The 57671-nt window shown below is 45.8% G+C and carries 56 protein-coding genes; 9 read left to right on the top strand and 47 right to left on the bottom strand.

Annotated features, from left to right (window positions below; translation table 11 throughout):
• The first annotated feature begins 92 nt into the window (after nucleotides 1-92).
• The 3 genes from RB160_RS18995 to ispG all read left to right on the top strand — a co-directional run bounded on the left by RB160_RS18995 (nucleotide 93) and on the right by ispG (nucleotide 2525).
• Nucleotides 93-863 carry a DUF1189 domain-containing protein gene (locus RB160_RS18995; RefSeq protein ID WP_316572009.1) on the top strand — a complete coding sequence of 257 codons (771 nt, stop codon included), beginning with the start codon at nucleotides 93-95 and terminating at the stop codon, nucleotides 861-863.
• Nucleotides 864-981: 118 nt separating this feature from the next.
• The gene (locus RB160_RS18990; RefSeq protein ID WP_316572008.1) at nucleotides 982-1302 is read left to right on the top strand and encodes a hypothetical protein; all 321 of its coding nucleotides are present in this window, start codon (nucleotides 982-984) and stop codon (nucleotides 1300-1302) included.
• A 116-nt stretch (nucleotides 1303-1418) separates the two neighbouring features.
• Nucleotides 1419-2525 (top strand): flavodoxin-dependent (E)-4-hydroxy-3-methylbut-2-enyl-diphosphate synthase, encoded by a 1107-nt coding sequence (gene ispG / locus RB160_RS18985; protein ID WP_396954746.1) that lies wholly within the window; start codon nucleotides 1419-1421, stop codon nucleotides 2523-2525.
• 53 nt (nucleotides 2526-2578) lie between these two features.
• On the opposite strand, the gene RB160_RS18980 is transcribed toward ispG, so the two are convergent.
• Nucleotides 2579-3049, bottom strand: a complete 471-nt coding sequence (locus tag RB160_RS18980; protein WP_396954745.1) for a DUF4190 domain-containing protein — start codon at nucleotides 3047-3049, stop codon at nucleotides 2579-2581.
• Between the two features lie 164 nt (nucleotides 3050-3213).
• On the opposite strand from RB160_RS18980, the gene RB160_RS18975 reads away from it, so the two are divergent.
• Entirely contained in the window at nucleotides 3214-3771 is a 558-nt protein-coding gene (locus tag RB160_RS18975; RefSeq protein ID WP_316572007.1) for a 5' nucleotidase, NT5C type, read from the top strand.
• A 31-nt stretch (nucleotides 3772-3802) separates the two neighbouring features.
• Here the strand turns inward: RB160_RS18975 and zur are convergent, their stop codons facing one another.
• From zur to RB160_RS18960, 3 genes are read right to left on the bottom strand one after another with little or no spacing between them, the layout of a single operon-like run.
• Nucleotides 3803-4213, bottom strand: coding sequence for a zinc uptake transcriptional repressor Zur (gene zur, locus RB160_RS18970; RefSeq protein ID WP_316572006.1), 411 nt, complete (start codon nucleotides 4211-4213; stop codon nucleotides 3803-3805).
• 5 nt (nucleotides 4214-4218) lie between these two features.
• Entirely contained in the window at nucleotides 4219-5070 is an 852-nt protein-coding gene (locus RB160_RS18965) for a metal ABC transporter permease (RefSeq protein WP_316572005.1), read from the bottom strand.
• Nucleotides 5067-5840: a metal ABC transporter ATP-binding protein gene (locus tag RB160_RS18960; RefSeq protein WP_316572004.1), complete on the bottom strand. Its 774-nt coding sequence runs from the start codon at nucleotides 5838-5840 to the stop codon at nucleotides 5067-5069. Before RB160_RS18960 ends, RB160_RS18965 begins: the two co-directional genes overlap by 4 nt.
• Nucleotides 5841-5987: 147 nt before the next feature.
• Between RB160_RS18960 and RB160_RS18955 the strand changes: the two genes are divergently transcribed.
• Nucleotides 5988-6242 carry a DUF2624 domain-containing protein gene (locus RB160_RS18955; protein ID WP_316572003.1) on the top strand — a complete coding sequence of 85 codons (255 nt, stop codon included), beginning with the start codon at nucleotides 5988-5990 and terminating at the stop codon, nucleotides 6240-6242.
• Nucleotides 6243-6352: 110 nt separating this feature from the next.
• Here the strand turns inward: RB160_RS18955 and RB160_RS18950 are convergent, their stop codons facing one another.
• Nucleotides 6353-7246 (bottom strand): deoxyribonuclease IV, encoded by an 894-nt coding sequence (locus RB160_RS18950; RefSeq protein WP_316572002.1) that lies wholly within the window; start codon nucleotides 7244-7246, stop codon nucleotides 6353-6355.
• Nucleotides 7247-7282: 36 nt separating this feature from the next.
• A complete protein-coding gene (locus RB160_RS18945; protein ID WP_316572001.1) occupies nucleotides 7283-8596 on the bottom strand; it encodes a DEAD/DEAH box helicase in 1314 nt (437 codons plus the stop codon).
• Between the two features lie 211 nt (nucleotides 8597-8807).
• Here RB160_RS18945 and vrrA point away from each other — a divergent pair, with 211 nt between their 5' ends.
• Nucleotides 8808-9428: a VrrA/YqfQ family protein gene (gene vrrA / locus RB160_RS18940; protein ID WP_316572000.1), complete on the top strand. Its 621-nt coding sequence runs from the start codon at nucleotides 8808-8810 to the stop codon at nucleotides 9426-9428.
• A gap of 211 nt (nucleotides 9429-9639) precedes the next feature.
• A complete protein-coding gene (locus RB160_RS18935) occupies nucleotides 9640-10596 on the top strand; it encodes a 4-hydroxy-3-methylbut-2-enyl diphosphate reductase (RefSeq protein ID WP_316571999.1) in 957 nt (318 codons plus the stop codon).
• Nucleotides 10597-10634: 38 nt separating this feature from the next.
• Here the strand turns inward: RB160_RS18935 and RB160_RS18930 are convergent, their stop codons facing one another.
• From RB160_RS18930 to rpsU, 24 genes are all read right to left on the bottom strand, one after another.
• Nucleotides 10635-11750: a Nif3-like dinuclear metal center hexameric protein gene (locus RB160_RS18930; RefSeq protein ID WP_316571998.1), complete on the bottom strand. Its 1116-nt coding sequence runs from the start codon at nucleotides 11748-11750 to the stop codon at nucleotides 10635-10637.
• Nucleotides 11728-12456, bottom strand: coding sequence for a tRNA (adenine(22)-N(1))-methyltransferase (locus RB160_RS18925; RefSeq protein WP_316571997.1), 729 nt, complete (start codon nucleotides 12454-12456; stop codon nucleotides 11728-11730). Before RB160_RS18925 ends, RB160_RS18930 begins: the two co-directional genes overlap by 23 nt.
• A 125-nt stretch (nucleotides 12457-12581) precedes the next feature.
• On the bottom strand, nucleotides 12582-12947 hold the full coding sequence (cccA, locus tag RB160_RS18920) for a cytochrome c550 (RefSeq protein ID WP_316571996.1): 366 nt from the start codon (nucleotides 12945-12947) through the stop codon (nucleotides 12582-12584).
• 235 nt (nucleotides 12948-13182) lie between these two features.
• Nucleotides 13183-14325: an acyl-CoA dehydrogenase gene (locus tag RB160_RS18915; protein WP_316571995.1), complete on the bottom strand. Its 1143-nt coding sequence runs from the start codon at nucleotides 14323-14325 to the stop codon at nucleotides 13183-13185.
• Between the two features lie 339 nt (nucleotides 14326-14664).
• The gene (gene rpoD, locus RB160_RS18910; protein WP_316571994.1) at nucleotides 14665-15786 is read right to left on the bottom strand and encodes an RNA polymerase sigma factor RpoD; all 1122 of its coding nucleotides are present in this window, start codon (nucleotides 15784-15786) and stop codon (nucleotides 14665-14667) included.
• A 39-nt stretch (nucleotides 15787-15825) separates the two neighbouring features.
• Nucleotides 15826-17631 (bottom strand): DNA primase, encoded by a 1806-nt coding sequence (gene dnaG / locus RB160_RS18905; protein ID WP_316571993.1) that lies wholly within the window; start codon nucleotides 17629-17631, stop codon nucleotides 15826-15828.
• Nucleotides 17632-17645: 14 nt separating this feature from the next.
• On the bottom strand, nucleotides 17646-18137 hold the full coding sequence (locus RB160_RS18900) for a YaiI/YqxD family protein (protein ID WP_316571992.1): 492 nt from the start codon (nucleotides 18135-18137) through the stop codon (nucleotides 17646-17648).
• Nucleotides 18138-18617: 480 nt separating this feature from the next.
• The gene (locus tag RB160_RS18895) at nucleotides 18618-19421 is read right to left on the bottom strand and encodes a pyruvate, water dikinase regulatory protein (RefSeq protein WP_316571991.1); all 804 of its coding nucleotides are present in this window, start codon (nucleotides 19419-19421) and stop codon (nucleotides 18618-18620) included.
• Nucleotides 19422-19454: 33 nt separating this feature from the next.
• Nucleotides 19455-20087 (bottom strand): transcriptional regulator CcpN, encoded by a 633-nt coding sequence (gene ccpN, locus RB160_RS18890; protein WP_316571990.1) that lies wholly within the window; start codon nucleotides 20085-20087, stop codon nucleotides 19455-19457.
• Nucleotides 20088-20116: 29 nt separating this feature from the next.
• Nucleotides 20117-21499, bottom strand: coding sequence for a glycine--tRNA ligase (locus RB160_RS18885; RefSeq protein ID WP_316571989.1), 1383 nt, complete (start codon nucleotides 21497-21499; stop codon nucleotides 20117-20119).
• Nucleotides 21500-21802: 303 nt separating this feature from the next.
• Entirely contained in the window at nucleotides 21803-22555 is a 753-nt protein-coding gene (gene recO / locus RB160_RS18880) for a DNA repair protein RecO (protein WP_316571988.1), read from the bottom strand.
• Between the two features lie 30 nt (nucleotides 22556-22585).
• Nucleotides 22586-22729: a YqzL family protein gene (locus tag RB160_RS18875; RefSeq protein WP_316571987.1), complete on the bottom strand. Its 144-nt coding sequence runs from the start codon at nucleotides 22727-22729 to the stop codon at nucleotides 22586-22588.
• Between the two features lie 137 nt (nucleotides 22730-22866).
• Entirely contained in the window at nucleotides 22867-23790 is a 924-nt protein-coding gene (gene era, locus RB160_RS18870) for a GTPase Era (RefSeq protein WP_316571986.1), read from the bottom strand.
• Nucleotides 23791-24117: 327 nt separating this feature from the next.
• Nucleotides 24118-24516, bottom strand: a complete 399-nt coding sequence (locus tag RB160_RS18865; protein WP_316571985.1) for a diacylglycerol kinase family protein — start codon at nucleotides 24514-24516, stop codon at nucleotides 24118-24120.
• Entirely contained in the window at nucleotides 24494-24964 is a 471-nt protein-coding gene (ybeY, locus tag RB160_RS18860; RefSeq protein WP_316571984.1) for an rRNA maturation RNase YbeY, read from the bottom strand. The genes RB160_RS18865 and ybeY overlap by 23 nt, the downstream gene beginning before the upstream one ends.
• Nucleotides 24961-27144, bottom strand: a complete 2184-nt coding sequence (locus RB160_RS18855; RefSeq protein ID WP_316571983.1) for an HD family phosphohydrolase — start codon at nucleotides 27142-27144, stop codon at nucleotides 24961-24963. The genes ybeY and RB160_RS18855 overlap by 4 nt, the downstream gene beginning before the upstream one ends.
• 572 nt (nucleotides 27145-27716) lie before the next feature.
• Complete coding sequence (locus RB160_RS18850; protein ID WP_316571982.1) at nucleotides 27717-28676, bottom strand: PhoH family protein; 960 nt, start codon at nucleotides 28674-28676, stop codon at nucleotides 27717-27719.
• Nucleotides 28677-29867, bottom strand: coding sequence for a sporulation protein YqfD (gene yqfD, locus RB160_RS18845; RefSeq protein ID WP_316571981.1), 1191 nt, complete (start codon nucleotides 29865-29867; stop codon nucleotides 28677-28679). It abuts the gene before it with no gap.
• Nucleotides 29864-30166, bottom strand: a complete 303-nt coding sequence (gene yqfC, locus RB160_RS18840; protein WP_316571980.1) for a sporulation protein YqfC — start codon at nucleotides 30164-30166, stop codon at nucleotides 29864-29866. Before yqfC ends, yqfD begins: the two co-directional genes overlap by 4 nt.
• A gap of 96 nt (nucleotides 30167-30262) precedes the next feature.
• Nucleotides 30263-30718 carry a hypothetical protein gene (locus RB160_RS18835; RefSeq protein ID WP_316571979.1) on the bottom strand — a complete coding sequence of 152 codons (456 nt, stop codon included), beginning with the start codon at nucleotides 30716-30718 and terminating at the stop codon, nucleotides 30263-30265.
• Nucleotides 30719-30756: 38 nt separating this feature from the next.
• Nucleotides 30757-31743, bottom strand: a complete 987-nt coding sequence (floA, locus tag RB160_RS18830) for a flotillin-like protein FloA (RefSeq protein WP_316571978.1) — start codon at nucleotides 31741-31743, stop codon at nucleotides 30757-30759.
• Nucleotides 31744-31821: 78 nt separating this feature from the next.
• Nucleotides 31822-32457: an NfeD family protein gene (locus RB160_RS18825; protein ID WP_316571977.1), complete on the bottom strand. Its 636-nt coding sequence runs from the start codon at nucleotides 32455-32457 to the stop codon at nucleotides 31822-31824.
• 142 nt (nucleotides 32458-32599) lie between these two features.
• Entirely contained in the window at nucleotides 32600-33043 is a 444-nt protein-coding gene (locus tag RB160_RS18820; RefSeq protein ID WP_316571976.1) for a GatB/YqeY domain-containing protein, read from the bottom strand.
• A gap of 14 nt (nucleotides 33044-33057) precedes the next feature.
• Complete coding sequence (rpsU, locus tag RB160_RS18815) at nucleotides 33058-33231, bottom strand: 30S ribosomal protein S21 (protein ID WP_026692851.1); 174 nt, start codon at nucleotides 33229-33231, stop codon at nucleotides 33058-33060.
• Between the two features lie 236 nt (nucleotides 33232-33467).
• On the opposite strand from rpsU, the gene RB160_RS18810 reads away from it, so the two are divergent.
• A complete protein-coding gene (locus RB160_RS18810) occupies nucleotides 33468-34388 on the top strand; it encodes a Na/Pi symporter (RefSeq protein WP_316571975.1) in 921 nt (306 codons plus the stop codon).
• 68 nt (nucleotides 34389-34456) lie between these two features.
• On the opposite strand, the gene mtaB is transcribed toward RB160_RS18810, so the two are convergent.
• The 17 genes from mtaB to spoIIP all read right to left on the bottom strand — a co-directional run bounded on the left by mtaB (nucleotide 34457) and on the right by spoIIP (nucleotide 56758).
• Entirely contained in the window at nucleotides 34457-35812 is a 1356-nt protein-coding gene (gene mtaB / locus RB160_RS18805; protein ID WP_316571974.1) for a tRNA (N(6)-L-threonylcarbamoyladenosine(37)-C(2))-methylthiotransferase MtaB, read from the bottom strand.
• Nucleotides 35813-35818: 6 nt separating this feature from the next.
• Complete coding sequence (locus RB160_RS18800; protein ID WP_316571973.1) at nucleotides 35819-36565, bottom strand: 16S rRNA (uracil(1498)-N(3))-methyltransferase; 747 nt, start codon at nucleotides 36563-36565, stop codon at nucleotides 35819-35821.
• Nucleotides 36566-37032: 467 nt separating this feature from the next.
• Complete coding sequence (prmA, locus tag RB160_RS18795; RefSeq protein WP_316571972.1) at nucleotides 37033-37974, bottom strand: 50S ribosomal protein L11 methyltransferase; 942 nt, start codon at nucleotides 37972-37974, stop codon at nucleotides 37033-37035.
• A 16-nt stretch (nucleotides 37975-37990) separates the two neighbouring features.
• Nucleotides 37991-39127, bottom strand: a complete 1137-nt coding sequence (gene dnaJ / locus RB160_RS18790) for a molecular chaperone DnaJ (RefSeq protein WP_316571971.1) — start codon at nucleotides 39125-39127, stop codon at nucleotides 37991-37993.
• 336 nt (nucleotides 39128-39463) lie between these two features.
• A complete protein-coding gene (dnaK, locus tag RB160_RS18785) occupies nucleotides 39464-41302 on the bottom strand; it encodes a molecular chaperone DnaK (protein ID WP_316571970.1) in 1839 nt (612 codons plus the stop codon).
• 40 nt (nucleotides 41303-41342) lie between these two features.
• Entirely contained in the window at nucleotides 41343-41915 is a 573-nt protein-coding gene (grpE, locus tag RB160_RS18780) for a nucleotide exchange factor GrpE (protein WP_316571969.1), read from the bottom strand.
• A gap of 152 nt (nucleotides 41916-42067) precedes the next feature.
• On the bottom strand, nucleotides 42068-43099 hold the full coding sequence (hrcA, locus tag RB160_RS18775) for a heat-inducible transcriptional repressor HrcA (RefSeq protein WP_316571968.1): 1032 nt from the start codon (nucleotides 43097-43099) through the stop codon (nucleotides 42068-42070).
• Nucleotides 43100-43207: 108 nt separating this feature from the next.
• Complete coding sequence (gene hemW, locus RB160_RS18770; protein WP_316571967.1) at nucleotides 43208-44353, bottom strand: radical SAM family heme chaperone HemW; 1146 nt, start codon at nucleotides 44351-44353, stop codon at nucleotides 43208-43210.
• A 114-nt stretch (nucleotides 44354-44467) separates the two neighbouring features.
• Complete coding sequence (locus tag RB160_RS18765) at nucleotides 44468-45727, bottom strand: MFS transporter (RefSeq protein ID WP_316571966.1); 1260 nt, start codon at nucleotides 45725-45727, stop codon at nucleotides 44468-44470.
• Nucleotides 45728-46007: 280 nt separating this feature from the next.
• The gene (locus RB160_RS18760; RefSeq protein ID WP_316571965.1) at nucleotides 46008-46712 is read right to left on the bottom strand and encodes a response regulator transcription factor; all 705 of its coding nucleotides are present in this window, start codon (nucleotides 46710-46712) and stop codon (nucleotides 46008-46010) included.
• Nucleotides 46713-49343: an ATP-binding protein gene (locus RB160_RS18755; RefSeq protein WP_316571964.1), complete on the bottom strand. Its 2631-nt coding sequence runs from the start codon at nucleotides 49341-49343 to the stop codon at nucleotides 46713-46715.
• 96 nt (nucleotides 49344-49439) lie between these two features.
• On the bottom strand, nucleotides 49440-49742 hold the full coding sequence (locus tag RB160_RS18750) for an amino acid kinase family protein (protein WP_316571963.1): 303 nt from the start codon (nucleotides 49740-49742) through the stop codon (nucleotides 49440-49442).
• Between the two features lie 6 nt (nucleotides 49743-49748).
• Nucleotides 49749-51023 carry a YlbE family protein gene (locus RB160_RS18745; RefSeq protein ID WP_316571962.1) on the bottom strand — a complete coding sequence of 425 codons (1275 nt, stop codon included), beginning with the start codon at nucleotides 51021-51023 and terminating at the stop codon, nucleotides 49749-49751.
• A gap of 110 nt (nucleotides 51024-51133) precedes the next feature.
• Entirely contained in the window at nucleotides 51134-52894 is a 1761-nt protein-coding gene (fdrA, locus tag RB160_RS18740) for an acyl-CoA synthetase FdrA (RefSeq protein WP_316571961.1), read from the bottom strand.
• Between the two features lie 286 nt (nucleotides 52895-53180).
• Complete coding sequence (gene lepA / locus RB160_RS18735) at nucleotides 53181-55010, bottom strand: translation elongation factor 4 (RefSeq protein WP_316571960.1); 1830 nt, start codon at nucleotides 55008-55010, stop codon at nucleotides 53181-53183.
• Nucleotides 55011-55232: 222 nt separating this feature from the next.
• On the bottom strand, nucleotides 55233-55562 hold the full coding sequence (locus tag RB160_RS18730; protein WP_316571959.1) for a DUF3679 domain-containing protein: 330 nt from the start codon (nucleotides 55560-55562) through the stop codon (nucleotides 55233-55235).
• Between the two features lie 14 nt (nucleotides 55563-55576).
• Nucleotides 55577-56758, bottom strand: a complete 1182-nt coding sequence (gene spoIIP, locus RB160_RS18725) for a stage II sporulation protein P (protein WP_316571958.1) — start codon at nucleotides 56756-56758, stop codon at nucleotides 55577-55579.
• Between the two features lie 161 nt (nucleotides 56759-56919).
• Between spoIIP and RB160_RS18720 the strand changes: the two genes are divergently transcribed.
• Nucleotides 56920-57671: hypothetical protein (locus RB160_RS18720; protein WP_316571957.1), on the top strand; the 752-nt coding region annotated here is incomplete at its 3' end.

The raw sequence follows: 57671 nt of genomic DNA, 5'->3' as shown, positions 1-57671 counted from the left end.
TGCTACACACTGTATACATGCTTTTTGTGCTTGTGATTACAACTATATAGAGATAAAATGAAAGGGCTGAAACTTGTTAGGGGTGTGTTTTCATGAATGTTTTTAAACAAATGTACAAAAGTATGTATTCCCCAAGGGACATTGCCATTTACCGGTTTCAGGGGATTGGCAAAACGATTCTCTATGTGTTTCTTTTGACATTGCTGTCGGTATTGCCTACCTTTTACCATTTTAGCATCGCAATCACGAATGGGATACAGGCTGCCGAGGAAATCATTAGGGAAGAAATGCCTGATTTTACAATAAAAAATGGGATCTTGGAAACGGAAAACAATCTGCCTGTCACGATAGAACATAATGGATTTTCAATAACAGTGGATCCGACCGGTTCGGTCAGCGGCAAGGACTTGGCGGATACAGGGAATGCTTTTGGACTATTGAAGGATGAGTTTGCCCTTTCGGCTGGCGGTAACGTCCAGACTTATCCCTATTCCATGATTGATGCTACGGAAGTGGGCAAACAGGATTTCGTCGACTTTTTTGCTTCATTGGATGGGGCTGCCTACATTATCCTGCCAATCGCGTTTATTTTCATCTATCTCTTATCGTCAGCAATGAAATTCATTGAAATCAGCGTCCTGGCGATGATGGGACTGATCCTGAAAAATATTGGCGGAAGACGCCTGAATTACGGCCACTTATGGAGGATGGCAGCTTATAGCGTGACGATTTCAACAGTTTTCTTTACGATCATGGAAGCCATTAAAACACCTGTCCCAAATGGCTTCCTAATTAACTGGCTCGTATCCGCAATTGTCCTTTACCTTGCAATTAATGAAACACCTGCTCCGAAAAAAGCATAATCAAGGTTTTTCTCAAAAATAGCAGCTTCCTCTGGGGCTGCTATTTTTACTTTCCCCTGTACTATTTTTCTAAAAGCGGCATATAAATATGAAAAAAATCGCGCTGGAGGCCTGTCCTATGAAACAATTGATTGCCGCGCTTTTCTTTGCTGCCTTATTTGTCAGCATGTATGTTGATTTGACTGCCGGCACACTAGCCGTATCAAATGCCGCTCCTCCCCAAAAAAACCTCGGGCCATCCACCCCTGAAATAGCAAACTTTACCGCGATTGTCCAGCCCGGCCAGACTTTACTTTCGATTGTAGAAGATAGGCAGGGAAAAAGTCCGAATGTATCGATCGACAAATTGATTGCCGACTTTAAGATACTTAATCCGGGAGTTTCGTCAGAACTTCTTCAGATCGGGAAGGAGTACCGATTCCCGGATTATGAACGGTAGGAAACTCGCTGAAAAAGCTCCCTGTCTTGTAAGATTGGCCGGCTACTGATAAAATAATGAAGTATTGCTTATATAAAAGTATTACTTCAAACGGTACTTAAAGGAGCGAACTGCACGTGAATGAAATTATACATCGAACCAAAACCCGTCCGATAAAGGTTGGAAACTTGACAATCGGCGGGAACAACGAGCTTATTATACAGAGCATGACCACGACCAAAACCCACGATGTCGAGGCTACAGTCGCTGAAATTAAAAGGCTTGAAGACGCGGGATGCCAGATTGTACGTGTGGCATGCCCGGATGAGCGGGCCGCGAACGCGATTGCCGAAATCAAAAAACGGATCAATATCCCCCTTGTTGTCGACATCCACTTCGACTACAAGCTTGCATTAAAAGCGATTGAAGGCGGAGCCGATAAAATAAGGATCAATCCGGGAAATATCGGAAGGCGCGAAAAAGTGGAAGCGGTCGTAAAAGCGGCGAAAGAACGCGGCATTCCAATTAGGATTGGCGTTAATGCCGGTTCCCTGGAAAAAAGGATTCTTGAGAAATATGGCTATCCAACTGCGGATGGAATGGTTGAAAGTGCGCTTCACCATATCAAAATCCTTGAAGACCTCGATTTCCATGACATCATCGTTTCGATGAAAGCATCGGACGTAAACCTTGCTATTGAAGCGTATGAGAAGGCTGCCAGGGCATTTGATTACCCGCTCCATCTGGGGATTACCGAATCAGGAACTCTTTTCTCGGGTACAGTCAAAAGTGCTGCTGGCCTTGGTGCGTTATTAAATATGGGGATAGGCAACACTCTGAGGATTTCCCTAAGCGCTGATCCGGTACAGGAAGTGAAAGTCGCCCGGGAACTTCTGAAGGTATTCGGCCTTTCTTCAAATGCCGCAACCCTTATTTCCTGCCCGACATGCGGCAGGATTGAAATCGACTTAATCAGCATTGCCAACGAGGTTGAAGAATATATCTCGAAAATCAAAGCACCTATTAAAATCGCTGTGCTCGGCTGTGCAGTTAACGGACCAGGAGAAGCGCGCGAGGCGGATATTGGCATTGCGGGAGCCCGCGGTGAGGGACTGCTTTTCCGACATGGCGAAATTATCCGGAAAGTACCTGAAGAAATAATGGTAGAGGAACTTAAAAAGGAAATTGACGTCCTCGCGGAGGAATACTTCAAAAAGAAGGCTCTTGAGGAACAAGGTGTATAATAGTCAAGAGGCCCGGCAATTGCCTGGCCTCTTTTCCATTGCCCCTGTTACAGCTAGAAAAAGGGGGTAATAAAGATCCCGATGATAAGAGAAATCGCACCGATGCCAATTGCCCATCCGCCTGATTTAGTCGCACCCCTGCGCATAGCCAAGAATCCAACTATGATTCCAGCTGCACCGAGAATAACCGGCATGAGGAACAAGGACAAAATCGATAGTGCAAGTGCGGCAAATCCAAGCATTCCTCCTGCGGTTTCTTGGTCCATTCCACCCTCGCTAGCCCGCTCTTCTCTCCGATTTTGCCGGATTGGGACGGGAGCCGCTATCTCTGCCGCAGTTTCTTCCCTATTGCCGGTGTTGCTTGCTGTTTGAGTAGCAGCGGTAGAATTCATACCGGGTGTACCGGTGGGTGCCGGAAGTAGCACGACTGATTCTGTGGAGGTTTCTTCGTTATAGTTGGAACGTTGCCCTTCCTGGCTGTAATTTTGCTGCATCGTGTTGTTATCCCTTGATTGATCGGCCACCTAAAATCCCTCGCTTTCAAAAGGTAGGAGCCTTCTTAGTGTTTACTTGCCCGCTTTTTTTACTATGTCAATCTTTGCATGGACTACAAAGCATAGGATTTTTGGTAAAATAAGATGATAACTGCCGGCTGGCGGACTGATAGTGACAAAAGGAGTTTTCATACATGAAAAGAATTGGAATTGATATCGATGGGACAGTAACATCGCCTTCAAGCATTTTGCCTTATATAAACAGAGAGTTTAAGCTTAATGTTACTCTCGATGATGTGAAGGAATACGATCTTTTGCATCTTGTGGACATTCCAAAGGAACAGTTTGCCGAATGGTTTAAAGGGGCGGAGCCCGAAATTTACAAAAGATCCCCGCTTGCTGAAGGTGCCAAGGAAGTCCTCAAAGAGTGGGCAAACAGCTTCGAGCTTTATTTTATTAGTGCCAGGGCATCCCATTTGCTTGATTTGACAAGGCAATGGTTCACGGAAAACGAACTGTCTTTTCACCATATTGAATTGATTGGAACACACAACAAAATCGCGACAGCCAAAAAATACAATGTCGATTTATTTTTAGAGGACAAGCATGATAATGCGGTTTCCATCCATGAGGAATGCGGGATTCCTGTTTTATTATTCGATACACCGTATAACCGCGACCCCATTCCAGAAGGCGTCATACGAATTGCGAGCTGGCATGAAGCAAATGATTGGATAAAAAAATGGAAATAAAAAACAGCCTCTTCATGGGCTGTTTTTTGTTTTATAGGCATTCAGGGCATCTTCCATATATTTCAAACTTATGTCCTGAGACATCATAGCCATTCAGGTCTTCACCAAGCCCCTCCATCGGGCATGTCCCAAGTTCCTTGGTCTTCCCGCAATCCAGGCAGATAAAGTGGTGGTGGTGCGAAGTCCTTGAGCAAGTGAACCGAAAATGCTTTTCTCCCGAAAGGTCCGTTGTTTCAAGTATTCCTAACTCGGCAAATAAGGATAAATTTCTATATATCGTATCGAAACTGAGGCCGGGGTACTCCCCCTTAAGCCTCTCAAGGACATCCTTCGCTGTTAAATATTTATCGCTATCTGAAAACAACTGGAGCATTTCTTCCCTTTTACCAGTATGCTTATATCCTTTTTCTTTTAAAAAATCAAGCGCTTCGTTAACATCCATTCCAATCACCCCTGTGCGAATCTTCTCTTTAAGCCCGCTTTTTTAAAAATAATCACGCCAGCCAAAATCGCAATCGCCAGAAGGACAATCGTTCCGCCTGGTGCCAAATCGAGATAATAAGCGGCAAAAAGGCCGCCAAAAACCGAAACTTCCCCAAACGCCACTGATAAAAAGATTGCCTGCTTAAAGCCCTTTGCGATTCTCATGCTAGCCGCGACCGGAAGAGTCATAAGCGACGAAACGAGGAGAATGCCGACAATCCTCATGGACGCTGCGATAACAAGTGCGACCATTACAATAAAAACAAAATGGATTGCCTTTGAAGGAATGCCTGATGCCTTTGCATGTTCTTCGTCAAATGATAACAAAAACAATTCCTTGTAGAGCAAGGCAACAACCGTAACAACAAACACGCTGATAGCTGCAATAGTCACGACATCCACCCGGCTGACAGCCGTAACGCTCCCGAATAAATAGCCAAAAAGATCGGAATTGAATCCATCAGCGAGCGAAATGAAAATAATACCTATCCCAATCCCTCCGGAGAGGATGATAGGAATGGCCAGCTCCTGATAATGCTTATACACGCCGCGCAGTTTTTCAATGAACAGGGACCCAGCCACCGAAAATGCCATACCCATATACAAAGGATTGATAGCTCCTGAAAGGCCTAGCTTTTTCTCAATAAAGAGGCTTGCGGCGATGCCGGATAAAGTAACGTGGCTTAATGCATCCGCGATGAGTGACAGGCGCCTGACCACAATGAATACTCCCAAAAGCGGCGCGATTATCCCAATGAGGGCCCCGGAAAGAAACGCATTCTGCAAAAATTCATAACGTAGGATTCCGCTTATCATCTTCCCGCCTCCTCATGATGATGGTGGTCAAGAAGATGGATACCGTGTCCGTAAATCTCGGATAGCCCTTTTTCTGCAAGCTCACTAAATTCGCCCGCTTCACCGTGGAAATGGAGGTATTTATTCAGACAGGCAACGTGTGAAACCGTTTCGGAGATAGTCCCAATATCATGTGTCACGAGCAAAAGGGTGATTCCCTGCTCTTTATTCAATGTTTCAAGCATGTCATAAAACACATCGACGCGCTTCGCATCGACGCCTACTGTTGGCTCATCCAGAATCAGCAGTTCCGGGTCGCTAACGAGGGCTCTTGCGATAAACACCCTTTGCTGCTGGCCGCCAGAAAGCTCCCCGATATTTTTCCGGGAAAACTCAGCCATTCCGACGGATTCCAGGGCTTTTTGAACCTTTTCCCTGTCACTGCCGCGCATAAAACGGAACAGGCCGATTTTCTTTGTCAGACCGCTCGAGACAACTTCCTCAACGGTAGCGGGAAAGCCTGAATTAAATGAGTTTGCCTTTTGGGAAACATACCCTATTTTATCCCATGCGGAAAAAGAGCCAATCGGTTTCCCGAAGAGCCGAATTTCCCCTTCCTGGGGATCGAGGAGACCGAGGATCAATTTCAGAAGGGTTGACTTTCCGGATCCATTTGGTCCAACTATTCCGAGAAAAGCACCTTTTGGTACGGTTAGATTGATATCTTCAAGGACTTTTTCCTTTTCGTAACGATAAGAAAGCGCCCTTGTTTCTATAACTGGAACTGCCATATAATCACCTTAATTTTAAGAATCATTCCGATTTACGTATTGTAGTATAACCCAGTAAGGGCTTATTGTAAAGCCGCCCATCCCCAAAGGTATTTTTTTGCACTGTTTTTCCAAGATGAACATACATTAGGAAGGGGAGTGATAAGAATGAAAATTTTCGAAAATATTATCAACCATAAAATCAACACAATAACAACGGACGAACTGCTCAATTACGCAGCCCAGTTCGAGATAGCCATCAGCAAAGGCCAGGCAAACAAGATTGCCACATACTTAAGAGGAAGCCACGTTAATATTTTTGATAACGCCCAAAGAACTTCAATTATAAAAGAAATCGCCAAAATTTCCGGCCCTGATACAGCCCGGGAAGTAAATAAACTTTTTCTAAAATTTACGAGTTAAAAATCCAAACAAAAGAAGCCTTCTGCCCTGCGCCCTGGAGCGTAGACAGGAGGCTTCTAAAACTTGTTGGCGCATATTTATAATCCGTTCCTTTTTACCAAAGCTGATGGCTATACATGTGCCGGAAGGCCTTTCAGGCTTGGGTCGAAAACCTTGTTCCGAAGCATTTCGATTTCATGCTTATACGGAGGCTTTTGGTTTTTCTTGTCCTCCCCGACATATGGGGTTTCAAGAATTTTTGGAACGTGGATCAATTGGGGATGATGGACAATCTTGGATAGCGCATCAAAGCCGATATGGCCGTATCCGATATTTTCATGGCGGTCCTTCCTCATTCCAACAGCATTCTTGCTATCGTTGATATGAAGGACTTTCAGCCTGTTAATCCCGATGATTTTGTCAAATTCATTAAGGACGCCGTCAAAGTCGTTTACGATGTCATAGCCCGCATCGTGTGTATGGCAAGTATCAAAACAAACGGACAACTGGTCATTATAGATAACCCCGTCCATAATCATCGCCAGCTCCTCGAACGTTTTTCCGCATTCCGACCCTTTTCCGGCCATTGTTTCAAGAGCTACCTGAACTTTTTCCTTGCCGGTCAGCACCTCGTTCAACCCTTCAACAATCTTCCGGATGCCTTCTTCCGTACCTGCGCCGACATGGGCGCCCGGGTGAAGGACGATTTGCGTAGCACCAATCGCTTCGGTCCGTTCGATTTCGGAACGCAAAAAGTTTACACCCAATTCATATGTTGCCGGATTGACCGTATTCCCGATATTGATGATGTAAGGAGCATGGACGATAATCTCATCGATTCCGTTCTCCTCCATATGCCTTCTTCCTGCCTCAATATTTAGCTCCTCAATCTTTTTCCGTCTTGTATTTTGCGGAGCCCCGGTATAAATCATAAATGTATTTGAACCGTAGGATACAGCTTCCTTGCTGGCCGCAAGCAGCATATCCTTCCCACTCATCGATACATGAGAGCCAATTTTCAACATATTCGCTTCTCCTTCCGCCAGGTCCTTTTCCCCTGCCTATTTCTTTTTGTTCAGCCGGCTTTGCCTTTTCTTTATTTTGGCTATTTCGGCATTCATCTTTTTCTTATAGCCGGGTTTCACCTTGCCCGGCGCCTTGACCATCGATTTGGCAACCCTATCGGCTTCATCCGCCGTTTTCTTTCTACTTTTCCGTTTGTTCCGTTCGGCAATTTCAACGAGGCCATCCTTCCCGAAGTCAACATGCCTGAAGCTGATACCCATCTTTTCCAGCCTATTAAGGGCGTCTTCATCCGATGTATCATATACGGTTAAAGCGATGCCGGAATAACCGGCCCTTGCCGTCCTGCCAACCCTGTGGATATAAAAATCCAGATCAGTCGGCAACTCATAATTGATTACATGGCTGACACCTTCAATGTCAATTCCGCGAGCAGCTAAGTCGGTCGCCACAATGTATTGATATTCCAAATCCTGGATTTGCTTCATCATCTTTTTTCGTTCGCGCGGATTGAGGTCGCCATGGACCCTGCCAACTTTCAACCCCTGGCCGATCAGGTAGTCCGCTACTTCGTCAGCCATTTTCTTTGTATTTGTAAATACGATTGCCAGGTACGGATTGAAGGCACGGAGAACCTTCAATACGATTTCTTTTTTGTTTTTATGCCTTGAAGGCAATAGCCAATGCTCCAGGTTTTCCGCGGCTTTCTTTCTTGGCTCGATATGGATATATTTTGGGTTTTCCATATATTTTTTTAAAAAAGGCTTTAGCTTTTCAGGAATCGTCGCCGAGAAGACAAGCATTTGAAGCTTCTCAGGCATTCTTGAAGCGATCTTGTCGACATCTTCCAGAAAGCCCATGTCCAGCATCAAATCGGCCTCGTCGATCACAAGCGTTCCTGCGGTGTGAACGAATAAAGCCTGTTCCTGAATAAGGTCATTGATGCGGGAAGGAGTCCCGACAACGATGTGCGGTTGGACTTTCAGCTTCTCGATCGTCTTTTGCTTGTCCGTTCCGCCGATGTAATTGCGGATCCTGATTTCTTCGGGACCGTCGTAATGTTCGGCTGCTTTTAAAAACTGGTGATAAATCTGGCTCGCCAATTCCCTTGTCGGAGCGGTGATGACCGCCTGTACCTCCTGGCGTCCCGGGTCAAGTTTATCAAGAATCGGCAGCAAGTATGAATGAGTTTTTCCTGTCCCTGTCCTTGACTGCCCAATCGCGCTTTCTCCCTTCAGGGCGGCAGGAATCATTTGTTCCTGGATTTCAGTCGGTTTTGTGAAGCCTAGCGACCCCACGGCTTCTATAAGAAATGGTTTAAGCTTGAATCGTTCAAATTGGTTTCCACTCATTTTATTGCTCCTTATGCTCAATTGATGGAACATTCTTATCCATCCTGTAATTATAGTAGAGTTTCCGCTAAATCTCCACCAGAAACGATGTTAGTTTCATCTTTTACAATTTCCATGCTTTTCATTAAGGTTTCCTTCTAATTAGGTTCCTTAACATTATTGAAAAAACTGCATAGTTTAAAAAGAGGATATTTTTTGAAAGGAGACTGTCATGATGCCACCTATTCCGTATATGCGGAGGCAAGGGGGATTCGGACGGATGCCAATGGGAGGGCCGCCGTTCGGAAGGCAGCCGGGATTTCCAGGCCCGCAACGGCCACCCATTATGGGTCCGATGAACCAAATGCAAAGACAGCCGTCGAGAGGGGGAGGACTCCTTGCAAGGCTGTTTGGCAGGTCTGGCTCTGGCCCAACCCGGGCGGCAGCCGGGCGTGGAGGGGCTGCCGCAGGCGAAGCAGGGGCCAGTTCTGTGCTGAAGACGCTTGGAAATCCGGATGCAATTAATACTTTTCTTGCGAATACCCAAAATGTACTTAACACCGCCCAACAATTTGGCCCATTAATTGAACAGTACGGACCGCTCTTCAAAAATCTGCCTGCCATGTGGAAATTGTACCGCGGCCTTAAAGATGCAGATGGTGACAAAGCAACCCCTTCAGACAAAGCTTCCGTAAAAGAAACACAGGGAACCAGCCAGGCAAAGGCAGCAGCTTCAAACAAGCCCCAGGAAAGCCGCAAAAAATATAATCCCGTTCATTCCACAGGAAAACCGGCCGGGGAAACCAAGTCAGAACCTCCAAGGGGAAAATCTAGGCCAAAACTCTTTTTTTAATAACTTTGACACCGACGATGATACTTGGAAGTTTTCTTTACGGAGAGAAATAATTTTCATGGTTTAACACAGTTTCTAAATTAATCCTAGCGGGCGCCAATATGGTGCCCGCTTCCATTTGCCCTGTGATTTTTTACACTTTGAAGTATTTCTCCAACTCCTATATACTATATACATAGTATTGAGTCAGACCTTGACAGGAGGCACTGTTATGAAAGTCATTAAAATTTCCCCGCGGGGCTATTGCTATGGCGTTGTAGATGCCATGGTCATTGCCAGAAATGCGGCATTAGATAAATCACTTCCCCGACCTATCTATATCTTGGGAATGATTGTCCATAATAAACATGTTACGGATGCGTTTGCCGAGGAAGGCATTATTACCCTGGATGGCAACAACAGAAGGGAAATACTCGAAAAGGTCGATAAGGGAACGGTCATTTTCACCGCTCACGGAATTTCTCCGGAAGTTCGTAATCTGGCTAAGGAAAAGGGGCTTGTCTCCCTTGACGCCACCTGCCCTGACGTCACCAAGACGCATGAACTAATCCGCGAAAAAGAAGCGGAAGGTTATAAAGTTATTTATATCGGTAAAAAGGGCCATCCCGAGCCAGAAGGCGCTGTTGGCGTTGCGGCGCCAGGTACCGTCTTTCTTGTCGAAACTTCCGCTGATGTAGATGCCCTTGAAATTAAGCACGATAAAATCATCGTTACAAACCAGACGACGATGAGCCAATGGGATGTGGCCGATATCATGGATAGGGTAAAAGAAAAATACCCTCATGCCGAAGTCCACAGGGAGATTTGCATGGCCACCCAGGTACGCCAGGAAGCTGTTGCCGAGCAGGCGGGCGAAGCGGATGTCCTGATTGTCGTAGGAGATCCAAAAAGCAATAACTCCAACAGGCTCGCCCAGGTTTCAGAAGAAATCGCGGGAACGAAGGCCTATCGGATCGCCGATATCACAGAGCTTGACCTTGAATGGCTGAAGGATGCTTCCACCGTGGCGGTTACAGCAGGAGCTTCGACTCCAACGCCGATTACGAAGGAGGTCATTTCCTTCCTTGAACAGTATGATCCGGAAGACCCTGCAACGTGGGACAGAACAAAAAATGTCCCGCTTTCCAAAATCCTTCCAAAAGTAAAAAATCCTGAACTAAAACTTTAATTTAAAAAACCGGCTGAGCCAGCCGGTTTTTTTCTTTCTTAAATAACATTGAATGGATCAGTATCAATCTCCGACGGAAGGACTTCCGCGTCATAGCCCGCCTCCGCGCAAAGGCCTGCAAGGACGGAAGCAAGACCCTTTTTCATTATTTTTTCAACATTGTGCCCCGGGTCGACGATATTCAGCCCCAGCATCAGAGCATCTTGGGCGACATGGTAGTATATATCCCCAGTAACATACACATCCGCACCTTTAAATTTCGCCTGGGAAAAATACTTATTCCCATCACCGCCAAGAACGGCCACTTTTTTCACCTTGGCATTAAGATTCCCAACAACCCGAACCGCTTCCACCCCAAGATCCGCTTTCACTTTTTCAGCAAACTCACGAAGTGTTATTTCTTTAATTGTCCCAATTCTGCCTAGGCCTAGAGTGGTCCCTTTATTTTCTACCGGGTAAACGTCATAGGCAGGCTCCTCATAAGGATGAGCCTTAGTCATGGCACTCACAACCTTTTTCGCCAGCCTTACGGGCACAATGGTTTCTATCCGAACTTCTTCAACCTCTTCAATCCTTCCCTCACTTCCGATGAACGGATTGGTGCCCTCCCCCGGAAGAAACCTTCCCGTCCCTCCTGTTGAAAAAGAGCAATGGCTATAGTTGCCGATTGCGCCGGCACCGGCATTCCCCATCGCTTCCATTACCTGGCCAGCATGCTCGTGCGGTACAAAAACGACAATCTTTTTCAACTGTTCTTCATATGTAGGGACTAGCACTTCGGGATTTTCCAAGCCTAGGGCTGCAGAGAGCATGTCATTGACGCCGCCGTTGGCTACGTCTAGATTCGTATGGGCTGCATAGACGGAAATGTCATGCTTGATTAATTTTTCAAAAATCCGCCCTTGGGGCGTATCGGTTGCAAGTTTCGCCAATGGCCTGTAAATTGGCGGATGGTGGGCGATTATTAGCTGTACGCCTTTTTCAATCGCTTCGTCAACGACTTCCTCAACCAAATCCAGGGCAATCAAAACCTTGTCAACCGGCCTGTTCAGCTGTCCAATCTGCAGGCCGATCCGATCCCCCTCCATGGCGTATTCCTTTGGTGAAAAAGATTCCATCAGCCGAATCAATTCATGCCCGTTTATTTTTTTCATTTGCAAGTACCTCCTCCACCATCCTGATCTTGCGAAACAATTCTTCTTTCTTCGTATCTACTTCCGCCGACGGCTGAGCCTTATCCAGCTGGGACAGCACCCTCTGCCAGTTCTCTTTTTCAAGACTCCATTTTTTAATAAAGACACTTTCTTTACGTTTTAGCAAAAACGGGCCAAATAAAAGCCCTCGTTCCATATCAGCCTTATATGGAGCTTCGGGATCCCCTTTATCCGCCGCCAGCACCTCATAAATTTTGCCGTCCTCCTCAAGAATGGCCTCATCAATAAGCTCCCAACCGTTCCTGTAGAGCCACGCACGGACAGAATTGGCCCCGACATTAGGTTGAAGAATCAACCTTTTTACACCTGGAAGCTTTTCTTTTCCAGCCTCCAGAATATCGGAAATCAGTGCTCCTCCCATTCCCGCTATCGCAATGCAATCGACTTCCCCAGGTTTAAGAACATCGAGACCGCTTCCCAATCTGACCTCTATCCTATCCTGAAGGCCTGTTGCATCCACCTGCCTTTTCGCGGACTCGTAAGGCCCCTTAACCACTTCCCCCGCTATAGCCGAGGTAATATGCCCCTGTTTCGCCAGGTGGCAAGGCAAATAGGCGTGGTCAGAGCCAATATCGGCAACACTCGCGCCTTTCGGGATAAAAGAAGCAACTGTCCCAAGGCGTTTTGATAATTGTTCAACATTCAAATTAAGCACCACTTTTCCATTTGACGTCTTCTACAAGTATAAAAAAAGTCCTTTACAGATGCAAAGGACATGGTAAATGTTAAAGCTGCCCATCGAAAGGACCGGGCAGCTTTCATATTTGGATATTATTTCTTTTCGGCAAGCCATTTGGCCATGGCGTCAGCATCGGCTCCCTTTACAAGACCGCCAGGCATACTAGTACCTTTTCCGTTTAGCAAGATATCCTTAATTTCTGCCTCATCAAGCCTTGAACCGACATCGTCCAATTTAGGGCCCATACCTCCCTCGAGATTGCCCCCGTGGCAGTTGATGCAGCTCGCGGATTTGTAAAGTTCCTCAGGCGTTGCGGCTACCTCAGACTTTTCGCCGCCCTTCTTATCGCCATCAGCAACTTCCTTCATGTCGCCAAGCCCCTTGAAGGAAAGCAAGAACATTAACCCGATTCCCATTACCATGATTAGAATAAATGGAATTACTGGATTGCGATTCATGAAATACCCCTCCCTTATGTACGAACAAATGCGTGTAATATTCAAACAACTACTATTTTAGCCCATTATTGTCAGAAGGAAAAGCATTTAAGTTACTTTTGTCACATTTTATTCTGGTGAATACTGAATCTTGCCTTTTCCCCATCTTGTAAAGAATGTAATCCTTTTTTTGAAAAAAGGAGGCTGGCTGTAAATATCCCAGCCAGCCTCTTTTTAAGATGCCATACTACCTGAATTAGCTGCAGCCGATCTCCCTTGCTATCACAATTCGCTGAATTTCCGATGTTCCTTCACCAATTTCCAGCAGCTTCGCATCCCTCATATACCGCTCAACATGATAGTCCTTCATATAGCCGTACCCACCATGGATTTGGACAGCCTGGTCGGTGACCTCCATGCAAATTTCCGATGCATACAGCTTGCACATCGCCGCTTCCTTCGTAAATGGCTTACCTTTGTCTTTAAGCCAGGCAGCCTTATACACCATTGTCCTAGCCAATTCGATTTTCATCGCCATATCGGCCAGTTTGAACTGGATGGCCTGGAAGGAAGAAAGCGACTTGCCGAACTGCTTTCTTTCTTTCGCGTACTGGCGTGCCTTGTCATAGGCTGCCTGAGCGATTCCGACAGCCATCGCCCCAATTCCAATCCTGCCTCCGTCAAGGGTGATTAAGAACTGCTTGAACCCTTCTCCCCTTTTCCCAAGAAGATTTTCGGCCGGAACCCTTACATCTTCAAGGACAAGTTCCGTTGTATTGGATGAATGCAAGCCCATTTTTTCATAGTTGTCGATAACCTTGAAGCCTTTTGCATCCGTAGGAACAATAATGGCGCTAATTTCCTTGCCTCCTTCTGATTGGCCAGTTACCGCGGTCAAAGCCAGATGCTTTGCATAGCTTGCATTTGTAATAAAGCACTTACTCCCGTTGATGACCCATTCACCATTCTCTTCTATTGCAGCTGTCCTTGTTCCGCCCGCGTCGGAACCAGCGTTTGGCTCTGTTAGGCCAAAAGCTCCGAAGGATTCGCCCGTACAGATAGGGGCGAGGTATTTCCGTTTTTGCTCCTCGGTCCCGAACATATTGATTGGCGCGCCGCCAAGGGAAATATGGGCTGAATATGTGATCCCGGTAGATCCGCATGCCCTGCTAAGCTCTTCGGTTACAATCGCGAAGCTTATTGTATCCGCTCCGCCACCGCCATACTCTTCAGGGAAAGGAAGCCCCATAATGCCCATTTCTCCAAGCTTTTTAAAAATTTCATGAGGGAACTGTTTTGTACGGTCCCTCTCCAAGGCACCTGGCGCTACTACCTCATCGGCAAACTCCCTAATTGTCTTTTTTATCATTTCCTGCTCTGATGTTAAATTGAAATCCATGAGTACCCCCCCAAGTGCTATGTATGCGCTTTCTTATCCATTATATGGCGGGATATTTATTTTCTCAACATTTATAACTTTTTGAAAAGAGTATATAATTAAAAAAAGCCTCACTTAGGCAATTTGCATTCTGATTCCAGTTTAAGTAAAATGAAGCAATAAGAAAAGCAGAAGCGCCCGTTTAAGGCGGTGGGCGCTCCTCGGAAAAGAAGAACACTTTTCCTTCGTGCGATGCGGTGCTATGCTGCCGTAGTGTTCCTCGTGGAGTTAGACAAGGCAAAAAAAAAGAGCCTGCCTTTCGGAAAAGGCAAGCTGCATATCCTTGGGGAGAAGCCCCTTTTATTCAAGAAAATCTTTCAAGCGTTTGCTTCGGCTTGGATGCCTCAATTTTCTGAGGGCTTTTGCTTCGATTTGCCTGATACGCTCCCTTGTCACGCCAAAGACCTTCCCGACTTCTTCAAGCGTCCTAGTCCGGCCATCATCAAGCCCGAACCTGAGGCGCAGTACATTTTCCTCGCGGTCGGTCAGCGTATCGAGGACATCCTCGAGCTGCTCCTTCAATAATTCGAAGGCAGCGTGTTCGGAAGGCGAAGTCGCATCCTGGTCCTCGATGAAATCGCCAAGATGGGAGTCATCTTCCTCACCAATTGGCGTTTCTAATGATACAGGCTCCTGCGCAATCTTAAGAATTTCCCTTACTTTGTCCGGAGTAAGGTCCATGTCTTCGGCAATTTCTTCCGGAGTTGGTTCGCGTCCAAGATCCTGAAGCAGCTGACGCTGTACCCTGATGAGCTTGTTGATTGTCTCAACCATATGGACAGGAATCCGGATGGTCCTGGCTTGGTCCGCGATTGCGCGGGTAATCGCCTGGCGGATCCACCATGTTGCATATGTGCTGAATTTAAAGCCTTTGCGGTAGTCGAATTTTTCAACCGCCTTGATCAATCCCATATTCCCTTCCTGAATCAGGTCAAGGAAAAGCATGCCGCGGCCAACATACCGCTTGGCGATGCTGACAACCAGTCGGAGGTTCGCTTCCGCAAGACGGCGTTTCGCTTCTTCGTCCCCGGCCTCGATCCGGTTGGCAAGTTCGATTTCCTCCTCTGCGGAAAGCAAGTCGACTCGTCCGATTTCCTTCAAATACATTCGGACAGGATCATTAATTTTTACACCGGGAGGGACACTTAGGTCATTAAGGTCGAATTCCTCGTCATCGTCTTTTGATATTTGCTTTGGATCCGCCTCTTCATTATCTCCGACCAGGTCGATTCCCTGGTCGCCAAGATATTCGTAAAACTCATCCATCTGGTCGGAATCCAGGTCATAATTCGCCATTCTTTCAGCTATATCGTCATAGGCAAGGTGGCCAACTTTTTTACCCAGTGCTGTTAATTGGTCTTTCACTTGTTCAACGGTCAACTCATTCTCGACCTCGTTTGACCGTGCTGATTTTTCAGCCATAGGTCCCCCTCCTTTAAAATTCAGGCATATTGCAATGCATTACAATGATTTTTGTAATTCAATTATTTCTTTGCCAAGCTCCATCGCTTTACGGTAATCCTTTTGGGCATCCGCTTCTTTTTGGAGATTGCGTTTTTCTTTTATTTTTAACAACTTTTGATATTTCAACACCTGATGGATATAATCATTAAGTTCCTGTTCGCCCAATTCTTCATTGAGCGTCATCATTTCAATATCGGCAACCATCCTCCTAAGCTTTTCATCCTTAATATAATTCAGGAACTCTCCCAAATCGAATTGTTCCTTTTCCTCATAATAACCGAAAAGATACGTGATGATTGCCTGATGCTCATCATGGTTGAACGTTTTTCCTTTAAGCATTTCCTGTATTTTATAGGCGTTTTCCCTGTCCCTTAGCATATGGGCAATCATCCTGCGCTCTGCATTGTAATGTGCAGGCTTAAGCGCCGACGTTACCGCTGGAATCAGCGGAAGTTCCCTTTTCCCGGGCTTCCCTTCCTGCCTGATGCCTTTTGTTTGGGCGTTTTCCGCCATTTGCTGCTTCAACGCTTCCAATGACAACGAGAATTCAGCCGCGAGCTGCCTTAAATAATGGTCTTTCTCAACCGCTTTTTGGAGGCCGCTTATTTCGCTTACTATCTTTTCGATATAGGCAAGCCTATCTCCTTCATTTTGAAGATTTTTTCCCCTGCGATAGTAATGAAATTTAAATGACATCAAGGTAAGGCTTGATCCTATAATTTCGTTCTTAAATTTTTCGCCGCCGTGTTTCCTTATATAGTCATCGGGATCAAGGCTATCTGGCATCAATGCCACACGGATTTCGATTCCTGCTTCCTTAAGCATGCCTGCCGCCCGGAAAGCTGCTTCAATCCCGGCATTGTCCGAGTCATAGCAGATTGTCACAAATTGGGCATTTCTCCGTATGAGGGAGATATGTTCCTGAGTCAGCGAGGTCCCCATTGTCGCAAGCCCATTTTCTACCCCGGCCCTGTAGGCTGCTATTGTATCGGCAAATCCCTCGAAAAGGACGGCATGGTGCTGCCGACGGATAACCGGTTTTGCCAAATGGAAATTATAAAGGACTTTGCTTTTGTTGAAAATTGGCGTTTCGGGGCTGTTCAGATATTTAACGTCCTCGCCACCCAGGGTTCTGCCCGAAAAAGCAATCGGCTTTCCATTTTGGTCGAACAAAGGGAACATAATTCTGTTCCTGAAACGGTCAAAGTACGTGCCATCCTTCTCCCTTTTAATGATGAGGCCCGCTTTTTCCATTTCTTCGGCCTTAAAACCCCTTTTTTGAAGGAATCCTGTGACGAAATCCCAGGAATCCAGAGCATAGCCAATTTGGAAGGTATCAATTGCCTCCCTTGTAAATCCCCTTGACAGCAGGTATTCAAGGGCTTCCTGCCCCTCCTTTGTATTTACCAACAAATGGTGATAAAATTTTGTAAGTAATTCATGGGCTTCGAAAAAAGGCTGAAAACCCGCCTGCCTGGCACTTTCCGCTTCTGTGGACGCATGGGTGATCCCAAGATCTATCCCCGCCCGATCGGCCAGTTTGGCGGCGGCTTCAACAAATGGCATTCCTTCGAGGTCCATTAAAAAAGAAAAAACATTTCCGCCCGCCCCGCACCCAAAGCAATAATAAATCTGCTTATCGGGAGAAACGGAAAAGGAAGGTGAATTTTCTCCGTGAAACGGGCAAAGGCCAAAATAATTACGGCCTTGTTTCTTCAGCTGCACATATTCACCGACAAAATCCACTATATCAACAGATTGCCTAATCTGATTGACTTTTTCTTCGGGGATGCGCTCAGCCATGAAAACAACTCCAGTTAACGTTCTTGGCCGCCGGGAAATCCGGGGCCTGCACTAACCGACAATAGTTCTGCCAGTTCCTCCACAAACCGGTTCCGTTCCACATCGGTAAATGGAGGGGGACCCTTTCCATAAACGCCTCTGGCGCGGGCCTTTGTTTTGATATACCGGATGTCAAGGGCCGTTTGGATATCTTTTTCCTCAAATAAAATTCCCTTTGGCGATAGGACATAAACCCCTTTCAACAGGAGAGTGGAAGCAAGGCCGATATCCTGAGTGACGACAATGTCTCCTCTGGACGCATGATTCATAATGTAAAGGTCGGCCGCTTCCCGATCCGAATCGACATATTTCCACTCCCACTCCAAATAAAGAGGATTGGACGTGGCGTGGGCATAGGAAGCTACAAAAATGGCCTCAACAGAAAAATCGGACGCCAATTGTGCGATCTCCTCTTTCACAGGGCACGAATCCGCATCCACATACACTGTTCGGTGTTTTTTATCCATAGTACTAATTCTACATCCCCCCGCATATTCCTTCTTTTCCGGCAAAGATTATCGGAGATTGTGTCGAATTTTTTCCTATCCGTTCCCTTGACTTCTGACAATAAATAGTTTATTCCTAGCCGAGCAAGTCTAAACCTGCAATGGCGGTTTTTTTATCACAATTTTTTATTATAGGTCATTTTATAATATTTTGCTATCCATTTGTCTAGTTTTTTTAAGAAATTAAAACATGTAAATAAAAGGAAAACACATGCCCTATTCGGCCATGTGTTTATCCATCTTTCTTAAGGGACAATAAGCCCCTTTAGGGCAACTATCCCTAAGGGGTTTGATTGGTGAGCTACTGTGGAATCTTGCCGCTAGCCTTTTAACGGCTTTTATGAACCAATTGGATTCGTACACCCGCTGAATCTCCGCTTTAGGGGAGGTTCAGCGGCAGCAGAACGCGGCTAACCATCAGCGGAAACCGCTTCTGATGGTTTATCCCCTGTGGACTTTACTTAAAATGAGGTTCGCCGTTTCTTCAACTGCCTTGTTCGTTACGTCGATTACAGGACAGCCAATCTTAGCAATCACCTTGTCAAAGAATTCAAGCTCTTCCTTGATCCTGGTGATATTTGCATAGCTTGCGCTGTCATTCAATCCAAGCGTTTTTAGTCGTTCCCTGCGAATCGAATTCAATTTTTCAGGGCTAATTTTGAGCCCAATGCATTTCTCGGCTGGAACACGGTACAGTTCCTCTGGAGGGTCGACCTCGGGGACAATCGGAATATTGGCGACCTTCAGGCGTTTATGGGCCAAATATTGTGAGAGTGGGGTTTTTGAAGTACGTGAAACCCCTATCAGAATGATATCCGCCTTCATCAGTCCCCTTGGATCTCTTCCATCGTCGTACTTTACAGCAAACTCAATTGCTTCGACCTTTTTAAAATAATCCTCATCCAGCTTCCTGACAAGCCCTGGCTCGAAAAGCGGCGTCTTGCCAGAAAGCTGCTGAATTTGGTCCATTAGCGGCCCAATCAGGTCGACGGCGTATATTCCCGCTTCATTCGCTTTTTCATTCATATACGCACGCATCTGAGGCTTTACAAGTGTAAATGCGATCATCCCTTTATCAAACGCCGCCAGTGAAATAACCTCATCGATATTGTCGGTATCTTCAACATAAGGGAATCTCTTAAGTTTAATATCGTTTCCGTTGAATTGGGTGATTGCCGCTTTTGTTACGAGTTCGGCAGTTTCCCCAACCGAATCGGACACTACATAGATTATTGGCTGGTCCATGGTCGTCTATATTCCCCTCTTCCTAAACTAAGCTCATTCCGCGCTCCCGAGGGATACGAAAGCCTTCGTTATGCTTGTTTTTGTAATACGTCCAATCACTTCAAAGCCTGCTTCCGTTTCCTTGATCACAGGAATCGCGTCAATTTGCCTGTCAATCAACTTTTTCGCGACATCTGTGAGCAGGTCTTCCTTCCTGCACACAGTAATATTAGGCATCCTCGTCATGATAATATTGACTGGAAGGGCGGTTAACTCCTGTTTGCCAAGGCTCGCCCTAAGCAGGTCCTTCCGCGAAAGGACCCCGGCAAGAATTGATTTTTCATCAACCACAAAAAGGGTCCCTATATCCTCCAGAAACATCGTAACAATCGCATCGTATACGGAAACATTTTCATTTACAACAACCGGCCTTGATTGGTAATCGCTAACCATGATTTTTTGAAGCTTTTCGGATAAAAGCTGATCGCCGGATTTCCCTGTATAAAAGTAACCCACCCTTGGCCTGGCATCAAGGAATCCTGCCATTGTCAAAATTGCCAGGTCCGGCCTTAGCGTTGCGCGTGTCAAATTCAGCTTTTCTGCGATATTCTCACCTGTTATCGGCCCGTTTTCCTTGACGATTTGCAAAATTTGATCCTGCCGCTTATTCAGTTCCAAGTCCCTCACCGCCTATTCACTGTGCTACTAAATCCATTCTAAAATTGTGTTTTCTCCCTCAGGAATGCCGTAAGTTCTTCAATCGGAATGCGTGTTTGTTCCATTGTATCCCGGTCCCTGACTGTTACCTTCTTGTCCTCGGCCGTTTCGAAATCAACCGTAATACAGAATGGGGTACCGATTTCATCATGGCGGCGGTACCGCTTTCCAATCGAGCCGGCCTCATCAAAATCAACTGCGAACTCTTTCGCGAGGCTTGCGAAAATTTCCCTTGCGGAGTCGGACAGCTTTTTCGATAACGGCAAAACAGCGGCCTTAAATGGCGCAAGTGCGGGATGGAGATGCATGACGGTCCGTGAAGTGCCGTCTTCAAGCTGTTCTTCTTCATAAGCATCGATCAAATAGGCAAGGGTGACCCGGTCGGCCCCAAGAGAAGGTTCAATGCAATAAGGAACATACTTTTCATTTGTTTCAGGGTCAAGATAATGGAAGTCTTCGCCCGAATACTGCATATGCTGCTTCAAATCATAATCGGTGCGGGAGGCGACGCCCCAAAGTTCGCCCCATCCGAAAGGAAATTTGTATTCAAAGTCGGTAGTCGCGTTGCTGTAGTGTGACAATTCATCATCGGAATGGTCACGGAGCCTCAGGTTCTCCTTTTTCATCCCTAGTGAAAGCAGCCACTTCTCCGCGAACTCTTTCCAGTAAGCGAACCATTCAAGCTCGGTACCCGGCTTGCAGAAAAATTCAAGCTCCATCTGCTCAAATTCCCTCGTGCGGAAAGTAAAGTTCCCCGGGGTAATCTCATTACGGAAGCTTTTGCCAATTTGGGCAATACCAAATGGGAGCTTCTTCCTCATCGTCCTCTGGACATTTTTGAAATTGACGAAAATTCCCTGGGCTGTTTCCGGGCGAAGGAAAATTTCGTTCGCGCTTGACTCGGTAACCCCTTGGAACGTCTTGAACATAAGGTTGAATTGCCTTATGCCGGTGAATTCCTTGCTGCCGCAATCAGGGCATGCAATATCGTGATCCTTAATCAGTTCTTCCATTTTTTCAAATGGAAGGCCATCGACAACAAGTTCAATACCTTTTTCATCCAACGCATTTTCGATAATTTTATCTGCGCGGTGCCTTGATTTACACTTTTTGCAGTCAATCATTGGGTCATTGAAATTACCTATGTGACCGGACGCTTCCCAAGTCCTCGGGTTCATTAAAATAGCTGCGTCAAGCCCGACATTATAAGGGGATTCCTGGACGAACTTCTTCCACCATGCCTTTTTGATATTGTTTTTCAGTTCGACCCCGAGCGGGCCGTAATCCCATGTATTTGCAAGCCCCCCATATATTTCGGAACCCGGAAACACAAAGCCCCGGTGTTTTGCATGGGAGACAATCTGGTCCATTGAAACGCTCATTTTACATTTCTCCTTTGTGATAGTTTGTGTATTCTGGCTCGAAACAAAAAAACCCCCGCCTCTATGCCAGAAAGCATAGGGACGAGAGTTTACCCGCGGTTCCACCCTATTTGCTGCACGAATGCAGCCTCTTTAAAAAAATGTTGCTCCGGAACTCCCTTCCCAGGTTTCCCGTCCTCCGGCTTCCACCATCCCGGATTCGCTTTTACAGGAGCAGCCAGGTACTCTTTTCCATCTTTGCAACTATGAAATTTAAATACTTTATTAAGATAGTAGCGAAAAAGGGAATGGATGTCAACTCCATTAAACCATGCCCCTCAGGCTGTCCATTGAATCAAGGAACCTTTTTGATTTAAGGCTTAGGCCCGAGTATTCTTCATAATACGCCGAAATGATCCGCTTTAGCTCATCCTTCGTTTCCTTCTTGACCGATATATTGCCAAGGCGAGAGAGGTCAAAGTAATAAAACAGCCTGAGAAGCCTTGCTCCCGCCTGGGAAAGCTTGAAATGGTACGGGTCATTTTCTATGCAGCGGTGGCAAATGAACCCACCTTCCCTAATGGAAAAAGAAAAATGCCCGTCTGTGCTGCCACAAACGGCGCATTGATCAAGAATGGGGTAAAGGCCCATCACATTCAGCATTTTCATCTCATAAATGAACATGAGAATTTCGGGATCGTACCCCTCATTTAAATAATTTAAGGTCTGGTAAAGCAGTTCGAATAAAAACGGGTTGGGCTTTCTGTCCTCCGCAGCCTTATCGGTCAGTTCTGCAATATAGCTTGCATAGGCCGTAAGGAATATATCTTCGCGAATCGACTTCATAGAAGAAATAATCTCCCCCTGCTGGAGGCTTCCCATCCCGCTGCTTTTATGGACCAAAAAATATCCATGTGTCAGGAGCTGGGTCGCCGCAGAGAGCCTGCTGTTCGGCTTTTTCGCCCCCCTGGCCATCGCTCCAATTTTCCCCCATTCACGGGTAAATAAAGTGACAACCTTGTTCGTTTCACCGTAATCGGTTGTCCGTATGATGATGCCTTCACATTTTTGAAGCATCCCATTCACCATCCAGGTATGTTGACAAACTTATGAAACAGGATAATCTGCTTGCGCTAGCTCTTCGTCGAAATTGCCGGGTATTTCTGCTCTTTCCTTCTCCATTTCCTTAAAGAGAAGATATGTGTCAATATTACCTGTTTGACTGAACACCTTCCAGGTAAAATCCAACATTGAAAACCCCATCCTTTCCTTAATAGACTAGCTTGTAATCATAATCCCTGGTTACATTTATCTTAGCCTGCCATTCGAAAATAATAATGCGAAAATATTGTTAATCGTGTCCATGTATAGATTTGAACTACCCTAATTTAATACTCATCTTCACGGAACCCAAATTCACGCAGCCTAGACATTTTGTTCCGCCAATCCTTCTGCACTTTTACCCAAAGTTCCAAATACACTTTTGTTCCAAGAAGCTGCTCAATGTCCATTCTTGCCCGCTTCCCGATTTCCTTTAGCATCCCGCCCTGTTTCCCTATAATGATTCCTTTTTGCGAGTCGCGCTCGACGATGATAGCGGCCATGACGTGGACCATATCCTTATTTTCATCGCGTTCCATCTTTTCGATAATGACCGCCAATGAATGGGGAACTTCTTCTCTCGTCAGATGAAGCGCCTTCTCCCTAATTAATTCGGAAACAATAAACCGTTCTGGATGATCGGTTACCTGGTCGGCCGGGTAAAATTGCGGCCCTTCCGGCAAGTACTCCTTTATTTGTCCAAGAAGGCGGTCAACATTGTTCCCTTCCAGTGCAGAAATCGGTACAATCGCTTCAAACGCATGCCGATTCTTGTAATCATCAATAATTTCAAGCAATTTGTCAGGATGGACTTTATCGATTTTATTAATGATCAGGAATACCGGCGTTTTGACAGATTGCAGTTTTTCAATGATGAATTCCTCGCCTTTACCAAAACCTTCTTCGGCACTTACCATGAACAGGACAAGGTCGACCCCTTTTAAGGTATTTTGGGCCACCTTCATCATGAAGTCGCCAAGTCTATGTTTGGGCTTGTGGATGCCCGGCGTGTCAATGAATATAAGCTGTGCATCTTCGAGGGTCAGCACCCCCTGCACCTTATTCCGGGTTGTTTGCGGCTTATCGCTCATAATGGCGATTTTTTGCCCGATCACCCTGTTTAAAAAAGTGGATTTGCCTACATTTGGGCGCCCAATAATTGAGATAAATCCCGACTTGTGGCCTTTTTCCACACTTGCTCCATTTGCCATGCTTGCAATCCTCCGGTAGTTAGCTATGAAGGAAAAAACCTTCTGCTGTAGTTTCTTTTATTGCCTCTTTGCAAATTGTTAAACCTTTTTTCTCCCTTGGAATAATAGTTCGCAAGGGATGAAATTAATTATTTTCTTCTTCCATCTTACCTTAAATTGAGGAGTGTTTCATCCCTCCAAAGACATTTCCCAAAAATAATTTTGAATTTTCTTGAAATTATTTTATTTTCCTATTGCTTGTTTCGCCATTGTAGCAATATACACTCCAGAATTCAAATCGGCCAGGATTTTTTTCAAAAATAAAAAGGCAGGAACTGTGCCTGCCTTTTACCTTCCGACCATTGCCACTACTTTGGGCAAAAAAATGATGACCCCAATCAAAATGGACAAGCAGGCATAAACAAGCACAGCCCCCGCTGCGATATCCTTTGCCTGTTTCGCTACCGGGTGGAATTCTTTCGTTACGAGGTCGACCACCCTTTCCACCGCCGTATTCATCAGTTCAAGCGCTAGCATTCCCCCAATCGCCAAAAGGATAAAGAGCCATTCCAATTTGGATATGGAGAAAAAAATGGAAAGGCAGACGGCTGCAATACCTGTGGCTATATGGATTTGCATGTTCCTTTCTTTTTGGGCCGCGGTCAATATTCCCGTTATGGCGTAACCGAACGATTTCAATAGGCGTCTTATGAATGTCCCGTCCTTACCTGGTGAGCCCGTATCCATCGAGAATGTCCTTCTGAAGCGAAAACATCTCCTTTTCATCCGCTTCTGTTTCATGGTCATATCCTAGGAGATGAAGGAATCCGTGAACGGCAAGGAACCCAAGTTCACGCATAAACGAATGCCCGTACTCCTCCGCTTGTTCAATTGTTTTCGGAACGGAAATGATAATGTCTCCTAATATCCTTGGCAAATCGCCACCGGAAACTTCAATCTCTCCTTCGCCCGGCTCTTCCATTGGGAACGACAGTACATCGGTGGGGGCATCCTTCTGCCTGTACTCATGGTTGATTTCCTGAATCCGTTCATTTCCTACAAACGTAACCGAGACTTCACTGCCCTCTTCGATATTCATTTGAAGTCCGGCGTAATTAAGCAGGCTTTCAAGCCGGGAGATATCTTCCTCCGCCACCACTCCAGTTTCATCCAAAAAATCAATGATCATTTTCATGCATCCATCACCTTTTGTTTTGTCATATCTGTAGGGTATTCTATCCTTGAATGGAAAATCCCCTTCAGCGTTTCACAAAGTGTATGTTCCACCACTTTTATTTCCCTTAGCGTTAAATCACACTCATTGAGTTGGCCATCCTGGAGCTTGTCCGAAATAATTGAATGGACAAGGGCTTCGATTTGCTCCGGAGTCGGTTGCGCCATTGAGCGCACCGCCGCTTCTACACTGTCGGCAATCCCGATAATGGCCGCCTCTTTCGACTGGGCTTTCGGTCCGGGATAACGAAAATCGGCTTCGTTAACATTTCCCGCCTGTTTTGCTTTATGGTAAAAGAATTTTATTAACGACGTTCCATGGTGCTGTTCGGCAATGTCGACGATTTCTTTAGGCATATGATGCTTTTTCAGCATTGCAGCCCCATCTGTAGCGTGCCCAATAATGATTTGCGCGCTTTTCCCCGGCGACAGCCGATCATGAGGGTTATCCCTGTTGATTTGGTTTTCGATAAAGAACAGAGGTCGCTTTGTCTTTCCAATATCGTGATAATAGCATCCAACCCTGGCAAGGAGACCATTTGCGCCAATTGCCTCACAAGCGGCTTCCGACATATTTGCGACCATCACACTGTGGTGATACGTTCCCGGTGCCTCTGTTAGGATTTTTTTCAAAAGCGGATGATTCGGGTTGGACAACTCAATCAGCCTCATTGTAGACAGAATACCGAAGCTGGCCTCAAGGAATGGCAAAAGGCCCATTGCCAGGACCGCGGATGCAATCCCGGATACAGCGGAAAAAATAAAGATGAGGCCATATTCCATTCCAGAATACTGGGTGTTTCTAAGAAATAGTAAAGAAAATATGACCGAAAAATTCACGAAAGAAACGAAAACTCCAGCTGGAAGTATCTTTGACCTTGCACTATGATCCTTAAGGAAAAGGGTTACCGCCAAGCCTGCGCAAAGGATATAAATCCCCGCAGACATATTCAGAGCCCCTGTTGTTTCTCCATTGAAAATGATGCTTCCGCAAATCCCCTGGACCGCTGCAGTAAGCCAGGCAAGCCTTTCGTCAATCAAAATTTTAATCATCATGCCGGCCATCGCCGCAGGGAACAGGAAGCTGATTCCCTCATATCCAAATTGCTGGAACTGGCTGACAGTTTTCATGAGAATGATTGAAAACGAGAAAACAATCCCAAAGAGAAGCAGATCCGTCTGCTTTTGATCAGGCTGGCTTTTTCGCTCCAAAAAATAATAATATATGGCTGATAAAATAATTGTAATCAGGAACAGCAGCCCAAGAAGCGGCTTCTTTGAATCCTGGCTATCCAGAAGGCCAGCCAATTTGAGCTGCCTGTAAATTTCATGGCTGATCAATTCGCCTTCTTCGACAATTACCTGCCCTTCGAGGATTTTGACTGGCTCCACGGTTTCTGCGGTACGCCTACGCGCTTCCTCCGTTGCCTGCGGATCATAAAACTCGTTTTGGATAACCGCGTACCTTCCCAAAAGAATCGCGGCCCGTTTCAGTCCGGGCGTTAACGTTGAAAATTTCAATTCCTCTTCAACTTTCTTTTTCGAATTTTCAACCTCATCAGCCGGGATGGGTTTACTCATTTCGTTATTGACAGCCGTTACCGTAAGGTCCTTGGCGATTGTCAATTGCCCTTTATCGGCGGAAACAAGTGCGATAAAAGCCTCATCCGGCAATTCCTCAATAACAGATTGGGTAAGCCTCTCTTTTAGCCTTTTCACCTTGTCGGCAACCGGAACTTCCTTGGATGTAGCGGGCTTTGGGCCGCTGGATTCTCCGTCCTCGTTTGGTTTCCTCAATTCTTCCTGTATTTCCTGGTTAACCTTGATTGCCGTATCAAAAATCGAGGCCACCAAATCGACCTGGTTTTGGGTATACTCACTTTTTAGCGTATATACCCCCTTGACACGTTCAAGTTCCTGCTTACGTTTCTCCTCTGTACTTTCTTTATCCTCAACAGTAATCGGCGATACTACTGTCTTTTCCGCAATGTTAAAAAGCCCAAGCTTTAATTTATCCGGTTTCACATTCCCATACATCGCCAAAAACAGGATTACCCCGATAAGGGCAAAGAAAAGAATGCGGAAAAAAGCTATATCAAGCAGCCGTTTAATTTTCTGAAACTGGTACCGAAGCATAACCATACTGGTTCCCCTTTCCCGAAAGCGAGGCTCTTTCAATTTGCTCTCTATGTGTTTCCTGAATTTACTGGCATCGCTTCCCTTTTCAAAATCATAACAGGTTTTCCAGCAAGTTTCACTTATATTTCCAGAAGAACAAAATGCGGAAGCGCCTTCGTGACAGACAAAGACCGCCTGTCACTGCGATGATTACTCTTAGGAGCTTTCCTTAGTGGTCAGCCCCGACCAGCATAAGACGGGGCCCGCAGGACATTGAATGGCATCCCTGAATAGGCCCACGCACGAAGGAAATGCGGGCATTTCCGAGGACGGGCCTGCCCTCCGGAGGGAACCGGCTTATGACCTCGAGGGGCTAGGCGCTCCTCGGAAAAGAAAAACACTTTTCCTTCGTGCGATGCTATGCTGCCGTAGCTTTCCTTGTGGAGCTGGATTACAATAACTTATTTTGAGTTAACCAAAATGTTCAATTTTAAAATTGCCTAAACAATGAAAGAGAGAAACCGGAAGATAGGAGAATACATAGATTACCGGGAAAAGTGATGAATTGGAAAAGCTGCCCCAAATGGAGCAGCCTGTCATTCAACTTTGCCATATGCCTCGATGATTCGCCCGACGAGAGGATGCCGGACAACATCGCTTTGTTCAAGGCGGACGAAAGCGATTCCCCTGACTCCATCAAGGATTTCCTCGGCCGAAAACAATCCGGACTTCGCGCCTTTCGGAAGGTCTACCTGGGTTTTGTCCCCGGTTATGACCATTTTTGATCCAAACCCAAGGCGGGTAAGGAACATTTTCATCTGGGCATGGGTTGTGTTTTGGGCTTCGTCCAGGATGACGAACGCCTCATCCAGTGTCCTTCCCCTCATATAGGCAAGCGGGGCAATTTCAATCGTTCCCCGCTCAATCAGCCTGACGGTATGTTCCATTCCAAGTACATCATGGAGGGCATCATAGAGGGGCCTCAAATACGGGTCAACCTTTTCCTTCAGGTCCCCCGGCAGGAAACCAAGGCTTTCCCCCGCTTCGACAGCCGGCCTTGTCAAAATGATTTTGTTCACGGTTCCGTTTTTGAGGGCGGCCACCGCCATGACGACAGCAAGATACGTTTTTCCAGTACCAGCAGGCCCGATTCCGAATACCATATCATTCTTTTTAATGGCATTGATATAATATCCCTGCCCAATCGTTTTGACCCTTATCGCTTTGCCCCGGGCGTTCCTGGCGATTTCCTCCTCGAATAAATTTTCGAAGTAGTCCAGAGTCCCCTTCCTGGCAAGCTCAATCGCATAAAGTACATCTCGCTGCCCGATAGCAATGCCTTTCCGGATGACATGCACGAGCTTATCAAGCACCGAGGCGGCCAGTTCCGCGTTTTCCTCAGGTCCCGCCACATGGACGGCCTCGCCCCTGGATATGACCGAAACCTGAAGCTCCTGTTCCAAAATTTTAAGGTTTGAATCCGAGTTTCCAAAAAGAGTAACTGCCTCATTTGGATTATCAAGCTGAAGTTGAATCATTCTTGAATTTTCAGTCATTCATGAGTCTCCTTGGATAATGGGTTGTCCTATCGCAATATTTTCTACAACTGTATAAAGAATTGACAGCTTTACTTTACCATTCACAATCGTGCTGTGCAAAATTTTTTCACCTTTTATCATAGCATTTTCATCTATATGTTTTTTTATATCTGCCCTAGCCAGCTCAGAAGCCCTTTCAGTCGCCTCTTTGCCAGAGTAAATCCTTCTTACTTCTTCTCGTTCCCGCATCGTCTTGTTCACATATGCAATAGGAAGCTCCCATTTGAATAGTTTCATTCGTGCGGCGGATGTTTCTGTTTCGTAATTCTTAAAGTTTATTTTCCCGAATCCCCATATTGGAAACTCAAAGTTGCCAACGTGCAGAAAATGCTTTTGCTGCTCCTGGCCATTAAATACCTGGAATGTAGCGGCTAAGGGAAGTTCGATCTCCCCCCTGTACAATGTTTCACCCCAGATTTCACCCTTTGCGGCCACCGCTTCAAACGCTCCTTCCCTTCCAATGAGCCCGGATACAAGGAGCTGTCCGGGCACGACACGGTCACTTACCTCAAAAAGCTTTTGGCCTTTTTCGATAAAATAATTTGTAATCACCGCTTCCTTTTTTGCAATCAAGTGCCTCGGTCCAATCGATTCTGGATCCTTTGGCTGTTTTTTCTCGACAACACGAAAATGGAAGGTGGTACCGCGGAGTTCAACCCCTACCCAGGTAATTGCCTCGACCCGATTCGTCAGCTCCTTCTGTATTGTTTCAACGCTTTCAAGGAAAAACATCGCCTTCCCTCTTTTTACCCCAAGCTTGTCCAGTTCCTGGCGAATCTTATATTCGGTCGCGGGTTTTGCTCCTTTTATTTCTATACCCCAAACGATATTTGATAACAACATAATTACAGAGAAAAAAAAGACGGCGCCAATTAAAAACCCGCTATTCTTTAGGAGCCTTTTTAAAAGGAAAGGAGCTCCCTTCCTTCTGATGAAAGACACCTTGCATCCACTCCCCCTCGCAAACTTCCGGATTCGCAAGGCGTCGCCAAGGCGCATCGTAAAATGGACTGCCTCGGGAGAAATTCTCCTAGCATTCCATATTTGAATTCCGTTCTTTGCCAGTACATTCAGGAAACGCTCGATTCCCCTGCCAGTAAGCTTCACCGTCACTTTGCCAGATAAAAACTCCACCCACTGATTTTTCATTTTGGCCCCCCGGCATCTTCCTGAATATAAATAACCTGTTCAATTTTTCCTTCGAGCAAAATTTCTTCAGGCAAGATGGTTTTAATAACAAATGCTTTTCCTTTTATTAAAAGCTGCCCCTTTTTCAGCAGCAGCCTTATTTCCCTGTCTGTGAAGGCAAGCAGCCCGCGATGGTTTTCGACATAAATATGGATTTGGCCAATCATTGTAATTCTTGGCAAATCCATCATGACGTCCTGGGGAAGATCCATCTTTGCTGCAACCCATTTTCGGAGGCGCTGGCCCCATTTTTTTGCCATAAAAAAAGAACCTCCTTTCACTCCATATATTTATGAAATGAAAGAAGGTTCTAGCACCTGTTTTTCTATCCAAGCTCTAAAAGCAGGGCAATCCGGCTATCTTTTGAAATAAGGTTTTTTTGATCGGGGCGGGCCGAGAATTTCCGCCCACACAACGGCATCTGCAAGATTTTTCTCCGTTGCCGCCACTATGGACTTTTCCTTCGTGTCCTTGCCTTCGTCCGTATCCTGAAGCAGGGGCCTATTGGATTGTTCACCTTTTTCGATTGCCGCCAATACGGGAGCTTGGTTTACAGCCTCCCGGACAGCTTCGGCCTTCCGGGATTGCGTTTGTATCTGGGGCTTCTCTCGCCTTTCGGGTCGCCTGTCGGTATCCCGTTGTTCGCCCTTGGTTACTTCGCCATACATTTCCTGCAGCTCTCGAGCTAGCTCAGGAAGCCTGCCAGGACGCTTGTTTTTGTTTTCAGGTTTCGCTTTGATTTTTGAGAACATGGAAGATATTATTGCAATTAACACAAACAATAGGATTGGATTTTCAAAAAGCCTTTCCATTAGGAGCCTCCTTCCCTGCCTTCAGCAGTTCCAGGCTGTTACTGGCCATCTTTTTTATCCTTGCCCATTTTGCCGATCGAATCTCTCATATCGGTATCGGCGTTGATATTCTTGAAATTAAAGTAGTCCATGACGCCGATGTTGCCAGTTTTCAGTGCTTCCGCCATCGCGAGCGGTACTTCAGCCTCCGCCTGGACAACCTTCGCCCTCATTTCCTCTACCCTGGCCCTCATTTCCTGCTCACTCGCTACCGCCATCGCGCGGCGCTCCTCAGCTTTTGCCTGGGCAATTTTCTTATCGGCCTCGGCTTGTTCAGTTTGAAGCTCAGCTCCGATATTTTTGCCAATGTCAACATCCGCGATATCGATGGACAGAATTTCAAATGCCGTTCCTGCATCAAGGCCCTTCGATAGAACTGTTTGGGAAATCAGATCTGGATTTTCAAGTACCTTGCTATGGTTCTCGGAAGAACCAATCGTCGAGACAACGCCTTCACCGACACGGGCGACAACGGTTTCTTCACCGGCGCCACCAACAAGACGGTCAATGTTCGCGCGTACTGTAATCCTAGCTTTTGCCTTCACTTCAATACCGTTCATCGCAACCCCTGCGATGAATGGTGTTTCAATAACTTTTGGGTTAACACTCATTTGTACTGCTTCAAGCACGTCACGCCCGGCAAGGTCAATCGCCGCGCTTCGTTCGAACGACAGCTCGATATTCGCCCTGTGGGCGGCAATAAGCGCGTTTACGACCCTGTCCACGTTTCCCCCGGCCAAATAATGGCTCTCAAGCTGGTTCGTCGAAACATTTAGGCCCGCTTTATGTGCCTTAATAAGCGGGTTGATGACCCGGTGCGGTGTCACGCGGCGGAGCCTCATCCCGATTAGGGTGAAAATGCTCACTCTTACACCCGCCGCAAGAGCTGATATCCATAGCATGACCGGGACGAAAGACAGCAATATCCCGAATAAAATGACCGCGACCGCTACAATCGCAATAATAAAAACAGCTTCATTTGTCATAAAGTTTCATCCTCCTTCATTCTATATCCTAATAGGTGAAATGCTGTGAAGCCAACTTTCCGTTTTGTTTTGGCTGCTTCACTTTATTTCCCTTACTACAACACGTGGACCCTCAACTTCAATTACTTTAATCCTTGCATTTTTCGCAATGAAGGACCCTTCCGTTACCACATCGACCCGTTCATTGCCGAAAATTGCGGTGCCGGCAGGACGCAGGACGGTCTGCGCAACCCCTTCCCTGCCCATAAGGTCGTTCCTGTTTTCGTTCGAAACATAGCCATCTTCCTTTCGGGCTGTGTCAAACAGGACCATTGAATTAAAAATGGTCATTTTTTTATGGAACACTTTTATTAACAATATGAATAAGACAATTGAAAATAATAGCGAGATAAGCAGTGAAACCCCCATCTGAAATGTGTTTTCCCCCGCCATGAATAAACTTCCCACCAGCGCCGCAATCCCCAGTGTTCCGGCTACCGCGCCCGGAAGGAAAAACTCAAGGAAAATTAGAATAATGCCTGCGATAAAAAGGGCGAGCGTACCAAAACCCGCTAGTCCGGCCATAAAGTGGCCGTAAAAAAACAGCAGCAGCGCGGAGAGGCCGACAAGCCCCGGCAAGCCAATTCTTGGTGAAAACAATTCCAGGACCATCGCCATCCCTGCTATGCACAGCAACACAGTTACAACAATAGGGTCTGTAATAAATTCGGTCATTCCTATCCCCCTCCCTAAATCTCTTGCTCTATTATGTACGTAACACGGGCCTGAAAGTTTCAATACTCTAATACAAAATTTGGCTTTATCAACTCATAGTAAAACCGCAGGCTTTCGCCTGCGGCCATTGATGTCAGTTGAATTATGAAAGGTGTTGTTGCACAAGTTTATTAACAAGTGAACCGTCTGCCTTGCCTTTAACCTTTGGCATGATGGCAGCCATCACTTTTCCCATATCCGCTTTGGAACTTGCACCGGTTTCCGCAATTGTTTCCTTCACAATTCCCTCCAGTTCCTCTTCGGAAAGCTGCTGAGGCATGTAAAGTTCCACAATCGAAAGTTCCTGGCGCAATTTTTCAACAAGGTCAGGACGACCTGCTTTATCAAATTCATGAAGGGAGTCTTTCCGTTGTTTCATTTCGCGTGAAAGGACAGTCAGCTCTTCTTCCCCGGTCAATTCGCGGCCATGCTTAATGGCTTCATTCTGCATGGAGGCCTTGATCATCCGGATAACGGTAAGCTTGTCTTTGTCTTTTGATTTCATCGCTTGTTTCATATCATTATTCAAACGCTCGAGAAGACTCATAGGTCCACCCTCTCTTACCACTTACGTTTTCTGGCTGCTTCAGACTTCTTCTTACGCTTTACACTTGGTTTTTCGTAGAATTCGCGCTTTCTAGCTTCTTGCAATGTACCAGTTTTAGAAACTGTACGTTTGAAGCGACGAAGAGCATCTTCAAGCGATTCGTTTTTACGAACGACGGTTTTAGACATTCTCTTTCCCTCCCTCCGAACACAACACACTCACATCAAACACATGGAAATCCATGTACTTTGCCATTATAATACAACCTGTTATTGAGGTCAACTGAATTTACGTTCTGGATGAAGTTTAGTGTCCATCTTTTTTAAAATAATCCCGATTTAATAAGCCCAAACGGCGACCATAAAGAAAAAAAGAATCATTCTCTCCCCGGACAGGCCATAGACTGGTAAAGGGAGTGGATGCCGTGAAATACATTGTTTTATTTTGTTTATGCATTGGGCTGTTCATTTTTGGGATGACCATTATCAGGATCGGGATGTTCAATATTTCCGGGAACCGGCTGAAGCGGCTGCTCCAAAAATTGACGAGCACCCCATTCAAGGGTATGGCCACCGGCACATTGGTTACAGCTGTCCTCCAAAGCAGCTCGACTGTCATGGTTTTGGCGATAGGATTGATTTCCGCAAGAATTCTCACCTTTCCCCAATCAATCGGGATTATATTGGGAACGAATATCGGGACAACGTTCAAAACGGAATTAATTACCTTTGATTTGGGAAAAATCCTGATTCCAATCGCAATTGCCGGCGGTATATTAATTTTCACAAGGAAGGTCGTTTGGAGAAGTGCCGGGATGGTCCTCCTCGGCATTGCGTCTGTCTTTACGGCTATGAAAGGGTTCGAGGCATTATCGCTGCCCCTGACGTCTGTAGAGGCCGTCCATAAGCTCCTTTTGTCTTTAAACGAGCATATCCTCGTGGGCATAGCGGCCGGAGCTCTCATGACCGCCATTATCCAGTCCAGTACGGCAATGACAGGAATAGCGATGGGGTTCCTTACTTCCAGCGTTCTCGGGCTCGAGGCGGGGATTGCCGTCATGCTTGGGGCGAATATCGGGACATGCATTACCGCGCTAATCGCGGCAATCGGAGGCGGCGAGGAAGCAAGGCTAGCAGCATTCGCCCATGTTTGGCTGAATGTCATTGGCGTCCTGCTATTTATACCGCTCATTCCCTCGCTTGGTAATCTGGGGCCTGCCATCGCCAAATCGCCTGATGTCCAGCTCGCCCATATCAGCGTTATCTTCAATGTTGCGACTTCTTTGCTGGCACTGCCTTTCGCGGAAAGATTCGGGAGGATGATTATGTATTTCCACGCTAAATAGGGTGTGAAGGCTATTTTTTAAAAAAGGAAAGGCTGCCCCTTGATTCACACAGGGCAGCCTTTGCTGATTTATCCGATTGCTTCCTTAACTGGGGCTTCTACGTCCTCCATGACGCGGACAAACTGGCCTTCATTATAAGGATAGCCAGCTTTAGTAATTTTCACCTTTACAATCTTTCCGACCATTTCCTCGGTGGCCGGGAATACAACCTTCAGGTAATTATCGGTATAGCCGACATACAAACCAGATTGGCCGCCTTCCTTGAATTCCTCTTCCGGAATCACTTCAAGTACTTCCCCTTCAAATTGAGACGCATATTCTTTGGCAAGCTGATCCGAAAGGGCAATCAAGCGGTGGACGCGCTCATTTTTCACTTCTTCATCAACCTGGTCTTCCATCCTCGCGGCAGGGGTGCCTGTCCGCTTCGAGTACGGGAAGACATGAAGCTCGGAAAATTTATGTTCCTTGACAAAATTGTAGGTTTCCATGAACTCTTCTTCTGTTTCACCCGGGAAACCAACAATAACGTCGGACGTGACAGCAAGGCCTGGAAGTGCTTCTTTTAAACGGTCAAGCCTTTCTCCGAAAAATTCCATCGTATACTTTCGGCGCATCCGTTTCAAAACAGTATCAGACCCGGATTGCAGCGGAATATGCAGGTGGCGGACCACAAGTTTCGAATCATTGATTACCTGGATGACTTCATCGGTATTCTGGCTCGCTTCAATCGATGAAATGCGAAGGCGTTTTAACCCTTTAACCTCTGCTTCAAGATCCCTTAATAGGGCTGCCAGATTATAATCCTTCAGGTCTTCCCCGTAGCCGCCCGTATGGATGCCGGTCAGGACGATTTCCTTGTAACCGGCGTTGACAAGCTGCTGCGCCTGGCGGATAACTTCTTTCGGGTCACGTGACCTCATAAGGCCGCGCGCCCACGGAATGATACAGAAGGTGCAGAAGTTGTTGCAGCCTTCCTGGATTTTCAGCGATGCCCGTGTCCTGTCTGTAAACGCGGGAACATCCAGCTCCTCATAGACCCGGTTTTTCATAATATTACGCACGCCATTGATTGGCTGGCGCTCTTGCTTGTACTGGGCGATGTAGTCCAGCATCTTCACGCGGTCTTGTGTCCCGACAACAATGTCCACTCCCGGAATCGCCATGATTTCAGCCGGTGATGTCTGGGCATAGCAGCCGGTAACGCAAATAACAGCATCCGGGTTCTTCCGGATCGCCCTGCGGATTACCTGGCGGCTCTTTTTATCACCTGTATTCGTGACCGTGCACGTATTGATTATATATACATCAGAAGAAGACTCGAATTCAACGCGCTCGTAGCCTTCCTGTTTGAACAATTGCCAAATTGCTTCAGTTTCATAGTGGTTCACCTTGCATCCAAGAGTATGAAACGCGACTGTAGGCATGTAAACTCACCTCATTAATTCTAAATGATAGGATATCGCCGCCAGCGCATAGAGCGGGGCGGTTTCCGTCCTTAAAATTCGTGGTCCAAGACCGCAAAGCCGAAAGCCATGATCCTTAAGAAGATTGACTTCCCCTTCGGAAAGCCCTCCCTCCGGCCCAAAAACAATTAACAGGGAATCGCCGGGCTTTAATTTCGCGAGTGTTTCTGAGAACACGGAAGTTTCCCCAATCCTGCTTTCTTCCTCATATGCTACGAGCTTTGCATCATAGTTTTGGGACTCAGTGAGCAGAGTGCGAAAATCGACCGGAGCAGAAACTTCAGGCAAAATGTTGCGGTGTGATTGTTCAGCTGCTTCCTTGGCAATTTTCTGCCAACGTTCCGCCTTCTTGCCCGATTTTTTTTCGTCCAACTTTACGACGGAGCGCGCTGCGGAAAATGGGATGAACCTGTGGGCTCCCATTTCGGTTCCCTTTTGGATGATCCATTCAAGCTTGTCCCCTTTAGGAAGTCCGCTTGCAATCGCCACACGAATAGGAAATTCAGTGGTTTCATCATTCCATTTTACAACGTCCGCGGCTACCATTTCACCGGTAATTTCTGCAATTTCGCATACAGCGCTCCTCCCGCTTGGGCTGACACAAATGATTTGATCGCCTATCCCCATCCGCATCACCTTCACAATGTGGAAACGGTCATCCCCTTCCAGGATGAAGCGGTCATCTTCCATTTTTTCAACAAAATAGCGCTGCACGTGAAGCACCCCTCTGTAAGCAATATTTCTATTTTACTAAAAGTTACTAATAAAGTCACTTTATTTTGTGTGATTACAGGTGTTTTAATTGTATGAAAATTTAGATAAAGGCGAATCACTTGAAAAACGGGGCGAATAAGCTAAAAAACGGGGTGAATCGTTTTAAAAACAGGGCGAATTAGCAGTGCTCACCTTTCCGAACGATGCTCAACCCTGTTCATTGATAACTCTAAAGCCATTTTACTAACCATTCTTATTGTAAAAGAGGACCCAGAGATTTAACTTGAGGCTTCTTTGGACTCATACCCCATGATTTTTACGTTTTGTGTCCAAGCATGAGGCTTCTTTGGACTCATATGCCGTGAATTTAACAGCCTCTGCCCAACATGATGCAACCTCGACGTACAATTTCCAGTTACACAAAAAAAAGCATCCGCCTGGAAAAAGCGGACGCCTCGAGCAAAAAATTATTTCTTTTGGGCGATAATCGCAACCCAGTCTTCCATTACAATTGTTTCTACAATTGAAAAGCCTTCGTTTATGATTGCATCCTTCACCAAATCCTTTTTGGCCTGAATGATCCCAGAAGCGATGAAGGTGCCTCCTGGTTTCAGGACGCGGGCCACATCGTCTGTAAATCGCAAAATAACTTCGGCAAGAATATTGGCCACAACAACATCAGCTGAACGCTCTTCTATCCCGTCAAGCAAATTGTTCTGAGCAACCAAAACTCTGTCCTGGACCTTATTCAGCTTAATATTCAGCCTAGCTGATTTAACGGCCACTTCGTCAAGATCATACGCCTTAATGGAAGAGGCGCCAAGCAATGCCGCAGCTATGCTTAGGACACCGGACCCAGTGCCCACATCGATCACTTCATCCCCCTGCTTTACAGTCCGTTCGAGAGCCTGGATGCACATGACAGTTGTTGGATGGGTCCCTGTACCGAAAGCCATTCCCGGATCAAGTTCAATAATCAATTCATCGCTATTCACGGGTGTATATTCTTCCCACGTCGGAACTACCGTGAACCGTTCTGAAATTTTCACAGGATTGTAGTATTTTTTCCAGGCGGTCGCCCATTCTTCCTCGTTCACTTCAGAAATCGTAACTTTGTTCAACCCGATATCGATATCGTAAATGATTAGATTATTGATTGATTCCTTAATAGCTTCGACCGTTTCACCAAGGAAGCTGTTTACTGGCAGGTACGCCTTCACAATAACGCCTTCCTCCGGGTAATCATTCGGATCGAGCTGATAAATTTCCCCGAACTGATCTTCCCTTTCTTTAATAAGCTCAAATGGGTCTTCAATGACAACCCCGCTTGCCCCAGCTTCATGGAGGATATGGGAAATCGGTTCAACTGCTTCATTCGCCGTATGGATGCTGATTTCAGACCATTTCATCTTGCCTGCCCCACTCTCAATCGCCTTTGAAGGCGCGTTTTACTTTTGAAAAAAAGCTTTCTTCATGATCGCCTAGCGGCGCGTTCCCGCTTATTTCTGCAAATTCGCGAAGAAGCTGTTTTTGTTTGTCCGTCAATTTTGTAGGGGTGATAATCCTGACAATCACATGCTGGTCGCCTGTGCCATAGCCCCTGACATTCGGAATGCCTTTTCCGCGTAGACGGAATTTGGTTCCCGTTTGCGTTCCGGCAGGGATTTTTAGCTTTACTTTCCCGTGCAAAGTTGGAACTTCAATTTCATCTCCAAGCGATGCCTGGACAAATGTCAAAGGCATTTCGCAGTAGACATCGTCGCCTTCGCGCTCGAAAAACTCATGTGGCCTGACGTGGAAAACAACGTACAAATCCCCTGGTGGCCCGCCATTGACACCGGCTTCTCCCTGGCCAGCCATTCTCAGCTGTTGCCCGTCATCGATTCCCGCTGGAATTTTCACATGGATTTTCTTGCGTTTCCTTACTTTTCCTTCTCCGCCACAGGTCGCGCACTTATGCTTAATTTCCTTTCCTGTACCATTGCAGTATGAACAAACCCGACGGTTGACTATACGGCCAAATGGTGTGTTTTGTTCGACATTCAGCTGGCCAGTCCCATGGCAGTGGCCGCATGTTTCAGGGTGAGTGCCTGGCTTCGCACCCGAGCCATGGCATGTTCCACATGTTTCATCACGCGGTATTTCAATGTCTGTCTCTTTTCCGAAAGCGGCTTCCTCAAATGTCACAGTCATTGTATATTGAAGGTCCGCGCCCTGCCTTGGCGCATTTGGGTCACGCCTCCTGGCTGCCCCTCCGCCAAAAAAAGTGTTGAATATATCTTCAAAACCGCCAAAGCCGCCGCCAAAATCGGCTCCACCTCCGAAACCACCAAACCCCTGGTTCGGATCGGTATGCCCAAACTGGTCGTAGTGGGCGCGCTTTTGGTCGTCATTGAGCGTTTCATATGCCTCTTTTACTTCCTTGAATTTCTCATCGGCATTAGGTTCCTTGTTAACATCAGGATGGAGCTGTTTGGAAAGCTTCCTGTATGCCTTTTTGATTTCATCCTTGGAGGCATCCTTTCCGACTCCAAGTACTTCATAATAGTCCCTTTTGCTCATCTAACCACTCCCGAAAATCTCACATAAAAATAATTGTAGCATTCGCATGGGTGTTAAACAATATAAAGATGATTACTGCGCCAGGCATTCCACAGAAAAAGCCAAAGCCGGATATCGTGACTTTGACTTTTTCAATGTAAAAAGGAACCTCATGGCGAGACCCTTGCTTTTCTATTGTCTTGCATACGGAGCTAAACGGCTGCTTCCGCTTTTCTTTGTCCAGCTGCAGCGGCTAGGGGCTCGGGGTCTAAAGCCAATCCGTCAAGAAGGCAAAGAACGCCTTCTGGCCGTCTCGTCTTAAGCCTGTTGCCCCTGGTCAAGCCGCCTATGCTTTTCTTATTTCTCGTCTTTGATTTCTTCGAATTCGGCATCGACGACGTTGTCGTCTTTCGGGCCTGCGTTTTCAGGACCCGGATTCTGGCCTTGCTGTGCCTGCGCCTGCTTTGCTGCTTCTTCATATAGCTTTACAGAAAGGTTCTGGACGATTTCCTGCAATGCATCTTTCTTCGCGCGCATTTCATCCAGATCATTTTTCTCAATCGCGGCCTTCAGGGCATCCTTCGCTTCGTTGGCCTTTGCCACTTCGGAAGCGTCTACCTTGCCTTCAAGATCCTTTAGCGTCTTTTCAGTTGTGAAGACGAGCTGGTCGGCTTCGTTGCGGAGGTCCGCCTCTTCCTTAGCTTTCTTGTCGACTTCGGCATTCATTTCCGCTTCTTTGACCATGCGTTGGATTTCTTCATCGCTCAGGCCGGTTGAGGACTTGATGGTGATTTGCTGCTCTTTGTTCGTACCAAGGTCCTTCGCGCGGACATTTACAATACCGTTTTTGTCGATATCAAACGATACTTCAATTTGAGGGATTCCACGTGGAGCCGGAGGAATATCGGTCAATTGGAAACGCCCAAGCGTCTTGTTGTGCGCAGCCATTGGCCTTTCCCCTTGAAGGACATGTATATCGACTGCAGTCTGGTTGTCAGCGGCAGTAGAGAAAATTTGTGATTTAGAAGTAGGAATTGTTGTATTCCGTTCAATCAATTTCGTAAAAACGCCACCCATCGTTTCGATTCCAAGAGAAAGCGGGGTTACGTCGAGAAGAACGATATCCTTCACATCTCCAGAAATGACTCCTCCCTGAATGGCAGCGCCCATTGCAACTACTTCGTCAGGGTTTACGCCACGGTGTGGCTCTTTGCCGGTCGCGCGTTTGATTGCTTCCTGGACGGCAGGGATCCTTGTCGAACCTCCAACGAGAATGACTTTGTCAATTTCAGATGCAGACATTCCGGCATCGCTTAATGCCTGGCGTGTAGGCCCCATCGTGCGTTCAACAAGATCAGCAGTCAATTCATCGAATTTCGCTCTTGTCAATGTAATATCAAGGTGAAGCGGTCCTGCTGCGCCAGCCGTAATAAATGGCAATGAAATCTGAGTTGACGTAACACCTGAAAGGTCTTTCTTAGCTTTTTCGGCCGCATCCTTCAAGCGCTGAAGGGCCATTTTATCCTGTGAAAGATCAATTCCGTTTTCCTTTTTGAACTGTTCAACAAGATAATCAATTACAGCCTGGTCGAAATCATCGCCACCAAGGCGGTTATCACCAGCGGTAGCTTTTACTTCAAAAACCCCATCGCCAAGTTCAAGGATGGATACATCAAACGTACCGCCTCCAAGATCGTATACGAGGATTGTTTGGTCTTCTTCCGTTTTATCAAGGCCATAAGCTAACGCGGCAGCAGTTGGCTCGTTAATGATCCTTTCTACTTCAAGTCCTGCAATCCGGCCTGCGTCTTTCGTCGCCTGGCGCTCTGCATCGTTAAAGTAGGCAGGAACAGTGATGACGGCCTTCGTAACTTTTTCGCCAAGATAATCTTCCGCATAGGACTTCAAGTACTGAAGCAAGATTGCGGAAACCTCTTGAGGAGTGTATTTTTTCCCTTCAATTTCCACCGTATGGGTTGTGCCCATATGCCTTTTAATTGACATGATTGTATTCGCATTTGTAACAGCCTGGCGCTTTGCCACTTCACCAATCTGACGCTCGCCATTTTTAAAGGCAACAACGGATGGAGTCGTGCGGTTACCCTCCGGATTAGGGATTACTTTAGGTTCTCCCCCTTCAAGGACGGCCACACAGGAGTTGGTCGTTCCAAGGTCGATTCCAATGATTTTGCTCATAATCCTTTTCCTCCAATTCCAAATATGTAGAAAGGCAATTTTATTGATTCACTTTTACCATTGAATAACGAATTACCCTATCCTTTAGCAAATACCCTTTTTGAAACTCTTCAACCACTGTATTTGACTCATAAGCATCGTCTTCCACTTGCATGACCGCCTGGTGATAATTCGGGTCAAACGGTTTGCCCTTTGCCTCGATTGGCTCAAGGCCTTCCTTCTTCAGCGCATCCAGCAAGCCACGGTAAACCAATTCCATCCCTTGCTTCAGTGATGCGGCATGTTCACCCTCAACTTCCACGCCCAATGCTCTTTCAAAATTGTCCAGGGTTGGAAGAATATCTGAAATCAGGCTCTGTGCCCTGTATTTTTCGGCCGCTTCGGTATCAATTTTAACTCGGCGCCGGTAATTATCGAAATCAGCCTGCAGCCTAAAGTAGCGATTTTCAGCTTCCTCAAGCTTTTTTTCAAGCTCAGCACACTTTTCATCCGAAAGGCCAGTTCCTTCTGGCGCTTCAGTGCGCTCGGCAGCAGTTTCTTCAATTCCAGCCTCATTCTCTCTCTGCTCCAAATCTTCCGGCTGGGTAGTATCAGTTTTCTTTTCTTCTGTCAATTTGCTCACCTCCCTTAAAGGAACTGTCTATTTCTACTCGAATTTTCCCCAAAACATAACTTGCTAAAAAAGCCCATAATGGCCAAAGACTCGGAAAAAGGCCATTAAAAAGGGCGGGATAAGGCATCCGCCCATACTCAATATTTCCAAGGCTATTTCGTTTGATACAGCTTTGTGAGTACTGTAGACAAATCGCGGCTGATGATTTTCAGCAGGCCTACCACCCGTGAATATTCCATTCTGGTTGGCCCAAGAATCCCAATGCTTCCGAGACTTTCATCGCCCATTGTATAAGTGGCTGTAATCAGGCTGCAATTTTCCATCGCCTGGTTGTCATTTTCGCGGCCAATCCTTATTGTAATCCCAGCCGGGCTGTTTTTGATTAATTCGTAAACAGGCTGCTCCTGCTCAATCATGGACAGGAGGCTGCGTATCTTGGATATATCATTAAATTCAGGCTGGCTGAGGATATTGGTTTTGCCACCGAAAAATAATTTTTCGCTGACCGGCATTTTAAAAGCATCCGAAATGAGGTGGAGCATCAGATCATAGTTGCTAATATGCTGCCGAAGCAAAACAGCCACTTCCTTATACAGTTTATCCCGTAAATCAAGGAGTGGAACACCCGCAAGCCTTTCGTTAAGGATATTGACCATTTTTTCAAGATCTCCCGCATCGAGCGAAGCCGGAAGCTGAATCATCTTATTTTCTACATGCCCAGTATCTGTGACAATAATTGCAATCGCCGTTTCTTTGTTTAAAGGGACAATTTGAATTTTTCTCAGCCGGTTTTCCTCAACCGCAGGCCCAAGCATAATAGAAGTATAGCTTGTCATTTCTGACAGTATCATGGCGGAACGCTGGATGATTTTTTCAAATTCGAAAATCCGCTCGGCAAAAATCGACTTAATTTTGGTAAGGTCTTTCTGGTCGATTTTCTCTGGAGACAGCAGATGATCGACATAATAGCGGTATCCTTTTTCTGAAGGGATCCTGCCGGATGACGTATGAGTCTTTTCTATATACCCAAGATCCTCAAGATCCGCCATTTCATTTCGGATTGTCGCGGAACTGAATGAAATATTCCCTTTCTTTGACAAACTCCGGGAACCGACCGGCTGTGCGGACCGGATGAATTCATCAACAATGACCTGAAGAATAAGCAATTGGCGATCTGTTAACAAGTTCATCACCCCTGTTAGCACTCATTTATCCCGAGTGCTAATTCTACTAATAAAGTACCAAAACCGTCCGAACGTGTCAATGATTTCGATTCAAAATAGGATTGCCTATTACATTAAAAATGATTGAAAAACCTCGTTCCCAAGAAGCTTTCCTTTTCGAGTAAGAAAGACGCTCTCCCCTTCTGCATCGATAAGGCCATTTTTCGACAAAGTTTCAATTTGGGATTGGAAAACAGATTCAAGTGGTACACTGAATTTCTTTTCAAAATGAGCTTTTTTGACTCCATCCGACATCCTCAGGCCAAGGAACATTTCTTCTTCCATTGCCTCTTCCTTTGTTACCTCGTTTTCCTCCAAGACAGGTAGCCGCCCTTCATCAAGAGATGTCATGTACCTGTTAAGCGGTCCGATGTTGGAACGGCGGACTTTGCCAACATAACTGTGCGCGCCAGCCCCGAATCCATAGTACTCTTCATTTTTCCAATATGTTATATTGTGGAGGCTTTCAAAGCCTTTTTTCGCAAAATTACTTATTTCATATTGCCGATAGCCATGCTTAGCCATTTCATCCATTAGCAGCTCATACATCGCCGCTTCCACGTCCTCGCCAGGCAGCGGCAGTTTTCCCTTTTTCATCAGATTATAAAAAACCGTCTTTGGTTCGATGATAAGCGAATAGCCGGAAAAATGTGGAAGGCCAAGGGATAATGCCTCGGATAGCGTCTCCCTGAAATCGTCAAGCGTTTGACCAGGAAGCGCATAGATAAGGTCAACGGAAATATTTTCGAAACCTGCCCTTTTTGCATCCTCCACCGTTTTATATACATCTATCGCCCTGTGGCTCCGGCCGATTTTTTTTAGCAAATCATCGTTAAACGATTGAACGCCAATGCTTAGCCTATTTACACCACTATTTTTAAGAATGGCGAGCTTTTCATAGGAAAGATCGCCTGGATTTCCTTCAAAAGTGTACTCGATTTCCGGTGGCTTCCGAAAATGGGCGTTAATGCTTTTGCAAAGCTTTTCCAACTGGGCAACATTCAATGCTGTAGGCGTTCCCCCTCCGACAAATAGGCTTTTCATCGCCTCGGCCGGATTACCTTCAAGTGTCAGGGCCATTTCCTTATCAAGCGCTTCGAGGTATTCGTCTACCGGCTGGCCTTGAAGGAAAAATTTATTAAAATCGCAATAATGGCAAATATGCTGGCAAAAAGGAATATGGATATACGCCGCTTGCGGCGATTGTTTATACAAATGAAAACACCTCATTCTTGTAGAAAAGCTTAATACATAATACCCCATTATACTAAAAAAGAAAAAGCAGGAAACCTTTAAGGTCCCTGCTTCTAAGTACATATTTTTGAAAGATTATTTTGCTGCCGCACCTTCAATGTTAGGCCGGTTATCTTCTTTAATAAACATGACAGAAATTAAACCGATTACGAGTAGGATGCCACCAAAGTAGAATCCTGAATTCAATGAACCAGTAACATCCGTGAGCCATCCAGTGATATAAGGAGCGAGGATGGAACCGCACATACCGATAAAGTTATATAAACCAAAGGCCGTGCCTAAAGCATGCTTTGGCGCGTTATCGGCAACGACTGCCACCAGGACAGGGTTTGTGCTGATTTTACCGAAGATACCGTAACCAATTAGCGCTGCATATAAAACATACATATTGTCAAAAGCAACGATTGAAACAATCGCAATAATTGAAAGCGGAATCATAACCAGTAGGACCGGACGGCGTTTACCCATTCTGTCGGCAATCCAGCTGAAGAGAATCGAACCTGGAATGGCTGCCCATGGTACTAGTGATGATACAACAGCAACTTCTGTTCCTTTGATTCCACGTGCGTGCTCAAGGTAATAAGGAATCCATGTAACAACGACGAAGAAAGCGTAAATCGCACAGAAGATTGTAATATAAGCAAAAATAAGGTTTCTGCTGAAAAGATCTTTTACTCTTAACTTTTGGCCGCCATTTTCACTAGCTTTTGCCTCTTTTGTCTTCGGCTTATCTTTAATGACCCACCACATGGCAAGGCCGATGAGCACGACAGGGATTGCAATGACGTAGAACGGAGCTCTCCAGCTCATGCCGAGTGTATCAACAGTGTACGTTGAAATAAAATAACCTGCTGAAAGACCAAATGCCATACCGCTATTGATAATTGCGCTGCCTACAGTGATGTGCTTGGCAGGAATCGCTTCGGACGAAAGACCGTATTGCGGGCCGTAATAGAAACCTTGGAAAATACCAACCAATAGCCAGGCAAACATAAAGAATCCGAATGTTGGCATTGACCCAGCAACCGCAGCCATTATACCAAACAGAATAACACCTGGCACCAATACTTTTTTCTTGCCAATTTTATCACCGAGTATACCGGAAGGAACGTTCAACCCTGCATAGCCGATGAAGAAGATACTGCTAATTAAACCCAGTTGCGCGGCAGTTAAGCCGAATTCCACCTGTAAATCATCCATGATTGGGTTAAGTATCGCGCGTGTGGCATAGAGTGCAATCCACCCCAAGAAAAATACTGTAACTACTTTGACCCAGTAAGGAATGCCCTTTTCTTTAATCTCAGGCGTCTCATTGAGCTTTGATACTTTTTCCATTTACCTTCCTCCTAAATTAAGACGTGGCAAATGCCAGTTAAATATTATTGCATTGTTCATATTCAATATAGGATAAAGGCCATTGCAAACGAATAAAATTTGTAAGCCGTTACATTGCAAAAAGATTAAATTAGTTAAAAAGATTTAATCTATCGGCAATAGAACACACCAATTGTAAAAGAATGTAGAACAAGAAAGACACTAAGGTCCGAATCTTGAATAAAAAAGCCCGTACAGCAGCTGATGCTTGTACGGGCTTACCTGTGTCGCTAATACTTTTTTAAATACTCTTAAGCATATAGCCCAGGCCGGGATACGTTACAATATATTCTTCTTTTGAGCCAAGGGCATCTTTTAACTTTTTCCGGATCCTAGCAATGCCAACTCGCAAATAATCGATATCATCCCTATATTGGGGACCCCATACCTCGGACAGCAATGTCTCATGGGGGACAACCTTGTCCAGGTTAAGTGCGAGGATTTCCATAACGGAATATTCGGTATGGGTCAACTTAAATTCCTTTTCCCCGATCCAGCAGCGGCTGCTACCCATGTCAATTGTCAGTTCACCGGTCCGTACGGCAGAGGTTTGATTCTTTTTCGTTTCCGGATTCGCCAATTGGCTCCTCCGCAGGACAGCATTGACCCTTGCAAAAAGCTCATCGAGAGAAAATGGCTTTGTCAGGTAGTCATCAGCCCCGAAATTCAGGCCCTGCACCTTATCCTTCGGGTTGCTCCTTGCTGTGAGCATAATGACAGGCACATCCGAAAATTTGCGTAGTTTCTCCAGGACGTAGAAACCATCCTGACCAGGCATCATAATATCGAGCAGGATCAAATCGGGTGAAATAAGATCATATTTCTCGAACAACTCATCACCTGAGGTTACTGTCGAAACCTCGTAACCTATCGATTTCAAATTTGCGGAAACAAATCTAAGAATTTTCATTTCATCGTCAACGATGCAAATCCTTTGGTTTTTCACTTACTCTTCCCCTTCCTTTTCAGGAAAATATAACGTAAAGACACTGCCGTTCCCGGGCTTGCTTTCGACCTTTATTCTTCCTTCATGAGCATCCATGACCCCTTTGCATATAGCAAGGCCAAGGCCAGTTCCTCCAGTCCTTCTTGTAGCCGTTACATCTACCTGGTAAAAACGGTTAAAAATCTTTTCCAACTGATCCTCTGAAATCCCGATACCATTATCAGCGACCGAAATAGTAATAAAGCCTTCTATTTCGCCAAGGGTGATGTCGATTTTCTTAGGGCTTGAATCATTGTAGCGTAGCGCATTTGTCATTAAATTGATAAGCACCTGTTGGACACGCATTTTATCCGCAAAGAAGGTCGCACCTTCTCCAAGACGGTTCTTAAATGTAATGATAGCATCCTCCGTAAACTGCTCGGGAATCGATTCCATTGATAGTTCGATTATATGGTCCGCGCGGATCGCATTCCTCTCTACGTACATTGTACCCGAGTCTATTTTTGAAATATCGAGCCAGTCATTCACCAGGTGTTCAATCCTCTTAATATCTTCATGTACCCCTTCCAAAAGTTCCTGTTTGAATTCCGGATCCCATTCCACCTCCGAGCGAAGCAGCGTTTCGACACTGCCTTTTATGGTCGTGATGGGCGTTTTGAATTCATGGGAAGTCAATGAAATCAGGTTGTTTTTTAACAGGTCGATTTCCTCTTCCTTGGTTATGTCCCTAAGAACGAGGCCTTCGCCAATCCTCTCTTCATCAAGCATGACAGAAAAATTGTGCAGCAAATAATACTTCGGTTTTTTGGAAGCCCGCTTATATTCAAGCTTCAGTTCTCCAATGCCATCGTCAAAAAAGGCCGACAAGTCTTCTTTATCCACATCGAACAGTTGAAGGAACCGCTTAAAAACATCATCGAAAGTGGCGAGTGGATTTTCTTCACCCTCTTGTCCTCCACTATCCTCAAGGGCAACAACCTTGAGGAAGAATTCATTCACATATTCGACTTCCTTTTGGTTGTTCAAAAGCATCAGGCCTTCGGACATACTTTCAAGGACAGCCTTAAGTACGGCATGCTTGTTTCTTGTCAGTTCAAAAAGGAACTTGTTTTGGAGCATGACGGCGAGCGAGCCTGCAAATGTTCTGAGGAATTCCTGGTCACTCACTGAGATACTTTGCCTTCCCGAAAGGTCAACAACAAGGAAGCCTCGATTACTCTTGTCGATTTGGATTGGTTCCATGTACTGTTGCTCACCGGCCATGTGATCGTTCAGGTATTGCATCAAATTTTGGTTCGTATGAATCGACCTGTTGGTCACCGCCAAATCGTTAATGCAAACATGGATTGAATAGTCCATGAATTGTTCGATTTCCTGAAGGCAATATTGGATGAATTGAGCAAGGTCCTTATCGGTCGAAACCGACGTGATCAGCTTATTTACCGCTTTCAGCTCGGAATTCTTTTTTTCCAGATTGGCAGTCCGCTCCTGCACCCTCGCCTCAAGCCTTTTGTTCAGTTCAATCAAACTGCTTCTATTTTTTTCAACTTCATCAATCATATTATTAAAATAATAGAGTAGCTCTCGCATTTCCTTTGGGCCCTGAATTTTCTCGGGCTTCACATGCTTCGCTTTAAGGCCTTTCGTATAATCCTTTATGTAATCCAGCAGCCTTTGGATTGATTTTTCAAGCCTGTTCGTCAAGACAAGGGATACCCCAACCATGACAAAGGCTGTCAGGAGGAGGAACACCAGAATGGTGATAAGCGCATTTTTATACGTTTTTGTAATCGCTTCGGAAGGTTTGGCAACCCATACTGTCCAATTGAAGGGGGCCACTTTCTCATAGGTGATATAAATGTTCTCACTAGGGTTCTTCAGTTGAACAAAGCTGCTTCCCCTGTCTGCTTCGCTGGAATCTATATATCTCGCTATTTCGGATTGCGACAGGTTAACAAGTTCCCTTCTCGTATCGAAGTGGGGGTGCACAACGACATTCTTTTTCTGGTCAACGACGACCGCATAACCTTCTTCCCCAAAATTACGCCTTTGAATATGTTCTCCCAGTGCGTTCAGGTCTAGAGCGCCAAGTACATAACCAATCATCTCCCCTTTTCCATCAAACATAGGGGAGACAATCGTGACCAACAGCTTGTCGGTTCCTCCCCTTCCATGAAAAACAGGGGTGACAACTGTTTTTTTCGTCTCCAATAATTCTTTATAATACGAACGGTCACTGAAATTAAGATTTTCCCCCTTTGCTCCATCCGTATAAACCTCAGGGTAAAAAACGAGGGATTGGCCCCTTTGGTCGCCGACATACATATTCACAAAGCCTGGATAGTTCGCCTTTATATCCTTTAGCTGAGCTTGAATCTCCGCCATGTCCCCTTCTTGAAAAAGCCTGCTTGCATTCAACGCTTCTGTCTGGATAATATTCTTATGTTCTGACACATAATTGCTAATATAATCCGCGAGGTATTTTGTAGTGAGCGACTGGCTTTTTTGATTTTCTTTTACAAGGGAAGATAATTGATAAATTTGAAAAGCCCCGAGAAAAGCAATGGAAAAAAATGCGATAGTCAAAAAGGAATAAATAAGTTCTTTTTTAAACGAACGGGCTTCCCTCATTTTCACCCCTCCTCCGTTATGGATATAAAAAAGCATCCGCCCAAGCTTAAGTGTATGTTAAGCGTAGGCAGATACCATAATCTTTAGGAAATGTACTTAGTTTATAATATGCGTGCCGGCTGTCCCTTCCATTGCCAGGTCCGCATGGTCAAGCGAGCAAATAATTGCCCTGCCGCTTTGCTCGGCGAATTTGATTGCCACTTCCATTTTGGGGCCAATGCTTCCAACTGAAAATTGGTCTTCTTCAACATATTTTTTTGCTTCTTCCAACGTAACATGTGTTAGTGCCTTTTGACCAGGCTTGCCATAATTTACATAGACATTTTGGACAACGGCCAAAATCATGTAGACATATGACGTTACTTCTTCAGCAAGCCTGAAGGCACCGGTCCTTGTCAATAACTCTTAAGCTTCTTTTTCGATTAGGCCAAGCTTAATTGCATAAGCCTCAATTGCTTTTTCAAAGCATTCCTTAGGAGCACGGACAGTACCTGCTCCAATCTGGCCCACACCTGCTTTTTTGTGGGCAATCCCAGTGTTGATAATAGGCTCAATACCTGTTTCAACAACCTTCCTCGCATCGATTCCAAGACAAGCACCCTGGAAGTCCCAAGTAGGGATTGAGAAGTTGCTGTTTTGATCGATACAAATTTCCATCATTTCATTGCTAGTTGAAAGGGCATCATGGAAGCCGCCTGCGCCCACAAAACGAGTAACTCCAGGGGCTGCAATCATTGCCATGCCTCCAACGCCGAATGCTTCGGTAATCGCGCTATCACCAATATCAGGGTTTGCATCATCCTGGGAATATCCAGTAAAGAAAAGGCCTTGCGGTGTATTAACCGGAGCCGTGAACCACTCATCGCCCATTCCGCTGATACGGATTCCAAACTCTTTTCCGTTACGGGTCATAGCGGTAACAACTGTTCCGTCCTGGATTTTTCTTGCACCATCCAGAACCGCCTTGCTAGTAGCCATGGCGATGTTCAGGAAAAATTGATCTGTATCGGCAAGGAATTTAATTACTTCATTCTTTTCCTTGTTATCAATATCTAGCTGTACGATGTAAGGGCTTATTTCTTTTAGGAAAATAAGTGACGCCGCAATATTACGCTGGTGAAATTCGTCCCCCATTGTAATTGCCTTGGCAATCATTACGTTGATGTTAAGGCCAGCTTCCGTTAGCTTCAATGCTTTTGAAATAGTCGGCGCTAAAACATCCTTCATCCATTTCAGGCGGTTTACCACCTCATCGGAATAGGCCCCGAAACGAAGGACCGCCCCAATTCCCTCATTCATCGTGCAATATGCTTCATTTCCTTCAGAACGATTTTCAACGACTAGGACCGGCATGTTTGCAGATGTGATGCCACCCATCGGGCCAACAGCATTTACATGGTGGCAGGGGATGAATGTAACCTCGCCATTTTCGAGCGCGCTTCTCGCCTCTTCTTCTGTTTCAGCCCAGCCTTCGAACAGATAGGCGCCGACGCAGGATCCCTGCATCGGTCCTGTCATCTCTTCCCATTTTATTGGCGGGCCTGCATGAAGCAGGACTTTCCCTTCGTTTAATTCTTTGATTTTTTCTTTTGCCGGAACAACATCGACAAGAAATGGCGCAGATCCAGTGATTTTTTCAATGACGGCTCTGTTTGCTTCATCAATTGTTTTGAATTGCATGAGTCTTCCTCCCAGTCTTTTTTAATGGTGACTTATAAACTTGCCCGCTGATTCCCAAACAAGGGATCAAGTGAGTAAGCGCTACAGGCAAAAATCAATCGTACGCCTTCCTATCTGCGGTAATTATTTAGGAGGTTCAATATCTTTCTCATTTTTTCGTTTCCACCCGCGATTGGCCTCCAATCGAATTGTACCGCACGGCCTCCAAAGGCTGTGATTGAATCTGTAAAGCTCTTTAGCCCTACATTGATTACACTTGGTTTATTGTTAACAAGTGCTTCCATTTCCTTGGAAACTTCGAAATTGTACTCTTTTTCCTGTTTGGCGGCATCAACATGAACTTTTTCAACATCATTGATTTTCAGGCCGACAATTGCTAGTGCGGTGCGAACTGCCTGGTTGTTGCTGTCTTTAATAATAACCCCAGCTTCGGCAAGCTTTTTCCTTTGTCCCTGAAAATCTTGCGGATCATTTTCTGTACCGCATACAGAAGCTATGACATAAAGTTTACGGCCCTGCTCTTCTGCATAGGAAACCGCTTTTTTAATAGAAGGAAGGAGCGCGTCCGCCATGTCATCGTGAGAACCGTAGCCAAGAACGAAATCAAGAAGGATTACAGCTGTGTGCTCGTCTTTTGCTGCCTCTTCAATGAAGTTCGCCCGTGTTCCTGGGTCGATCATTGGGTGGGGTTTTCCTTGTGTATATTTATCGTCACCAAGGTCAACGACAACCTGGTGGCCAGTTTTCAGAACATAACCGTCTTCATTTTTAATTTCTGTTCCTAGGCCAAGGGCGTCGGAAATAAGCACAGCAGCCTCGGAAGCGAGTGTACCTCCGGAGTAGAGGCCTTTAATTGCATTTTGTTCTGGTTTTAACTCAATATGGTCCACTTCATATAATCCTGTATTATAATCGGGTTTCACTTCGTTTCCTTTTGCAAGGTCAACCGCAATCAGTGCAGTTTCTTCAAGGGTATAAGCCTGGTATACATTGCCTTCGTATTGTGTCGGTTTTTCGCCAAGGAAAATGGCGACAACCGGCTTGGAAACCGCCTGAAGCAGTTCAACAACTTCATCGCGGACTTCTTTTGCTGGCGGCTTGGAAATAATACAAATAACTTCTGTCTGCCTATGGGCTTCCAACGCACGGATTCCATCCATCATGGTGATTGCACCAATTGAACTTTTCAGGTCACGCCCGCCTGTGCCGATTGCATGGCTGACGCCTTCTCCCAGGCGGTCGATGATAGCAGATACTTCCTGGATGCCTGTTCCGGATGCTCCGACAATCCCGATTTTTCCTTTTTTTACTACATTCGCAAAAGCCATCGGAATGCCATCAAGGATTCCTGTACCGCAATCCGGCCCCATGACAAGAAGACCTTTTTCATGTGCCTTTCTCTTTAGGCGCACTTCATCTTCAATTGATACGTTGTCACTGAAAATGAATGGGTGAAGGCCAAGGTCCAGCGCTTTTTCAGCTTCTTCCGCCGCATACGTGCCAGGTACTGAAATCAATGCCACAGTCGCGTCTGGCATGGCTTTGATTGCCTTGTCCCAGGTCCGGACCGTCTCATATTCATCCCCTGCACTTGTGGTTGCCTGGTTTTGCAAGTATTCATCCACTTTTACGAGGATTTCATCAATCAGCTTTTCATCTTCTGTGTCGACAACAATCGCCATATCGTTCGGCTGAGCTGCTTCAAGTTCCTCTGTATACAATCCCGCTCCTCTGAAAATATCCTTGTTTGAAGGAGTTCCCATCATGATTTGGGCTTTGTTAACACCTTCTGTCGCGGAGATTGCATTTGTTAATAACATTAGGTTGATCGAATCCTGATAGGAGTTCTTTTTAATAATCGTATAAATCACTTTACTATCCTCCCGATTTTTTTTTGCTAATTGCCCTTTTGGATGGCGGAATAGGCCAAACCAAAGATTAGGCAAACCAAGTTCCCTACTGAAGTATAAGCCTTCTCGGATTGCAATCGAATAAAATTGTAAAGGGTTACATTGCAAAAATATTAAATCTTCGGCTTTTTCTCATCATTGTAGGAAAAAGTGCCAAGCGTTTCGTGGCAGCGGGGGGATAGTATCTTTCAAAATAAAAAAAGCAGGCACCACCTGATTTGGCGGTTGCCTGCTATCTCGTTCATGTTTACTTTTTGGTGTCATCCATTTTAAGGACAGCCATGAATGCTTCCTGTGGAACTTCAACAGAGCCAACTTGTTTCATCCGCTTTTTCCCTTCCTTTTGCTTCTCAAGAAGCTTACGTTTTCGGGAAATGTCCCCGCCGTAACACTTGGCAAGAACGTTTTTGCGAATTGCTTTTATTGTGGATCGGGCAACTATTTTTTGCCCAATGGCTGCCTGGACAGGTACCTCGAACTGCTGCCTTGGTATGAGGTCCTTCAGCTTTTCAACAATTGCCTTTCCACGTTCAAAGGAAAAGTCCTTATGGACGATGAAGCTTAAGGCATCAACCTTTTCCGCGTTCAGCAGAATATCCATCTTGACCAGCTTGGATGGCTTATAGCCAATCAGTTCATAGTCAAAGGACGCATAGCCCCTTGTATTCGACTTAAGCTGGTCAAAGAAGTCATAAACAATTTCGGCAAGCGGGATTTCATATACAATGCTGACACGGTTTTCATCCAAGTATTGCATGTCGATGAAAATACCCCGCTTATGCTGGCAAAGTTCCATAATCGCGCCGACATAATCGTTCGGTGCCATCATCGTTGCTTTGACATATGGCTCTTCGACATGATCAATTTTTTGCGGGTCCGGCATATTGGATGGGTTATCCACTTTAAGCTCGGTTCCGTCCGTCATAACAACATGATAAATTACACTCGGTGCCGTTGTAATCAGGTCGATTTTAAACTCGCGCTCAATCCGTTCCTGAATGATTTCCATGTGGAGCAGGCCTAGGAATCCGCAACGGAAACCGAATCCTAGCGCTTGGGATGTTTCAGGCTCGAACTGGAGAGCAGCATCATTTAGCTCAAGTTTTTCGAGGGCTTCGCGCAGATCGTTAAATTTTGCAGAATCAATAGGATACAATCCACAGAAAACCATCGGGTTCAATTTCCGGTAGCCTGGCAGCGGCTCAGTTACCCCGCCTTTTGCGTTCGTAATCGTATCACCGACCCTAGTATCGCTGACATTTTTAATCGAAGCGGTCAGGAAACCGACATCCCCGACTGTCAGCTCTTGGCGTGCTTCAGCTTTAGGGGCGAACACACCGACTTCGTTTACTTCGAATTCTTTCCCGGTTGCCATCATCTTGATTTTGTCGCCAACCTTGACTGTACCGTCTACGACCCTAATATAGGCAACGACGCCGCGGTATGCATCATAAAGAGAGTCGAAAATTAAGGCCTTTAATGGGGCTTCCGGATCTCCCGACGGAGCGGGAACCTGTTTGACTACCTGCTCAAGGATGTCTTCAATTCCAATGCCGGCTTTGGCTGAAGCAAGGACCGCTTCGGAAGCATCAAGGCCGATGACCTCCTCGATTTCATTACGGACTCGCTCCGGGTCTGCGCTCGGCAAATCAATTTTATTGATAACCGGAAGGATTTCCAGGTCATTATCAAGGGCAAGATAAACGTTTGCAAGCGTTTGGGCTTCTATCCCCTGCGCCGCATCCACGACAAGGATAGCCCCTTCACATGCTGCGAGGCTTCGCGAAACCTCGTATGTGAAATCGACGTGCCCTGGGGTATCGATCAAATGGAAGATATACTCTTCGCCGTCTTTTGCCTTATATTTTAACTGGACGGCGTTTAGCTTAATCGTTATTCCACGCTCACGCTCAAGGTCCATCGAGTCAAGCAGCTGATCCTTCATTTCACGTGAGGTCAATGCATTCGTTTTTTCCAAGATTCGGTCGGCAAGTGTCGACTTGCCATGGTCAATATGGGCAATAATCGAAAAGTTCCTTATTTTCGACTGCCTTTTCAAACGTTCTTCTCTATTCAATAGGGATCACTCCTGTTTTACGCACATGTAGACTATTTTTGATTATATCAGCACAAAAATCAACTTTCAATGAAAAGTGAAGGTTGCTTCGCGGAGATAGACAACGATTCTCTCTGGAAGTGGAAATGAGAGGAAAGGGCGGCATCCCTTACCGCCCGTGTAGGGAACAATACAAAAAAATATGCCCGTGCCATACATGGCCGGACAAAAAAAGATAAGGTCTTACCTTGAAAAAAATTCGAGGATTCCTTTTATCGCTCCGGACAAAACGCTTGTCAGCGCCTTGCCCATGGAAGAAAATAAATTGAAGCCTTTCGATTCTTCTGATTCCCGGGCCCTTTTATCCAAACTGATTATGGCAGCCTCTTCGCCCATAATGCCGACTTTCAATTCTTCCCGGCCATCTCTTTCAAATGAAACAGGCTGCTTATAACCCGAATCCCCGTATCCCTTAATCCGGTTGATTCCGCCATTTGCTGCCTGCATTCCCCCAAGTGCTAGAGCGAACATGATGGCGGCAAGCCCAAGCGCTTTTAATGTAAACAGCTTCATGCCGCTCCCTCCTTTTATTTTTTATCGGTCGGCTGTTCAAGCGGTTGTCCAACACTCTCAGCCTGCCAGAAGTAATCAGCGAAAACATCGGCAAACGCCTCAGCGGACCGGTTTAATTCCTCGAATGTATTATCGACTCCGCCAAATTCAATGAGGATGGCATTGCCTGATAAGTCCTGGTTGAATTTCCCATTCGTTCCCTTTCCTTTTTTTACCCACACACCGGTGCTCAGCCCTTTGTAATTCTTTTCGAGCAGCTCGTGTAGGTCTTTTGCTAATTGCAAATTCTTTTTGTAGTTTGGATTGTCGCCGCCGATAATAAATGCCAGCTTTGCATAGGAAGCACCGTTAATCAGTTTGGTTGTGTCTTTTTTCCGTTTTGAATCCCTGTGGATGTCAAAATAATATTGGTCCTTGTTCGTAGCCATCGCTTCTTTGACAATATTCCTAGCTTCCAAATACGATTGCTCATATCTCAAATTCTTGGCAAGTAGGTTTTTATTGATGTCTGTTTTATTAACAGTCGTCCCAATTCCCCTTGCTTCAAGGCTTTTTTTCAGCACATTCCCGATTTGTGTGACGTTGATTTTTGAATGGTAGGCGCTGTTTGGGTCTTTTACGCCTTTCAAATAGGGCAAATAAGACTCCCTGTTATGGGAGAAATAAATGAACACGCCCTCTTTCCATCTTGCAGATGGGGGACTATCATTTTTGCCAGTCAAGGGGATTTCGCTGAGGTTCTGAAGCGCGGCCTCCCGTTCCGCCCTCATTATTTCGATAGGCGGGGCCGACTCAATCGGCATATTCGTATAATTTGTCCCTTCCCCCGCAACGGCAATCCAGCTATCGAACAAATAAAAACCAGGCAATTCGCGGCCGAGTAGGCTTCTCGGGTCGTCTAGCTTGATATTGGCCGATACGGATAAAAAGAGATTTGCAAGCTTCGGACTCGCTCCTTTTCCATCCCGGCTCGCGAAATAATGGTTCTCCCATCCCGCGAATTGGTAAAGCAGTTCCGTATTGATTTTACCGGGCGAATGTCCGATGCCAAGGGAAGTTTGGGTATTTGCCGTACCAATGGATGCAAGAAGTCCACTCGCGGTAAAACTGCTAAGAAGGAAGATGGCCAGTAGGGCGACTCCCTTTGCCAGGCCCGTCCCTGATATGATTAGCGCATTGTTCGACCTGTGTTTCATCGTTCCACCATCCCCGCCAATTGATTTACTAGCGGTTCCAAACACGCGATGCCTGAAACCGGTTTTCTAGTAAATCCTATGACGCCGATAGAGTTGGTAGAACCTGATCCTCAGTTAATGGAGGGTTTCTGTTGCGGTTTGGCTGGTGTTAGCCGATTTGAGTGACACCTTTTCGGCTTTTGAGCAAATCTTTCACTCATTCTGATTTGAGTGACTACCCTTTCGGATTTTGCCCAAACAATGTCACTCATCCGGATTTAAGTGACTTCCTTTTCGCATTTTGCCCGAACAATGCCACTCATTCGGGTTTGAGTGACTTCCTTTTCGCATTTTACCCTAACAATGTCAATCAACGGGATTTGAGTGACTTCCTTTTCGGATTTTGCCCGAACAATGTCACTCATCCGGATTTGAGTGACTTCCTTTTCGGATTTTGCCCTAACAATGTCACTTATCCGGATTTCAGTGACGTCCTTTTCGGATTTTCCCCTAACAATGTCACTCAACGGGATTTGAGTGACTTCCTTTTCGGAGTTTGCCCGAACAATGTCACTCATCCGGATTTGAGTGACTTCCTTTTCGGATTTTGCCCTAACAATGTCACTTATCCGGATTTCAGTGACGTCCTTTTCGGATTTTCCCCTAACAATGTCACTCAACGGGATTTGAGTGACTTCCTTTTCGGATTGTGCCCAAACAATGTCACTTATCCGGATTTAAGTGACTTCCTTTTCGGATTTTCCCCTAACAATGTCACTCAACGGGATTTGAGTGACTTCCTTTTCGGATTTTGCCCAAACAATGTCACTTATCCGGATTTAAGTGACTTCCTTTTCGGATTTTGCCCGAACAATGTCACACATCCGGGTTTGAGTGACTTCCTTTTCGGATTTTGCCCGAACAATGTCACTCA

The organism is Neobacillus sp. YIM B06451, from assembly GCF_032667185.1.
Lineage (GTDB): Bacteria > Bacillota > Bacilli > Bacillales > Cytobacillaceae > Bacillus_D.
The sequence above is the reverse complement of the archived record's forward strand: the minus strand, read 5'-3'. Positions and strand labels throughout refer to the sequence as shown.

Bases quoted from the DNA above. Each gene is read 5' to 3' on its own strand.
- RB160_RS18995 (WP_316572009.1), top strand. From the start codon at position 93: ATGAATGTTTTTAAACAAATGTACAAAAGTATGTATTCCCCAAGGGAC.
- RB160_RS18990 (WP_316572008.1), top strand. From the start codon at position 982: ATGAAACAATTGATTGCCGCGCTTTTCTTTGCTGCCTTATTTGTCAGC.
- RB160_RS18975 (WP_316572007.1), top strand. From the start codon at position 3,214: ATGAAAAGAATTGGAATTGATATCGATGGGACAGTAACATCGCCTTCA.
- zur (WP_316572006.1), bottom strand. From the start codon at position 4,213: ATGGATGTTAACGAAGCGCTTGATTTTTTAAAAGAAAAAGGATATAAG.
- RB160_RS18965 (WP_316572005.1), bottom strand. From the start codon at position 5,070: ATGATAAGCGGAATCCTACGTTATGAATTTTTGCAGAATGCGTTTCTT.
- RB160_RS18960 (WP_316572004.1), bottom strand. From the start codon at position 5,840: ATGGCAGTTCCAGTTATAGAAACAAGGGCGCTTTCTTATCGTTACGAA.
- RB160_RS18955 (WP_316572003.1), top strand. From the start codon at position 5,988: ATGAAAATTTTCGAAAATATTATCAACCATAAAATCAACACAATAACA.
- RB160_RS18950 (WP_316572002.1), bottom strand. From the start codon at position 7,246: ATGTTGAAAATTGGCTCTCATGTATCGATGAGTGGGAAGGATATGCTG.
- RB160_RS18945 (WP_316572001.1), bottom strand. From the start codon at position 8,596: ATGAGTGGAAACCAATTTGAACGATTCAAGCTTAAACCATTTCTTATA.
- vrrA (WP_316572000.1), top strand. From the start codon at position 8,808: ATGATGCCACCTATTCCGTATATGCGGAGGCAAGGGGGATTCGGACGG.
- RB160_RS18935 (WP_316571999.1), top strand. From the start codon at position 9,640: ATGAAAGTCATTAAAATTTCCCCGCGGGGCTATTGCTATGGCGTTGTA.
- RB160_RS18930 (WP_316571998.1), bottom strand. From the start codon at position 11,750: ATGAAAAAAATAAACGGGCATGAATTGATTCGGCTGATGGAATCTTTT.
- cccA (WP_316571996.1), bottom strand. From the start codon at position 12,947: ATGAATCGCAATCCAGTAATTCCATTTATTCTAATCATGGTAATGGGA.
- RB160_RS18915 (WP_316571995.1), bottom strand. From the start codon at position 14,325: ATGGATTTCAATTTAACATCAGAGCAGGAAATGATAAAAAAGACAATT.
- rpoD (WP_316571994.1), bottom strand. From the start codon at position 15,786: ATGGCTGAAAAATCAGCACGGTCAAACGAGGTCGAGAATGAGTTGACC.
- dnaG (WP_316571993.1), bottom strand. From the start codon at position 17,631: ATGGCTGAGCGCATCCCCGAAGAAAAAGTCAATCAGATTAGGCAATCT.
- RB160_RS18900 (WP_316571992.1), bottom strand. From the start codon at position 18,137: ATGGATAAAAAACACCGAACAGTGTATGTGGATGCGGATTCGTGCCCT.
- RB160_RS18895 (WP_316571991.1), bottom strand. From the start codon at position 19,421: ATGGACCAGCCAATAATCTATGTAGTGTCCGATTCGGTTGGGGAAACT.
- RB160_RS18885 (WP_316571989.1), bottom strand. From the start codon at position 21,499: ATGAGCGTTTCAATGGACCAGATTGTCTCCCATGCAAAACACCGGGGC.
- recO (WP_316571988.1), bottom strand. From the start codon at position 22,555: ATGCTTCAAAAATGTGAAGGCATCATCATACGGACAACCGATTACGGT.
- RB160_RS18875 (WP_316571987.1), bottom strand. From the start codon at position 22,729: ATGTTGGATTTTACCTGGAAGGTGTTCAGTCAAACAGGTAATATTGAC.
- era (WP_316571986.1), bottom strand. From the start codon at position 23,790: ATGGCAAATGGAGCAAGTGTGGAAAAAGGCCACAAGTCGGGATTTATC.
- RB160_RS18865 (WP_316571985.1), bottom strand. From the start codon at position 24,516: ATGGATACGGGCTCACCAGGTAAGGACGGGACATTCATAAGACGCCTA.
- ybeY (WP_316571984.1), bottom strand. From the start codon at position 24,964: ATGAAAATGATCATTGATTTTTTGGATGAAACTGGAGTGGTGGCGGAG.
- RB160_RS18855 (WP_316571983.1), bottom strand. From the start codon at position 27,144: ATGGTTATGCTTCGGTACCAGTTTCAGAAAATTAAACGGCTGCTTGAT.
- RB160_RS18850 (WP_316571982.1), bottom strand. From the start codon at position 28,676: ATGACTGAAAATTCAAGAATGATTCAACTTCAGCTTGATAATCCAAAT.
- yqfD (WP_316571981.1), bottom strand. From the start codon at position 29,867: ATGAAAAATCAGTGGGTGGAGTTTTTATCTGGCAAAGTGACGGTGAAG.
- yqfC (WP_316571980.1), bottom strand. From the start codon at position 30,166: ATGGCAAAAAAATGGGGCCAGCGCCTCCGAAAATGGGTTGCAGCAAAG.
- RB160_RS18835 (WP_316571979.1), bottom strand. From the start codon at position 30,718: ATGGAAAGGCTTTTTGAAAATCCAATCCTATTGTTTGTGTTAATTGCA.
- floA (WP_316571978.1), bottom strand. From the start codon at position 31,743: ATGACAAATGAAGCTGTTTTTATTATTGCGATTGTAGCGGTCGCGGTC.
- RB160_RS18825 (WP_316571977.1), bottom strand. From the start codon at position 32,457: ATGACCGAATTTATTACAGACCCTATTGTTGTAACTGTGTTGCTGTGC.
- RB160_RS18820 (WP_316571976.1), bottom strand. From the start codon at position 33,043: ATGAGTCTTCTCGAGCGTTTGAATAATGATATGAAACAAGCGATGAAA.
- rpsU (WP_026692851.1), bottom strand. From the start codon at position 33,231: ATGTCTAAAACCGTCGTTCGTAAAAACGAATCGCTTGAAGATGCTCTT.
- mtaB (WP_316571974.1), bottom strand. From the start codon at position 35,812: ATGCCTACAGTCGCGTTTCATACTCTTGGATGCAAGGTGAACCACTAT.
- prmA (WP_316571972.1), bottom strand. From the start codon at position 37,974: ATGAAATGGTCTGAAATCAGCATCCATACGGCGAATGAAGCAGTTGAA.
- dnaJ (WP_316571971.1), bottom strand. From the start codon at position 39,127: ATGAGCAAAAGGGACTATTATGAAGTACTTGGAGTCGGAAAGGATGCC.
- dnaK (WP_316571970.1), bottom strand. From the start codon at position 41,302: ATGAGCAAAATCATTGGAATCGACCTTGGAACGACCAACTCCTGTGTG.
- RB160_RS18765 (WP_316571966.1), bottom strand. From the start codon at position 45,727: ATGGAAAAAGTATCAAAGCTCAATGAGACGCCTGAGATTAAAGAAAAG.
- RB160_RS18755 (WP_316571964.1), bottom strand. From the start codon at position 49,343: ATGAGGGAAGCCCGTTCGTTTAAAAAAGAACTTATTTATTCCTTTTTG.
- RB160_RS18745 (WP_316571962.1), bottom strand. From the start codon at position 51,023: ATGCAATTCAAAACAATTGATGAAGCAAACAGAGCCGTCATTGAAAAA.
- RB160_RS18730 (WP_316571959.1), bottom strand. From the start codon at position 55,562: ATGAAGCTGTTTACATTAAAAGCGCTTGGGCTTGCCGCCATCATGTTC.
- spoIIP (WP_316571958.1), bottom strand. From the start codon at position 56,758: ATGAAACACAGGTCGAACAATGCGCTAATCATATCAGGGACGGGCCTG.